The organism is Ideonella sp. (genome assembly GCF_041914305.1).
Taxonomy (GTDB): domain Bacteria; phylum Pseudomonadota; class Gammaproteobacteria; order Burkholderiales; family Burkholderiaceae_C; genus Ideonella.
On record NZ_JAYSDQ010000019.1, the window covers coordinates 113196 to 160682 of the forward strand.

At 67.2% G+C, this 47487-nt stretch carries 37 protein-coding genes; 9 read left to right on the forward strand and 28 right to left on the reverse strand.

The genetic code is table 11. The features are described from left to right. Positions 1-256: 256 nt before the first annotated feature. Positions 257-1246, forward strand: coding sequence for a hypothetical protein (locus tag ACE3SG_RS22730; protein WP_374568504.1), 990 nt, complete (start codon positions 257-259; stop codon positions 1244-1246). Between the two features lie 100 nt (positions 1247-1346). Here the strand turns inward: ACE3SG_RS22730 and ACE3SG_RS22735 are convergent, their stop codons facing one another. Continuing rightward, on the reverse strand, positions 1347-2042 hold the full coding sequence (locus ACE3SG_RS22735) for a sulfotransferase family 2 domain-containing protein (RefSeq protein WP_374568505.1): 696 nt from the start codon (positions 2040-2042) through the stop codon (positions 1347-1349). 138 nt (positions 2043-2180) lie between these two features. Here ACE3SG_RS22735 and ACE3SG_RS22740 point away from each other — a divergent pair, with 138 nt between their 5' ends. Beyond that, positions 2181-3278 carry a hypothetical protein gene (locus tag ACE3SG_RS22740; protein WP_374568506.1) on the forward strand — a complete coding sequence of 366 codons (1098 nt, stop codon included), beginning with the start codon at positions 2181-2183 and terminating at the stop codon, positions 3276-3278. 90 nt (positions 3279-3368) lie between these two features. On the opposite strand, the gene ACE3SG_RS22745 is transcribed toward ACE3SG_RS22740, so the two are convergent. Both ACE3SG_RS22745 and ACE3SG_RS22750 read right to left on the reverse strand, forming a co-directional pair. After that, positions 3369-4289 (reverse strand): sulfotransferase, encoded by a 921-nt coding sequence (locus tag ACE3SG_RS22745; RefSeq protein ID WP_374568507.1) that lies wholly within the window; start codon positions 4287-4289, stop codon positions 3369-3371. Between the two features lie 113 nt (positions 4290-4402). Then, positions 4403-5095, reverse strand: coding sequence for a sulfotransferase family 2 domain-containing protein (locus tag ACE3SG_RS22750; protein ID WP_374568508.1), 693 nt, complete (start codon positions 5093-5095; stop codon positions 4403-4405). Positions 5096-5178: 83 nt separating this feature from the next. Between ACE3SG_RS22750 and ACE3SG_RS22755 the strand changes: the two genes are divergently transcribed. Then, a complete protein-coding gene (locus ACE3SG_RS22755; protein WP_374568509.1) occupies positions 5179-5889 on the forward strand; it encodes a sulfotransferase family 2 domain-containing protein in 711 nt (236 codons plus the stop codon). 150 nt (positions 5890-6039) lie between these two features. On the opposite strand, the gene ACE3SG_RS22760 is transcribed toward ACE3SG_RS22755, so the two are convergent. The 20 genes from ACE3SG_RS22760 to ACE3SG_RS22855 form a co-directional block, all read right to left on the reverse strand. Beyond that, positions 6040-6777 carry a sulfotransferase domain-containing protein gene (locus ACE3SG_RS22760; protein ID WP_374568510.1) on the reverse strand — a complete coding sequence of 246 codons (738 nt, stop codon included), beginning with the start codon at positions 6775-6777 and terminating at the stop codon, positions 6040-6042. A 97-nt stretch (positions 6778-6874) separates the two neighbouring features. Further along, complete coding sequence (locus tag ACE3SG_RS22765) at positions 6875-7684, reverse strand: hypothetical protein (protein WP_374568511.1); 810 nt, start codon at positions 7682-7684, stop codon at positions 6875-6877. 76 nt (positions 7685-7760) lie between these two features. Continuing rightward, positions 7761-10103, reverse strand: coding sequence for a glycosyltransferase (locus tag ACE3SG_RS22770; RefSeq protein ID WP_374568512.1), 2343 nt, complete (start codon positions 10101-10103; stop codon positions 7761-7763). After that, positions 10100-10873: a hypothetical protein gene (locus ACE3SG_RS22775; RefSeq protein ID WP_374568513.1), complete on the reverse strand. Its 774-nt coding sequence runs from the start codon at positions 10871-10873 to the stop codon at positions 10100-10102. The genes ACE3SG_RS22770 and ACE3SG_RS22775 overlap by 4 nt, the downstream gene beginning before the upstream one ends. A 114-nt stretch (positions 10874-10987) precedes the next feature. Continuing rightward, positions 10988-12175, reverse strand: coding sequence for a glycosyltransferase (locus ACE3SG_RS22780; protein WP_374568514.1), 1188 nt, complete (start codon positions 12173-12175; stop codon positions 10988-10990). Continuing rightward, positions 12172-13194: a hypothetical protein gene (locus ACE3SG_RS22785; RefSeq protein ID WP_374568515.1), complete on the reverse strand. Its 1023-nt coding sequence runs from the start codon at positions 13192-13194 to the stop codon at positions 12172-12174. Before ACE3SG_RS22785 ends, ACE3SG_RS22780 begins: the two co-directional genes overlap by 4 nt. Continuing rightward, entirely contained in the window at positions 13191-14492 is a 1302-nt protein-coding gene (locus ACE3SG_RS22790) for a hypothetical protein (protein WP_374568516.1), read from the reverse strand. The genes ACE3SG_RS22785 and ACE3SG_RS22790 overlap by 4 nt, the downstream gene beginning before the upstream one ends. A gap of 24 nt (positions 14493-14516) precedes the next feature. Continuing rightward, on the reverse strand, positions 14517-15473 hold the full coding sequence (locus ACE3SG_RS22795; RefSeq protein ID WP_374568517.1) for a hypothetical protein: 957 nt from the start codon (positions 15471-15473) through the stop codon (positions 14517-14519). 80 nt (positions 15474-15553) lie between these two features. Then, the gene (locus ACE3SG_RS22800) at positions 15554-16261 is read right to left on the reverse strand and encodes a DUF6478 family protein (protein ID WP_374568518.1); all 708 of its coding nucleotides are present in this window, start codon (positions 16259-16261) and stop codon (positions 15554-15556) included. Between the two features lie 126 nt (positions 16262-16387). Continuing rightward, positions 16388-17326, reverse strand: coding sequence for a sulfotransferase (locus ACE3SG_RS22805; RefSeq protein ID WP_374568519.1), 939 nt, complete (start codon positions 17324-17326; stop codon positions 16388-16390). Between the two features lie 47 nt (positions 17327-17373). Continuing rightward, positions 17374-19056 (reverse strand): beta-1,6-N-acetylglucosaminyltransferase, encoded by a 1683-nt coding sequence (locus ACE3SG_RS22810; RefSeq protein ID WP_374568520.1) that lies wholly within the window; start codon positions 19054-19056, stop codon positions 17374-17376. 1 nt (position 19057) lies between these two features. Further along, on the reverse strand, positions 19058-19888 hold the full coding sequence (locus ACE3SG_RS22815; RefSeq protein ID WP_374568521.1) for a sulfotransferase: 831 nt from the start codon (positions 19886-19888) through the stop codon (positions 19058-19060). Positions 19889-20036: 148 nt separating this feature from the next. After that, complete coding sequence (locus ACE3SG_RS22820) at positions 20037-21677, reverse strand: sulfotransferase family 2 domain-containing protein (protein ID WP_374568522.1); 1641 nt, start codon at positions 21675-21677, stop codon at positions 20037-20039. Between the two features lie 26 nt (positions 21678-21703). Further along, positions 21704-22690: a glycosyltransferase family 2 protein gene (locus tag ACE3SG_RS22825; RefSeq protein WP_374568523.1), complete on the reverse strand. Its 987-nt coding sequence runs from the start codon at positions 22688-22690 to the stop codon at positions 21704-21706. Beyond that, positions 22681-26775 (reverse strand): glycosyltransferase family 2 protein, encoded by a 4095-nt coding sequence (locus ACE3SG_RS22830; RefSeq protein WP_374568524.1) that lies wholly within the window; start codon positions 26773-26775, stop codon positions 22681-22683. Before ACE3SG_RS22830 ends, ACE3SG_RS22825 begins: the two co-directional genes overlap by 10 nt. After that, complete coding sequence (locus tag ACE3SG_RS22835; protein WP_374568525.1) at positions 26772-29393, reverse strand: glycosyltransferase; 2622 nt, start codon at positions 29391-29393, stop codon at positions 26772-26774. The genes ACE3SG_RS22830 and ACE3SG_RS22835 overlap by 4 nt, the downstream gene beginning before the upstream one ends. 70 nt (positions 29394-29463) lie before the next feature. After that, on the reverse strand, positions 29464-31218 hold the full coding sequence (locus tag ACE3SG_RS22840) for a polysaccharide biosynthesis/export family protein (RefSeq protein ID WP_374568526.1): 1755 nt from the start codon (positions 31216-31218) through the stop codon (positions 29464-29466). A gap of 5 nt (positions 31219-31223) precedes the next feature. After that, entirely contained in the window at positions 31224-32321 is a 1098-nt protein-coding gene (locus ACE3SG_RS22845) for a capsular biosynthesis protein (RefSeq protein WP_374568527.1), read from the reverse strand. Further along, positions 32318-32992, reverse strand: coding sequence for an ABC transporter ATP-binding protein (locus ACE3SG_RS22850; protein WP_374568528.1), 675 nt, complete (start codon positions 32990-32992; stop codon positions 32318-32320). The genes ACE3SG_RS22845 and ACE3SG_RS22850 overlap by 4 nt, the downstream gene beginning before the upstream one ends. A gap of 10 nt (positions 32993-33002) precedes the next feature. Further along, positions 33003-33788: an ABC transporter permease gene (locus ACE3SG_RS22855; RefSeq protein ID WP_374568529.1), complete on the reverse strand. Its 786-nt coding sequence runs from the start codon at positions 33786-33788 to the stop codon at positions 33003-33005. Positions 33789-34062: 274 nt separating this feature from the next. Here ACE3SG_RS22855 and ACE3SG_RS22860 point away from each other — a divergent pair, with 274 nt between their 5' ends. Beyond that, positions 34063-35292, forward strand: coding sequence for a glycosyltransferase (locus ACE3SG_RS22860; RefSeq protein ID WP_374568530.1), 1230 nt, complete (start codon positions 34063-34065; stop codon positions 35290-35292). 31 nt (positions 35293-35323) lie between these two features. Beyond that, a complete protein-coding gene (locus ACE3SG_RS22865) occupies positions 35324-36319 on the forward strand; it encodes a hypothetical protein (RefSeq protein WP_374568531.1) in 996 nt (331 codons plus the stop codon). Here ACE3SG_RS22865 and ACE3SG_RS22870 read toward each other — a convergent pair whose 3' ends face one another. Then, entirely contained in the window at positions 36320-37858 is a 1539-nt protein-coding gene (locus ACE3SG_RS22870) for a YifB family Mg chelatase-like AAA ATPase (protein ID WP_374568532.1), read from the reverse strand. A gap of 284 nt (positions 37859-38142) precedes the next feature. Here ACE3SG_RS22870 and ACE3SG_RS22875 point away from each other — a divergent pair, with 284 nt between their 5' ends. The 4 genes from ACE3SG_RS22875 to gshA all read left to right on the forward strand — a co-directional run bounded on the left by ACE3SG_RS22875 (position 38143) and on the right by gshA (position 42250). Continuing rightward, positions 38143-38871 carry a TorF family putative porin gene (locus ACE3SG_RS22875; RefSeq protein ID WP_374568533.1) on the forward strand — a complete coding sequence of 243 codons (729 nt, stop codon included), beginning with the start codon at positions 38143-38145 and terminating at the stop codon, positions 38869-38871. Positions 38872-38896: 25 nt separating this feature from the next. Beyond that, positions 38897-39235, forward strand: a complete 339-nt coding sequence (locus ACE3SG_RS22880) for a P-II family nitrogen regulator (protein WP_374568534.1) — start codon at positions 38897-38899, stop codon at positions 39233-39235. 23 nt (positions 39236-39258) lie between these two features. After that, complete coding sequence (locus tag ACE3SG_RS22885; RefSeq protein WP_374568535.1) at positions 39259-40791, forward strand: ammonium transporter; 1533 nt, start codon at positions 39259-39261, stop codon at positions 40789-40791. Positions 40792-40957: 166 nt separating this feature from the next. Next, positions 40958-42250, forward strand: coding sequence for a glutamate--cysteine ligase (gshA, locus tag ACE3SG_RS22890; RefSeq protein ID WP_374568536.1), 1293 nt, complete (start codon positions 40958-40960; stop codon positions 42248-42250). A gap of 51 nt (positions 42251-42301) precedes the next feature. On the opposite strand, the gene ACE3SG_RS22895 is transcribed toward gshA, so the two are convergent. The 4 genes from ACE3SG_RS22895 to ACE3SG_RS22910 form a co-directional block, all read right to left on the reverse strand. Beyond that, on the reverse strand, positions 42302-44209 hold the full coding sequence (locus ACE3SG_RS22895) for a potassium transporter Kup (protein ID WP_374568537.1): 1908 nt from the start codon (positions 44207-44209) through the stop codon (positions 42302-42304). Positions 44210-44301: 92 nt separating this feature from the next. Beyond that, entirely contained in the window at positions 44302-44997 is a 696-nt protein-coding gene (locus ACE3SG_RS22900) for a response regulator (protein WP_374568538.1), read from the reverse strand. After that, complete coding sequence (locus tag ACE3SG_RS22905; RefSeq protein WP_374568539.1) at positions 44994-46592, reverse strand: ATP-binding protein; 1599 nt, start codon at positions 46590-46592, stop codon at positions 44994-44996. Before ACE3SG_RS22905 ends, ACE3SG_RS22900 begins: the two co-directional genes overlap by 4 nt. A 55-nt stretch (positions 46593-46647) precedes the next feature. Further along, a partial coding sequence (locus tag ACE3SG_RS22910) for a 3'-5' exonuclease (protein ID WP_374568540.1) occupies positions 46648-47487 on the reverse strand: 840 nt, incomplete at its 5' end.

The following is a 47487-nucleotide window of genomic DNA, read 5'->3' on the forward strand; positions in this document are numbered from 1 at the left end:
CAACGATAAGCAGCGCAGCGCGCGGCCATTGGGGCCGAGCGCAGGCGCTGCGATGATAGTCGAGACGTGAGAGCCGACAGGCCCTTGCCGAAGTGCGAATCAGCACACATTCGGAAGGACGAGGCATTGTTCTTGCGTAGACCCGCTGTGCTAGTATCAAAGTGCTACTTTCATGGCACTCGCGCTGTGCCGGAACCGAAGGCCGTTAGAGCTGAGGTAAGGCGCTTCCACCCCGCAACCTTACAAGCAGTGATCAATGTTTAATCTTGTGCCCGATGAGGGTTCCGACATTCCGTATTTGCCGGACAACAACGCCGAAATCACGCGCGAAGCCGCGACGACGGTCGACTTGAAGGGCGATTGGACGATCCCCGCCAAGGCCATCACCGTGATGCGCGTCAAGACGGGCAAGTTCACTGTCAATGTCTCGATCAACACGCTGCGCCCGGCGCAGAAGCTGGTGGTGACTTTCCAGGGTGCTCGCGCCGGCGGCAAGGAGACGACGAGTGCGATGCGCCCGATGTTCGCGCGCCGCAATTTCGAGGCGTTGTTCGAGGCGCCGATCCTGGCCATCAGCGATCCGATGACCGAGATCGACTGGAACTCCAACGTGCCGCGCTGCGGGTTCTACATGGGCACGCTGGAAGACGACCTGGTGCCTGAACTGAACGCACTGATCGATGTGTTCTGCGCCAAGCTGGGCGTGCCGGTCGACAACGTGATGATGTACGGCTCGTCGGCCGGCGGCACGTCGGCCATCCTGGTCGGCAGCCGCCGCACCAGCAAGACCGGCATCGTCGCCGTCTGCCCGTTCCTGCGCCCCGACAAGTACCGCGAAGGTGTGATCGCCGCGGGCATGCGGGCCATCGGCAAGACGATGGACGACTACGAAGAGATGATGCAGTCGACGCCGTGGCGCTTCAACGCGCTGACGGCGCTGAAAGACGCTCACACCAGTGGCCAGGACATCCGCCTGGTCGTCGGCCAGAACGTCAAGGACGTGACGACCATCAACCGTCACTTCCCGGGTCTGTGGCGCCGCTGGGACATCGATCCCGAAGGCGGCGTGTCGCCGGACGGCCATGTGATGACGCTGATGTACAACTCCGCCGAAGCGGGCCACGGGCCGGAGCCTGTCGAGCTGTCGATGCCGCTGTGGAAGCGCGCGGTCGAGTTCTTCGAAGCACCGATCAAGCGCACGCCGAAGAAGGCTGGCAAGAAGAAGGCCGAAGCCGACGCCGATTGAGCCGGCGAATCCACTGGCCAATGACAAGGGCGCCCACAGGGGCGCCCTTTTGCTTGGGCCTCGGCCGGGTGCGCCCCGGCCGCTGAGGTGGCGCCTGAGGTCAGCCGAACTTGTAGCCGAAGCGCTCGATGATCGGCGCGTAGACGCGGCCGACCAGCTCGCGGCTCGCATCGTCATAGAACTCGGTGTAGTGGCGCTTCTTGGCGCCTTCCTTGCGCTCGCTGGTGACGTTCTCGGCGACGATCGGGATCGGGTCGTTGACACCCAGGCGCTTGAGCACCTCGTCGAAGCCGGCCTGCAAAGCCTCGAAGCGGATCACGTAGTCCGCATGGTCGAGGTATTCCAACGGGCCCTTGATCGTGCTGCCTTTTTCCTTGTGGCGGTGCAGCTGGCCGGCGACCCACTCGGCAAACGGCTGCTCCTGGGCCGCGTCCATGCTGGCCTTGATCTTCGGGTTCTCTTGTGCCCAGCGGTACTTCTTGGGCTCGTTGATGAAGCGGCCCTTGCGCTTGAGGTAGCGGCTGACCAGCAGGTCGTAGGGGTTGCGCACGCTGGTGAACTTGAACAGCTCGTCGAGCTGTTCGCGCGTCATCAGGCCGGCGTCTTGCAGGTCCTGCCAGGTGGCGTGGTGCTTCTTGATCTGCAAGTCACCGTCGCGGCGCAGGTCCCAATCGGGCATCGCATGCCCATCGAGCGACTTCTGCAAAGTCTTCGCAATCGCCTTGCTCGCGGTCTGCGGATTGGCGAAAAAGATGTACTTGAAGCGAGACGAGTAGACAGCCACAGCAACCCCCAAGTTTCTCTGCAGTAGCAAGTCTGACGCCACGTCTGGCCCCCCTATACTTGGTCGGCCACGACGAGGGAACCAGCGCACACCATGCTTACTTCCGACAAACTTATTCTCGTTGAACTTCACAAAGCCGGCTCCTCCCGATTGAAGAAACTTCTAGGGGATATCGTGGGCGGCGAGACCAGCGGCAAGCATGCGGGTTATGCCGATGAGCTGGTGGCCACCGGCAAGCCGATCGTCGGCTATGTCTGCAACCCGCTGAACTGGTACCTGACGCAGTGGAAGCTGGGCTGCGCCGGCAAGGGCGACATCCACAAGCGCCTGACCGACCAGGACCGCTGGGACCAACTGAAGGCGCGACGCGCCAACCGCCCGCTGAAAGACAACGCGCGCCCCGGAGCGATGGAGATCCCGGAGGGCTGGAACGCCGAGTACGCCAAGGCGACCTGGTATGCCGACGCAGAGAGCCCCGACGCCTTTCGCGAGTGGCTGAAGGCGATCCTGGCCAACAAGGCAATCCGCCGCCTGGTCGATCCGGGCTATGCGGGCTCGCCGATCAACAAGCTCGCAGGGTTGATGACCTATCACCTGTTCATGAGCTTCGTGCGCGGCGGCGAGAACGTCGACAAGTCGATCGACACCCTCGAAGCGCTGGAGGCGCTGGGCGCGGCCAACGCGATCACCGCCCACTTCATCCGGGCCGAGTCGATCGGCGCCGACCTGCTGCACGTGCTGACCACGCTGGGCATCAAGCTGACCGAGGAGCAGCGCGCTGCGATCGACGCCATGAAGGACAAGGGCGCCGGCGACGTCAAGGTGGTCCAACGCTTTTACGACGTGCCCAGCCTGCGCATGGTCGCCAAGCGCGACGAACTGATCAGCAAACTGTTCGGCTACACCGCCCCGCCAACGGTGGCAGACGCCGACAGCTTCGGCCGCAAGCCGGGCAAGAACAAGGACAAGGCCGACAAACCGGCCGGTACCGAGGGCGCCAAGCTCAGCAAGGCAGAGAAAGAGCAGAAGCGCTTGGCCCGAGAGCAGCGTCAGGCGCGCAAGGCCGCCAAGGGTGCAGCAGGCGACAGCGACGAAGCTGCCGCCAAGACCAAACCCGCCCGCGCCGAGGCCAAGATGAAGCCCGCCAATGCGAAAGCGGCCAAGGCCGCGAAGACCCAGGTCGCCAAGCCACCCAAGCCGGCGAAGGCCGCCAAATCCCGGCGGGTCGACGACGAAGACGACGAATAGGTCGCCCAGCCCCGAGGGTCTTCAACGACAACGGCCGCTGACAGCGGCCGTTGTCGTTTTCTGCCGCGGCGCGCGGCCCGGCCCCTCTGGTCAGCCCAGCGCGCCCGGCCGGCTCCATTGGTCGATCCACGGCGCGCACGCCTTCTGGATCTTCTCGATCTCTTCGGCGCTCAGCACCTTGTGCGCGTCGGAGGCGCGCTTCTGGATCGCGTGCGCCTTTTCCGACTTGCCCTCGGCCTTGCTGCCGGTGGCCTCGGACGCGATCATCGTCGGCACGAAATCCATCCCGGTGAACTGGCAGATGGTCTGGATGGACTCTGTCGGCGAGTCGATCAGCCAGTCGTACGGCGCCATGAACATGTCCTTGCCATGCGCGGGCACCGCGTCGTTCACGAGCTTGGTGAAGCGCTCGAAGACACCGATCATTTCGTCGACGCCCTTGTCCAGCCAGCCGGTCTTCTCGGGCGGCTCCCCATCGGCCTTGGCCTTGGCCAAGCGCTTGCGGTACGAGGCCACCACATCGACCGGGTCGCGGCTGCAGACCAGGATCTTGGCCAGCGGAAAGATCTCGAAGATCAGTTCCAGCTTGCGCAGATGGCCCGGCGTCTTTTCCAGCGGGTGACGGCCGGGGTAGACGGTGTTGCCGGCGAAGTAGAAGAAGGCACGAATCGAATCGGCCTCGGACAGCTCGCCGAATTCTTCTTCGTACGGCTCGATCCATTCACGCAGCGCCATCAAGTTGGGCCGGCCCTTCAGGTAGGCCCGCGTCGGGAAATGGATCGGGTCGACGTAAGGCTGGCGCGGACGCAGGAAGATGAACGTTTCGCGGCAGTTGGCGATGTCGAACATCGACGGGTGCTGCGCGAACGCCACCTGCAGCATCGAGGTGCCCGAGCGGGCCAGCCCGACGATGAAGATGGGCCGGCTTTGCTCGCACCAGCGCCGCAGTTCAGCCAACTCGAACTTGGCAGTGGGCTCGGTGGTCGGCTTGCCCGACAGGCGTTGAAGCATGGTGCGCATGGCTTGGCAACCAATTGTAGAAAGTTGAAACGATGGTGCCACCCCGTGGTGGCACCATGCACGCCCTTCGAATGTGGGACCCGCGGCCGTCGCCGCCGGCCCGGTCAGGGCTTGAAGCGGGGGTAGCCGAAGGTCTCGAAGTCGTCCTGGTAGGCCTCGTACAGCGCTTGTTCGACCTCGGGCTCGTCGCGCAGCAGCTTCTGCAAGGCATCGTCGCTGGATTCGCTCTTGTTCCGCTTTGGTGCAGCCAGCGCCTGCTTGGGGCGCTCGGGCAAACCGGGGATCGCGGCCTGGATGCGCTCCAGGTCCTGGTCCAGCGACTCGAGGTGACCCACCGCGTTGACCAGCAGCTTGTTGTCCTCGTCGCACAGCCATTGCGTCTGCGACCACAGCAGGCGGTGGTACTGCTTGCGCTTGAGCTTGGGCGACAGCGCGAAGCTGCGGAAGTCGGGCATGTTCTCGATGAACTTCAGGCGGTCCATCTCCTTGTTGCCTCGCCAACGCTTCATGAAATGGAAGGTGCTTTGCGCGCGCGCATACGGGTTGCGCACGATGCCGAACGAGTAGTACGACTTCCACAGTTCGGGCCCCACGATGGCGCGGATTTCGCCTGCGGTGGCGTGCTTGGTGAGGCCGAAACGCTTCTTGAATTCGTTCTGCAGCACCTCACCCAAAACGGTGCCACCCACTTCAAGATCTCGATAGCTGCTGTACTGGCTGAAGAGCTCGGTGACCGATGTGCCCGCGGACTTGGGGACGTGAACGAAGATGAATTTGTGGGTATGGTTGACGATCACAGGTCTCGGCTCCAATGTGCAGTCGCAGATAATACCGACAGTACCGACAGCCTGGCGGCGTGAGGCGTGCGAAAGAAACATCGATGATCATTTCACTCAACAAGCGCTACGTTTTTGTTCACATTCACAAGTGCGCAGGCACCAGCATCGAAGTCGCATTGGCCAAGTCGCTGAAGCACAACGACATCGTGCTGGGATCCACCAAAAGCGGCGAGAAGTACCAGGAGTTCTTCAAGCGCTCGATCGGCCTGAACAAGCACAGCACGGCGCTTGAAGCGCGCGGGTTTCTCGGCGATACGATGTATGCGAAGTTTTTCAAATTCGCTTTCGTGCGGCATCCGATCGACCGCCTGCATTCGCTGTATTCGTATGCATTGAAGCTGGCGCACGATGCCGAATTGACCGACGACGAGCGCCGCATCTTCGATGCCAAAGGCCAGTGGCCCGACCGGCCGCCGTTTCGCTACAAGGCGGTCGCCGCCGCGCTGGAGTCGCAGTCTTTCAGCGACTTTGCGCTGCACCCCCTGACCTGGGCCGACGCCGGCGCCCAGCCGCAATGGCAAAGCGTTTGCGACGCGCAGGGCAACCTGATCGTCGACTTCGTCGGCAAGGTCGAATCGATCGAGCAAGACTTTGCACACATCTGCGAGAAGCTCGAAGTCACCGTGCCGCTCGAGGTGCGCAATTCGAGTACCGAGAAGAAGTCCGCCCTCGCGTTGTCGTCGCTGGCCTTGTCGACGGTGCAAGACCGCTTCGCACGCGACTTCCAGCTCTTCGGTTACTCGGCCGAATGAAGCGGCTGGCGCCAGCCCGGCGCCTAACGCCGATGAAACACTGACAGCGCGCGAGCCCTCGCTCGCGCTCACCCAAACGACAGCGGCCGCTTTTCAGCGGCCGCGTTGTCGAGGTCAGTGCGGGCGGCTGGCGCCACCCGGTTGCCCGGTCTACCAGTCGGCGCCGGCCTCGTAGCCCAGCCGCTGCAGCGCGTCCGGGAAACGGGCCTTGAAGGCCTCTTTCAGCTCGGGCGTGAAGACGCTGACCCATTGCCGGCCTTCGCCTGAGCGAATGTGGTCGGCCGGGTCGCTGCCCGCCGCGCCGCCAAACAGCGACAGCTCGCGCACGAACTTCAGCGCCGTTTCCAGCCGGTCACCCTCGTAGCCGAGGAATTCCATCATCGGCTTGAAGATCTTCAGGTCGCGGTCGACGATCAGTTCTTCGTAGCGCGCCTCGAAGCAGATGTCTTTCTGGGTGTAGTCCCAGGCCACCATTTCGCGAATGGTCTTGCCGCCGGCGTGGTCCATCTCGAACAGCAGCTTGTCATGGTCGCTGCCCAGCGCGCTGATGGCCTGGCGGTACGACTTGCCGCCGTATTCTTTCTTCGGGTTGTTGGCCCACTTCTCGACCGTCTTCACATGGTAGAAGCAGCCCGAGATGACGACGTCGCGCGGGTCGCGGATGACGTGTACGGCACGCACGCCACGGCCGGAAAAGCGCGCCTGCAGTGCCTTCAAGTCGACCTTGCTGTGGTCTTGCAGAAAGATGTCGGTGTTGGGCGGCAACTCGGCCTGCGCCTTGGTGTGAAGGTGCAGCTTCTCGTGGCGCTTGAGCGCACGGAAGATATTGGCCATCCAGACCGAACCGGTCTTGTGGTGGGTGCAGACAACGATCAGCGGTGGTTTCATCGGACAACAGTGGCGCGCCAGGCGCGCCGCAGGCAAAGCGGATGGAAGGGGCGGCAGCCCGGCAGGTCGTCGTCGAGACGCCGCCGGCGCCGGGCACTCAGAGCGCCGCAGACTCCAGGTCGCGGATCTCCTCGTAGTTGGTGATCACCGCCGACAGCGGCTCGTCGATCACCTTCTTCAACGCCGGCTGGCGTTCGAACTGGTTGTCGACACCCAGGAAGGCGGCCAGGCGCTCGCAAACCGCAGGCTGGAAGTCACCGGCATCGTCGAACACGCCTTCATAGTCCAGCGACAGGCGCTGGGCGTCGTCGAACGAGCTGTCGACCGTGTCGGCAGCGCGCTTGCGCTTCTTCATCGACGACAGCACCAGTGCGCGCTCCACGGCCACCGGCCGCTTCTCGGGCAGCTTGGACGAATCGTCGGCCGGCTTGTGGTAGCGGCCGGTCTGCACCGCCACGAGGTTGGACAGCACCGAATAGAAGTGCTGACGCCGCAGGTGAACCACCTTCAGCTGGCTGCGCTTGATCAGGCGCAGCATCGGCGGGTTCGTGAACGGCAGCTGCCACGCGTCGTGCACCAGGTTCAGGTGCTCGTACTTGATGTCCAGCAGCGCGATGCCGTCCTTGTCCTTGGGCACCAGCGAGGCGACATAGGACAGGAAGATCTTGTTCTGGTGCTCCGGGAACACCATGTCGGGATCGGCGGCGATCTGCTCGCGGAAATACTTGAAGAAACCTTGCGGGTTGTTCGAGTTGAAGATTTCACCGCGATCACGCACGCGCGGGTGCGAGGCCAGCATGCGGCGGAACACCGTGGTGCCGGAGCGCACGCCGCCCATGAAGAACACGATGCGGCCCAGGTCCTCTTCACGGATCACTTCATGGGCCGGACGGTCTTTTTGCTTCATGCGGGGGCGCTCCTGATGGCGACGAAAAAAAACGGGGACAACGGCCGAAACCAGCCGAACTTGAAGTTTACGCGTGCTACCAGAGCACGTTCTTTACCGAAATCGACTTCCAGATGTGGTTCCAGCCGGCATCGCTGCCGTAGCGCGCCTTTTCCTCGCGCTGCGCCTGGTCGGTCCAGCGAGCAAGATTCTGGCCCAGTGTCATCACCAGATCGGTGAGCTGCCACAGGCTGATCTGATCCGGGTTGCCGTCGCCTTGCTCGGGTTGGATCACCGGCACCTGGGCCCGGCGGAAAGTCTCGCGGAACACCTCGAACTCAGGCGCGTCGCCACTCAGGTCGAGCACCGCCAGTGGCAGCGGCCGCATCAGGCGGAACCGGGCCAACAGGGCCGCGGCCTGCAGCCGCTCGCGCGGCGACTGCGGCGCCGGCAGCGATGCTCCGGCATCCGGCTCGCCCACCACCACCCGCGCGGGCGCCCAATCGGGATGGAACTTGTCTAGCGCGTGGGCCAGCACGTCGGCCAGTTCGACCTGGTCGGCGCGCGCCAGCAGCAACACGCGCTGCGGGCCGCCTTCGTTGTTGAGCAACCAGGGCCGCCAGCGCCAGAACGGCACGGTCGTCAGCCGCGCGTGGTCGGCGGCCGGCACCGGCGCCGCCAGCGGGTGGCTGTCGATCAGCGTGGCTTCGTGGAACTGTGCGGTCAGGTGCGACATCGCGCTGCCCAGCATCGTCGGCTGGAACATGCGCACGACGTCCAGCCGCACGAACAGCGGCAAGCGCGCCGGTTGCTTGCCCAGCGTCAGCATCTCGGGGCAGACCCGCGTCACCCACAGCGTCGCACGGCCATAGGCGGCCAACACGTCCTGCAGGCCCGCCTGCACGCTCGGCAGGCCCAGCGAGCGCCCATTGGCCGGCTCGAGCCCGGGGGCAATGGCCAGCTTGCAGTGCGTCGACATGCCATGGAAGGCCTCGAACAAGGCGTTCTGGCTGGTCGGCAACGGCTGGTCGAAATACAGCACCACCTGGGCCAGGTGGCGCATCAGGTTGACGGTCTGGAAGATGTGCTCGCGGTACGGCGAATCGAGCTCGAAGAAGCTGCGGTCCACCGTCATCACGACCGTCGGGTAGTTGGTCAGCCGGCGCAGCGTGTCGTCGAAAGCGATCTTCGCCTGCGCCCGCACCAGCGCGTAGGTGCGGGTCGTCGTCTCGGTCAGCCCGGCCAGCAGCTGGCGGTCGAAGGCGATGTCGCAGCAGACCTCGGCGACCTCTTCCATCGTCTCGCACTTGTGCCACGGGTGGCGCGTCGGGATGCCTTCGAGCGCGTGCCCCATCGCCACCAGCGGCATGCCGGTGGCAAAGGCCTCGACCGCCTTGATCTTCAGGCCGGTGGAGAACGCCAGCGGCACGATCACCAGGTCGACATCGCGGTAGAACTCGTCGGTCGAATCGACCGGGCCCATCAGTTCGACGCCCGGGATGCCTTCGAGATCGGGCAGCCGGCTGCACATGGCGCCGACGAAACGGATCACCACCGGCGCTTCACGCCGCGCCAGGATCGGCAGCGCCACCTTGACGAAGGCCCGCGCGTTGTTCACGTTGATCGCGTTGCCCGAGCCGAGCATGCCGATCACCAGCCGGTTCTCGTCTTCGGGCCGGCGCACACGCGGCACGCGGTGCTCGGGCTCGATGTGCGGCATCGTGATGCACGGCGTGCTGCTGATGCTGCGGTAGAACTCGGCCTCTTCGTCCTTGATCGCCCAGACCAGCTGCGCGCGGTTCATCGCGATCGCCTCTTGGTCTTCGGTCGTGTAGAAGAACTCGGGCGCGATGCCGTTGTCGTCCAGCAGTTGCCGCCGGCCGGTGAATTTGTCGTGGGTGTCGAGGATCTTCAGCGTGTTCGCCGGCGCGTACTCGAACGCCTTGCTCATGTAGGCGTAGTTGACGATGAACGCGTCGAAGCGGTTGCGCTTGAACAGCCACTGCAGGTAGTCGCGGATCGAGTCGTCCCACCACTCGTCGATCTTGTAGTCCGCGCCCTCGGGCCGGGTGTAGGTGTGGCGAGTCGCGGGCAGCAGGTGGAAACTGTCCCACTGGTCGGCCATTTCACGCACCAGGTCGTCCGGCAGGTAGTCGAACCACCATTCCTGCGGGTAGAAGACGAAATGGATGCGTGCGCCGCGGCGCTGCAGCTCGCGGCAGACGGCGTAGATCCGCTTGCGGTTGCCCTGGTCGGTTGGCGCGGTCGGTGTGGGCGACAGCACCAGGATGTCGGCGCCCAGCAGGCTGACCTCGGGCTCGGACAGCCGGGCCATCAGCTCGGCATGCAGCGCGGCGTGCGGGTCGGCCGGCGGCAGCCCCGGCAGCCCGTTCGTCGGGCCGCCGGCCCGGGTCGACAAGGCCTCGGCGCGGCGGTTCATGGGGCGGCGCTGGCAGCACCGGCGGATGCGGCCGCTGCAGGCTTGTTGGTCTTGCTCGCCGCCGCATCGGCGGGGCCAGGCTCGACCGACTTCAGCCATTCGGCGAACTCGGCCTCGCTGATCTCGGCAACGTTCAGGCGCAGGAACGGCACGCCCAGTTGGCGCGTCGCCGTTTCGTCCTCGTTCGACGGCACCGTGCTGAGGTGCTCGGCAATGAAGGTCAGGCGCGTCACGCCGAGCGATTCACGCGGCAGCAGCACGCCTTCGAAATCGAGCACGCGGTGGCCAGGCCGCTTCAGCAGCGGCAGGTCCAGGTCGTCGCTGACGGCGCGCAGGCCCTGCGCATGTTCGGCACCCCACAGCGGCATCTGCAGCACGAAGCGCAGCGGCACCGAGCGGTCGAGGTGGAAATCGAAATGGAACGCCGCGCTGGGCCCGGTCCAGCGGAAGGGGTTGCCCACGCCGTCGCGCTCCAGGCCATAGAAGCCGCGCTCGGACGGCATCGGCATGCCGGCTTCGATGACCGCCTTGCGCCGGCCCGCGTACTGGGCGCGCGCCTGCGGCAGCAGGATGTCGCGGCCCTTCTGGACCAGCTTGATGACATCCATTTCCTGGCGCATCGCGGCCAGCTCCGCGGTCAACTCGGCCATCGCCAGCCGGCCGACGGCCAGCTCACGGGCCAGGGCGTCCAGCACGTTGTGTTCGCCCAACTCGTCGCGGATCTCGCGCGCAAGCGTTTTCAACCGGACTGCCTTGTCTTGTTCGATCATGTTTCAGGCCTGCCAACAGAAGGGGGTGTAAAACAATTTCAGGCGGCGGAATTTACCAGCCGGCAGCAGCCGAGATCCCCCCTAGGATCAACCCTGAAACATCGGGAAACCAAGTCAGACGCGTGACGCCAGCCAACGGGCGAGCCGATCGACTTGGCCATCGTATTCCGCATCGAGCGCTTGCCGGGTCGAGGCGGCCAACGAGGCCAGCTCTTCCAGCGCGGACGAGGTACCGGCGCGGCCAAAACGGTCGAACATGTAGTCGGTCAACGCCGCGTTGTCGTCGAACATCGGCATCTGCCACAAGTGGGTCAGACCCTGAGCGCCCGGCAGCGTGGTCAACACCGGCTTGCCGTAGCACAGCGGCTCGACGGTCTTGATCTTCAGGCCGGTGCCACCCACCATCGGGTTCAGCGCGATGTCGATCGCGTCGTAGAAGGTGTGCAGTTCCTGCACAAAGCCGAGCTTGATCACGCCGGTGCCTTCGCGCACGTGGCGACAGACCCCGCCCGCGACGACGATGGGGTGCGGGAACGGCACGCCCTTGGCCTGCATCTTGGACAGGAACTCGGCCATGCTGAGGATGTTCCAGTCGTTGCCGCTGCCCAGGTAACCAAAGGTCAACGGCCGGTCACCGCCGCGCGGTGTGAACGGGCGCAGGCTGGGCTCGACGTACGGCAGGTACAGGATGTTGCGGTGGCCCCGGGCGGCCAGCTCGGCCGCCTCTTCCTTCTGGATCGCCAGCGCCGCATCGGCGCGGCGCAAGGCCACGTCCTCGTCGGCGTAGGTGGTGCTGAACCACTGCGGCTTCATGCCGGCGGCGGTGTACTTGGCACGGCGCTCGCCGAACACGTCGTGGGTGTCCAGGACCTTGACGACGTCCGAGCCGAACTGCTCGAGCAGCGGCGAATACCAGACGTAGTTGACGTGAACCACGCTGTAGCCGCGCAGCCGGTGCATGTCGCGTGCGGCGGCGTCCAGGCCGCGGTCGTACCAGTCGACGATGCGGCACACATGGCCAGGCTGGATGTGCTTGGGCGCCCGGGAGCGAACCACGTTGATGCGGCCGAACTCGCCCGCCAGCGCGTGCGACAACCCAGGGTCGAACCCCTCTTCGTTGTGGTACAGCAGGTCGACTTCGAAGCCCTGCGCCTTGTACAGGCGCACCAACTGCATGATGCGGCGCGAGTTGCCCTGGTCGGCCGGCATCAACCGGTTGAAGGTGACCACCAGGCAGCGCGGCGCGGCCAGGCCGCTGGGCGCGAAGGTGGAGGGCGTGGTGGTGCTGGACAGATCCATCATGCCGTCTCGACGGTGAATTCAGCCGCGCCGATGTCGCAGAACCCATCGTTGGGCACGGCATCGCGCGGCAACGACAGGTGCAGCAACGCGTCGCGGCCCGGCGCCACCGCGGGCAGCGCCAACTTCAAGAACGCGCCGTGCTCGGTGTAGTCGATCGCCAGAGGCGACACGGACTGACCACCGAGCGCGATCTGGCAGCCGTCGATGCGGGCGCGCACGTTTCGCAACAGCAGCCGCGCCTGGCAAGGGGCGGCCCACGGCAGCAGGAGGGCGCCGAGGCCGCGGCTGTTGAACAACGCGCGGCCCTCGTGAATGATGTGGTGCGCCAGCGTCTGGCTGCCGGCGGCGACCAGCAGCACCGGGTCGATGCGCAGGCGCAGCTTCAGGTGGTCCTGGTCGAGCCGCTCGACGTGGATGTCGGCCTGGCGGGCACGCGCCAGCTGGCCGGCCAATGCCACGGCCCGCTCGGCATCATGCAGGCCGGCCTCGCCCAACGTCCCGGCCAGGCCGGCACTGGCCAGCACGCGGGCGCCGCCCGCCTCGATCGGCTGCAACGCCCCCTGGCGCACCAGCCCGTCGAACGCGCCCCAGCCACCGGCCTGCGGGGCGCCGAACAGCATCAGCGAGGCACGCGCCTGCAACGCCTTGGCGGCCAGCGCGGCCATGGCCGCGGCTGGCGCGCGCTCGGCCGGCACCGACACCAGGCACAACGACGCGCGGCGCAGCATCTGGCTGGCATCGGCCGGCTGCCGGGCAGCATCGACGCGCAGCCGCGGCGACGGTTGGCCATGCGCCACCACCACGTGATCCTGGTACAGGCACGGCGAGGTGTGGATCCAGCCGATCGGCCCTTGCGACTCGAGCAGCGGCAGCACGCGCAATGAATCGGTGAGCACGACCGGCAGGCCGTTGCCCAGCGCACCGCTGCGGGCCAGGCTGGTGGCGAACAGATCCACCCAGGCGTCAACGATCAACGCGGCCTTGCTGACGGCCGCGAAGGCGGTATCGGGCGCGTTCATCGCGGGGCCTCCCAGGCCGCGTCGAGCAGCGCGCGGATGCGCGGGTACAGCGCGCGCGGGCTCAGCGACTCGGCGCGCTGGGCTTCGACCTGGCGGCGCGCGGCACGGTCCGAGGCCTTGGGCATCGAGGCGCAGAGCTTTTCGATGCTGGCGTGCAACTGGTCGACCATGCCGGCGCCGATCGAGACGTGGTCGATCAGCGGTGACTCGAATTCGGGGTACGAGCCGATGTCGACCGTGACCACGCGGCCACCGCCCATCACCGCACGCGGCAGGATGCCGGAGGTTTCGCCGTAGGTGGGGTAACGCAGCACGAAGGACAGGTCGGCCCGGCCCAGCAGGATGTCCAGCTCGCGGGCGTCGAGGTAGCCGGTGACTTTCGGACCATCGCCATCGGGCCAGAGCTGCCGGATGCGCGCGGAAACCGCGTACTCGTCGGCCCGCTCTTCGCCGGCGAACAGCAGCTTCAGCCGCGGGTGGTCGGCGCAGGCGCGCGAGTAGGCCACCAGCACCTCGTAGAGCATCTTGTTGCCGGTGAGGAAGCCCGGCACGAGCAGCAGGATGTCGTTGGTGTCGATGCCAAAGCGTTGCAGCACCTGGTAGGCGTCCCACGCCGGCGGCGCCGGCGGCAGCACGAAGTGAGGGATGCGTGCCAGCGGGCGGCCGTTCTCGACGCCAAGCGGGATGTCGAACGCACCGCCGCGAAAGCGAGCTTCGGCGTAGTGGCTGTGCAGCATCAGGCCGCGCGCCGATTCCGCGATCCGCCGCACCATCAGGCATTCCTGGTACAGCAGGCCGGGCGTGCGGCCGAGCGAGCCGTCGCGCGCCACGAAATCGGCCGGCACGTCGTAGCCGGTGTCGCGCACCCAGTGGCTGAACATGCCGTTCGAGCGCTCCATCTGCAGCGCCACCTGGTGCATGTAGAACAGCGACACGTCATGCACCACCACCACGCCCGGGAAGCGGTGCAGGTGGTCGAGCATGTAGGCGCAATCGCCGTTGTTGCCGACGTTGTAGAGCAGCTGGGCGTCACGCTCGGGCTGACGCGACAGGAAGGCCGCCTCGTCCAGCACCTGGAACGGTGCGCCCGGGAATTGGGCCGCTGCGGCACCGCTGCGGCCGCCCTCGGCCACCAGGCAGAGGTCGAAATCGTCTGCCAGCATCGGCAGGTATTCGACAATGTAGTCGGCCAGGCCATTGCGCTGCGGCGGCAAGGGCGAAAAAACGTACAGGCGCCGGCGCCCGCCCGCCGCCATGGCGGGCGCGGGCCGGACCCCGGGGTCAGCGTAGCTCAGCACGGCGCGGCGTCTCCAGCGGCGGCGTCAAGCCTGCGCCGCATGCGGCACGATCGGCCGCACCGGGGCTGTGCCGGCACCCGGCATCGACACGGTCTGCGCGATCGGGCGCGCCAGCCATTCGCGTTCGAAGTTGGTGCGCTGCAGCGTCATCATCTCCGAGCAGATGTTGACGATCTCACTCTTGAGCAGCGCCAGGCGGGCCGGCAAGGCTTCTGGGTTCTGCGTCAGCACCAGGCGCTTCAGGAAGGCGACCTCGGCCTCCAGCGCGGCCAGCTTGCGTTCGCTCTCACCGAGCGTGGCCACGCCGATCTGGATCGGGTAGCTGCCCAGCGGCTGGTTGTCCGGCCCGACGACGCTGATCTGGTTGACACCGTTGACCAGGCGATCGACGCGCACCGGGATCGAGAAGTGATGCACGCTGCCATCGGCCGCCGACTCGTAGAACGCCAGCGGCTCAGCGCTGTGGTCGTTCAGCCGGGCCAGCAAAGCGGGCCGCTGGCTGACGCCGTGCAGGTTGACCACGCAGCCCTGCAGGGCGCCACTCGCCAGGCCGTGGAAACGCACCTGGTACAGCAGATCGACCGGTGCGCCGTCGGTCAGGCGCAGCAACTCGTGCAACCCTTGGATCGAGGTGGCCAGCACCGAGCCGCCCCGGGTGGTGCGCACTTCCAGCGCCACCATGCCGTCACCGATCTGGCCCGGCAACAGTGCGGCTTGCGGAATGCGCAGCTCGAACGCCGAATGCTCGCGCGACGGCAGATTCAGGCCGGCCAGGTCGCGCGCGAAGTCGAACACCGACAGGTTGGCCACGGCCGATGCGACACAGCGACCGTCCAGCCAGAGCTGGACCACGTCGAACGCCAGGGCGTCGTCGGCAGGGACAGAGAAACCGATGATGCGGCCATGGCCCCAGTCGATGCGGGCCTGGGCGAGCGGCACGGCGCCGATGGCGGCGGGGTCGTTGGCGTCGGAGGAAGTCATGTTGGGGCCTGCAATGAAAGGCAGCAGCCTGCACCGCGGCGGACGTCCGGCCCTGCGGGCAGGCCGTCGCCGCCGGATGGTCAGGGTGCGGTTTCGAAAACGCTGGATGTCACCGGCACGTCGTTGGCAGGGGTCACCACCAGCGCGGCCGTCAGGCGGCGGATCTCGAAGCTGCCGCGACCCACCGGGTTGAAGAACAGGTGGAAGTCGAGCGCGTTCAGCTGCGACGGGTCCAGCATGTCGACGCTCAGGCTGTCGGCAGCCAGTTGCCCAGGCTGCAATCGCAGCGGCCGCTCACTCCAGTGCTCACCGACCTTCCAGGCGCACTTGGCGTTCATGCCCGGCATCGGCGTGCCCCGCACCTCGACCGCCAACGACAGCCGCGCCGGCCCGGCCGGCATGTCCTTCAGCAACGCACGGGCGTCGATCACGAAGGACAGGAAACTGCCGTCGAAATCGGCATGGTTGACGACCAGCGCATAGCGCTCGTCGGCGCCACGCGGCTGGCTGACCTGAATGATCTGCACGAAGCCGTTGCGGTAGTCGCTGTAAACCGCAGTCTCGTTGCCCAGGCGATGGCCTGACGGCGGGTTGCTGACCGAGGCCTGGCTGCTGGGCAGGCGCAGCCAGCCCGGGGCCAGGCTACGCTCTGCGCTGCCCTCGTCGTGTCCAGCCAGCGGCGACAAGCCCACCGGCTCGCTGCCAAGCTCATGGCCGGCGACGAGCTCGCACAGATGGTCGATGGTGTCGTTCAAGCGCCCACGCAGGGCCTGAAGCTCGAGGGTCAAGCGATGCACCTGTTCATGGCGCCGCGTATCAACAGGTTGTGACATGGGAGATTCAGCTGCAAGTGTTGGGCCCGACCAGCCTCAAGGGCGTACGAGGCGGCCTCGTCGGGCATGTTAACTTGACGTTCAGACGAGTTTGGCGGCCTTGCGGGCCCCTGGAACTTTGTTTGAGATCGACTTGGCCTTGCCTTCCGCCTTGACGGAGGCGCCTTCGGCACCTTCATAGCCGTAACGGCGCCGCCCCTGGGCGCACGCGCGGCGAACCACCGCCTGCTCGGCCTCGGACAGCACGCCCTCGTCCTTGTGGTCGATCTGGCGGGTGTTCAGTTGGGCAAACCACTTGGCATCGAAGGGTTCACCGATGAAATCCAACAGCAGTTTCAGTTGCGTTTCCGGCTGGGCCACGAAGTCTTCGTAGCGCAATTCGAAGACCCTGGCTGGATACGCTCGTTTCAACCCGCTGACAATCTGGACCGCCTCATTCCAGTAGTTGCAAGCGCCGGTCAGGTTTTCCACCTTGACGATGCGACCGATCCGCAGGCTGGCCACGACATTGATCGGGTCCCGCACGATGTGGACGAATTTGGAGCGCTGCATGCTGCTGGCCGCCAGCAGCGCCCCATAGACATTCTGGGGCGTCTTGTCGAACCAGCGTTTCGCGCCGGGCTTCCTGCGTTGCAGGTACAGCGCCATATAGCGGGTGTACAACTCGGCGCGCGAGCCGCATTGACGTAGCAGTTCGGCGAATTCGGGTTCGGTGATGCCGTCGATCTCGCGGTGCTTCTTCAGCACGGCATTGTTCGACAGCGACCGCGACATCGCTTCGGTTCCGTAGGGCTCCCCCCAACGGAAGAAATGCGTCTCCTCGGGACAAGCCAGGTTCGGGTGCATGCGAAGAGCGTCACGCAGCATCGTAGTGCCCGAACGCACACAACCGAGCACGAAGAACGGCGGCGGCGCCTCCGGCGCCTCGGCCGACTCCGGTGCTGCAGCACCGGCTTTCTTGGTTGCCACAGGCGCGGCTGCAGGCTTGGCTTTGGGGGAGGGGGCGGCCGGTTTGTTCATGAGCAGAAGGCTAGATCGTCAGAGGCGCAGGCTGGGCGACAGCCACGTTATTTCCAGAACTGCCGCCAGGCAGCGCCCGTCGCGACATGGTAGGGCGCCGGGTCGAGCGAATGATAAGCGGTGCGCAGCGCCAGCAAGGTGGCGTCGCCGAGCTCTGGCCCCAGATCGCGCAATGCGACCGTTTGGCACGCTGGCGGGGACTCGACACTGGAAAGAAAGCGCTCGTCAGGCAGCTTGCCGCCGTCGCGCATGGCTTCGAGCACGGACACAATGACATCCGCGTCGCTGGCTTGGTCGAGCTCCGCCAGCATGGTCGCAGCACGCTGCTCGCGCGACAAAGGGGGGTCCATATCGATCACGGTGGCACGGCTGTCGGCGCGCACGGCGTCGCGGGCCCAACCCGGCCGGCGCAAGTCGAGCCCGAAGGCCGCCGGCTGCGTTGGGTCGACCTGGACCAGTTCGAGCAGGTATGCGGCGGGATCGTGGTCGCGGCGATAACGGTCGTGCGGCCCGAAGCCGCGATGAGCGCCGTCGCCGGCAATGCATGCAGCCCCGGGGTCGAAGGGCGCGTCGAATATCGGCAACCTGCCATCGGCCCTGGCCTGACGCAGCACAGCCTTCAACCATGCGCGTGAGCTGGCTCGCAGCACGTAGTAGCGACGCTTGCTGGTTCCCATGGGGCCACGCACCAGGTCGTTCACTGTGCCAACGTGGGCACGCAAGGACACGCCAGCGCTCACCTCTGCCAACCGTCGCGCATGGTGGGACGTGGGCGTGCCAACCCGGTCGAAATAGCTCAGGTCAGGCTCGATCTGCGCCGTCCGCGCATCGAGCGCGGCAGCCAGGGCTTGCGCTTCTGGAGCCAGCTTGCGGGCAAAGAAAAATGGTTGAGCCATCAGGTGGTCCAGGTGGCCGTTTTCGAGCACCAATGGCTGACCCCGAAGACCGAATTCGTAATACGTCAGGTTGAAGCCGGCAATGCGGCCGCGTGGACAGATTTTGGCTACCAGCGTTTGGATTGCGAACTCGTCGGGGATCCAGCTCCAGCGCAGCCAGCGCCGAATGTCCGGCCGCTGCAGCTCCGCCGCCACCGATGCTGCCGTGCCCCGCGTCAGGCAAAACCACTGTGAGCCGAAATGAACCGTGAGGCCGTCAGGCACCCGACGCCGGATGCGGAACTCTCGCTGCCGATCGGTAAGCCACTCGAACCACCGCCGATGCGTCCGATAGTTGAACGGAAAGTAATACTCGAAACGTTCGCTTTCCAATCCGTCTTGAATCCAACGCCGGTGTCTAGGGTCCTGCGCCTGGATGAACTCGACACCCGGATGCTGTCGCAGATAGGCTTGCAGGCTCGCCACCGGCCGATAAGGCACGCACGAACCACTGATCAACACCAGGTGCTCGGCGGCAAACTCCTTGTCCGAGATCGCCGCGACCATCAGTCGCCGCGTCGCCTCGACCAGCGTGTGATCACCCCACCGACACGTGATTCGGTCATCGACAAAGCGAAAGCGCCCCTCGGCCGGCAGCAGGCGCTGCAATTCGGCGTGGTGCGCGGCACTGCGCGCGCCGTCGTAGTGAACGTAGGTCGTGACGTCGGGGTGCCTGAAGAACGGCGCACTCAGACGCCTCGCCACCACGGTCGGCGATTCATGGCACAGCAGCAGCAACGCCAGACGCGGTTGCCCCCGGCGGTCAGGGTCATCCCGAGCCTCGACGTTTTGCATGTCAGAGTGTGCGCGCCAGGAAGTCTGCGCCGAACTCTGCAGCGAGGAACGCGGACTGCCTGGCCATGCGTTGTCGGACCTTGGCGATCACGCCTTCGGGCATCACGAACTTCGAAGTCTCGTGCACGCGTTCGTCATAGGCATAGCCTTGGAACGGCGAAGCGCCGATGAATTGCTCCACGCGACGCATCGTGCCCTTCGGATCAGTGCGGATGTCGCCATAGGGCAGCACGAGCAGTTGCTCGGCGCTGAAGCAGGCGCGCCACCGGGGAAGGTAGCTGGTGTAGTCACCCCGATTTTCGATGTCGGGCTCGTCCACCATCTTCAGCAACACGCTTTCCGCCGGCTGCACGCGACGCCGCTCCACGTTCATCCGCAACTGTGAAAGCGCCCGCTCCACCGGATCGCGAATGATGTAGATCACCTTCACGTGCGGGAGCATGCGGGCCACGTGCTGCACGCCCTCCATCGAGATCGTCGAATACTCGGGCGTGACATCGCCGCAGATCCGCCCTTGCGCCTCTTGCAGATCGAAGCAACGCAAATACCAAGGCTTCGTGAACAGCTTGTGCGTGGCCATGTCCGTGAGGTAGCGGACGTATTCCCAATCGATGGCGCCCGGACGATCCAGGTGCGCCTTCAAGGCACGCCGGACGCCGTACCTGATGTGGTCGGTCGTCCATTCGCGGTTGCGCTCCGTGTACAGGTGATCGAAGAAGTGCAACTCCTTGACCGGCGGCATCCACACGTTGGGATGCTTGGCCAGTTGCACGAAAAGCCAGGAGGTCCCGGCTTTCTGGGCGCCTATGCAGAGAAACGAGGGTGCCGGCATGGCCAATGACTTTCTGGATCCGAGGTTGCGCGCGAACCAGTTTCCGCGGGCGTCGCCGGTGCGCCGCCGCGGGTGCCGCTCAGGACGGGTCCGCGGCGCGCACTGTACCTTGGCGCGGGTGCCACCGCGCAGTGTCAGGACGGGGCGTTCACTCAGGCTCCCGCTGATAGCCGAGGTGGCGGAAATCGCGTTCGTAAATGCGTTCGAGCCGCTCCTGCAGTGCCGGGGTGATCACTTCGTCATAGGAGTAAGGCACCACGGCGTGTCGCCACGGCCGCCACCGTACATCTGGTATGCGCCTCACACCGGCACGGTGAAGGATCACCGCCATCTCTGCCGCAAAGGCCTCCACACGGCCCACGACATCGATCTTCAGGTGCTTGCGGTAGTGAGCGAGCATCGGGGTTTGAGGGCTCCAATGCGGGTCGCGGCGGATCTCGGTATCGCCAGCCAGATTGGCCTCGACGAAGCGAAGAAAGGCTTCGAAGTTCTCCCGTTGCAGTTCCAGCGGTGTCGGCTCGTCCACCCCGGGCAGGCGCAATCCCCAGTCGCTCTGCAGAGCGCGCCTGACCTCGGCAAAGCTGTTGCGGCCGGTCTGCGCGATCTTCTCGGTGAAGCAGGCGTATGCGCGCCGCCCGGGGTGGCGCACGAAGGTGAAGATCAGCGCGCCGCTGCGGATCTGGCGAGTGATCAGATCATGCGTTTCGTCGCGGTCCTCACGGCTGCGGCACAGACCGTCGTGCTGGTAGATGTCGCCGGGGTTCTCCGCGTAGCGCCCTCGGGCGATGTAGAGCAAGTGGTTCTGGATCGTCGTTCCGGCGCACTTCGGCAGATTCAGGTAGACGAGCGGCACCCGGTCGGCCGTCACGATGCCCATCGGCCAACGGCGGGGAGGCGGCGGCTCGGCACGACCCGCCGCTGACGAAACCTGCGGGACCAGCGCATGCCGCAAGCGCAGCGCCGCAGAGTGCTGCGGATCAATCTGCAACGCCTTCCCCAGAATGTGAAGCCGGCGCGGTTTCCAAACGCCCCGCTCTGCAAGACGGAACTGATATTCGGCCAGACGCACGCGCTCTCGCGCCATCCGCTTGAAGCCCGCCGCGTCGAGCGTACCCGCCAAGGCCTGGTCGAAGACCGAGCCCAGCAGACCCAACCGCTGCAGAGACTGGGACGTGGCATGCCCTACATAAGGCAGGCGCAGGTCCACACGGTTGTGCGGCGGCAGGCGCTGCACGTGCAGACGGTCTTTGATCTGCCAGGGGTCGAAGCACACATACACCCGCGTCGCGACGGCCGCGCCGTCGATGCCATCGACGAAATCTCCTCGCCAACGCTTGGCCCTGGCCGCGAAACGCTGGTCGAACCAAATCCGGTCGGGCGCCAGCGTCGACTGGGGGTGCATGGCCAGTACGGTGCATCCGGGCGCACAGGCGGCAAATGCCAGGGCCGCGTAGCCTCCCATCGAGGGCCCGTAGAACATGACTTGGCGGAAGCCTGCGAACCAGGCTGCAGCCTGGAGCGCGCGAAATAGTCGATGCAGTTCCGGGTCGCGATACCAATCAGAAGATTCACGCTTGACGCCGAGCACGGCATGCCCGCGTCGCCGCAAGAAGGTCTGGCCCCACACCGGCCGGTCCAGATCGGGCTCGACCTTGGTGGCGGCCGCAGGCTCAAAGGTGACCACCAGCACACCGGAATCGCCCGGGAGGTAGTCGACCTGATGCGCCTTGAAGCGAAACACGGCGTTCTCACCGCGTCGAACGAGGGCAACGAATTCTTCAACGGTCACGACACGCGAGTCCAAGAGCGCTCCGCTCAAAACCAGGCGCCGGCCTGCATGAAGCCCAGCTCCTGCAGTTGCCGCGTCCCGCCGAAGCGCACCGAGACTTCCGGGTCGAACAGCACCGGGTCACCGGCATCGAGGTAGGCCTTGTATTCGGCGCTGCCGTCGTAGTGTTCGCCGCGCTTCATTTCCTCGGCCGCTTTTTGCGTCAGCAGGTTGACGTACTTGAAGTGGAACAGCACGCCCGACACCGCCTGGCGGTTGCCGCGCACCGTGCAGTTGATCTCGCGTCGGTTGGTGTGGTGCATCGACGAAACATAGCGCAGCCCGGGCCGCCACTTGATCAGCGGCACCTTGTTCAACGCCGGCGCCTTCATCGGGTCGTCGGCAAAGAAGCGCCGCATCCGAACACCCCCCTGGACCCAGAAGCTGCCGCTGCCCTCATCCCAGCGCTGCGTGAGGTTGAAACGGTCGAAATAGGGGCAGAGCTCGAAAGGGTCGGTGTCGGCGGTGAGCTGCGTCTCACTCAGGCGACCTGCGCCATAGACATCGATCAGCGGCGCGAACAGGGCGGGCTGCTCCAGCCCGTCCATGTAACGCGTCAGGCTCTTCAACCCACGCTGCTCGCAGTAGGGAAAGAGCAGGAACTCGTCTGGATCGACGGTGATGCACCACTTGCCGACGCCGTGGCGGGCGAGCAGGTGGTTGCACCAGTCCATGCCGAAGTTCGACGCCTTGTAGCTGCCCTCGGCGCGCCAGACCGAGCAGTCGGGCTGCTCCAGCAGGTAGGCCTCGGTGTCGTCGGTGGACGCGTTGTCGACGAACAGGAAATGCGCGGCGCCCAGGTGGCGATAGTGGCCGAGAAAGCGCGTCAGACGGGGCCGCTCGTTGCGAACGCAGACCACGACGATGCACCAGGCCTTGGCGATGGCCTGCGCATCGACCCGACGCGGCTGCAGCTCGGCCCCGTGACGGCCGATGCGCCGTCGGGTGGCGAGATCGTCCAGACTCAATTCCATGGGATGTCGGCGAAAGATTGAGAGTCGGTGTAGCGGCGCGAGACGGCCGGGTCGAACATGATGCCGCGCGCCTCGGCCCACAGGGCGCGGTATTTGCGGTATTCCTCGGCATCGTTGTAGTGCTGTTTGCGTGCCACTTCTTCTTCGACCTTGAGGCGAAAGCCACGGTGGTACTTGAAGTGGGCGAAATACACCGGCGTCGGTGCCGGCTTCAGGCCGCTGGCGTAGTGCAGACCCTCTGACAGCCGCACACCTGCGTGGCATCGCATCAGCGGCAGTTTCTGCGCCGTGTAGTGATTGGGCGGCGAATCAGGCAGCAGGCGATGGCGTACGGCGCTGACACAGGTGATGCCGTTCGAATAGCTGCCCGAACCGATGCGCCAGGGCCGCACCGGCTGGGCATCGAACCACGGCGCCACGTCGAACGGTTCGCCCGCCCCAAAGTCTGCCTCGTCCAGCGTGCCCTGCGGATACATGTCGACCATCAGCGCCAGCGCGGCATCATGGCCTTGGCGATCCAGGCGGGCACACAGCCCATCCAACCCTTCTGACTCGCAGCCCGACCAGACCAGAAGCTCGTCGATGTCGGCCACGAGCGCCCAACAGCGCTGCGCATGAGCGGTGAGCATTGCAGACTGCCACGCCACACCGAAATGCGAGGCACGGTAAGGCGTGTCGACCGAGTACAGGCAGACATCCGGCTCTCCAAGCAGGTACTCGCGCGAACCGTCGGTCGACAGGTTGTCGGCAATCACGAAGCGCCGCACACCCAGTCGACGGTAGTGAGCCAGGAAGTGCGGCAGCATGACCCGCTCGTTGCGTGCAACGGCGATCACGCAGGGTGAGCCCGCGTCCGCAGGCGCGGCCGGCCCACCAAGGTGGACCAGTTGCTGCGAAGGCAAGGCACCGCCTGGCAGCCGAGGTGGCTGGTCGGGGGGCCAAATCCGGGGCGGCGATATCGGCGTGTCGTTGGCTGCCGGGTACAAGCGCGACAAGCCCTCGTCGTCGCCGACGGTGGTGAGCACCACTGCCCGGCCCGGAGCAGGCCAGCAAAGATTGTGGAACAGCGCAGGCTCCTGCCCGCCTTCCGGGGGCCGGCGCAGGTGAACCGCATGCCCTTCATCGGACGGATACAGATGCGCCAGGGCCAGCAACTGCGCCAGCCAGACCGCCTCGTCAGGGTAGGCGTGGCGCAGCCCCACCCCTCGCCGGCTCACGGCCAGGCGCAAGGCCGACGCCACGGCGGCGCGCGACAGCGTCATCCCCAGGCCCGGGTCGACGAAGCGGACGGCAGGCAGCTCACCGGGCCACAGCGACGGCTGCTCATGGATCAGCCCGTGGTAGTGCTGGCCAGAAGCGCCGCTGTCGATGGCGAAGGCCGCCACGTCCAGATGCACGTCGTCGTCGACGAAGGTGACATGGCCGAAGCGTGTGTGGCTCAACAGCCAGGCCAGCAGATCGAACAAGTGGGCCTGCCTCGCGACCGGTATGCCGTCCGGCACTTGCACTGCTGCGGTGTCAGCTGACCACAGGCACCACGAGGCACCTTGTACCTGGAGCTCACGGCCCCAGGTGTTGGCGATGCGCGCGGCCCTGGCGGGCGCCGAGGCGGCGCCGGATTGGCGTACGACGACCAACGCGCTGATCCCGGGCACGGCTGCCCGCCAACCCTCCAGCTCGGTTGGCGGCAGCGGCGCCGCGGCCAGTTCCGCCCATCCCTGCCAAATGGCGGCCAACTCGGCCTGCAAGGGCTGCGCTTTCGCCGAGCCGGCGGCTCCCAACCAATCCAGCATGGCACACACAGCTGCGGGGGGGGCCTTGAATTCGTGGCGGCGCCGCTGCAACACGCCCAGTGCCATCGCCACTCCATCCTCGATGGTCCGCATCAACTCGGCCGCCAGGGCGAACAAGCCCCCCGGGCCGGGGGCAGCCGACGGCAACGCTTGCCAGGCACGCGCCAGCAGCGGCAAGCCGACGAAGCCCGCATCCGCACGGGCCAGGGCGAAGGCATCAGGCCGCAAGCGTGCCCAAGCCGCCTTGATTGCCGGCTCATCCTGCGCACTGACCGCATCCTGCCAGGCTTGCTCAGACGCGTGCACGCGCAGGCAGGCCTCGCGCATTGGGCGACGACCCATCGGCAGCAGGTCACGCCACAGCGCCATCGCCGAATCAGAATCCATCAACCCGCAGCGCAAGCGTTCGGGGCTGTCGGCCCCAGCCAGTTCGTCGAGCGCCCATTCTGGGGGCTGCAGTGCAAGCAGATGCCGGCGCACCAGATCCGCATCGACCGCGCCCCATGCGCTGAAGTGCTGCAAAGCCTGCAGGGCCGCGCTCCAGGCCCGGTGTGCTTCACCGCCCTGGTCGGTGGCGGGTGGCAGCGCAATTCGGCCCAGGTCGGGTGGCGCCAATGTGCCGATCGCGAGCTCTGCCTGAGGATGCTGTGCCACGCGCTGCCAGAAAAGGGGCACCATTCCGTACAGGCTGAGGGCAGCCTGCCGCACGGCGCGCACCGACGAATCATCGAGCTGGCGGCTGAGCGCGAGCAACTCGACCATCGCGTCGATCAGGTGACGGTCATGCAGGCGCGACCACCGATCGGGTCCGACACGGGTATACAGCGTCAGCAAAGCTGCAACGAACCGGCGCAGATCGGCATCGTCCAGCGCCTGGATTTGTGCAGCGCGTTGCACGCGCCGCACACCGTCCTCGATCGACGCGGTGTTCAGCCAGCCCTGCGGCAAGGCAGCGCCAATGCGCTCCAGCAGCATCGCACTGCGGTCAAGACGCCCGGCGACCAACTCATCCAGCAGCGCTACGGGCCAGAGCAGCGACAGCTCCCAGGCTCCGTCTGAGTGAGCCAACGTGGCCAGCTCGGACTCGTCCAGATCCGGTCGCAGGGTATCGAGCAAGCCAGCGGCACAGAACGTGGGCACCAGCGAGACCGCGAATCGCCGCCAGACCGATGGGGCCACCTGCGCACACCACTGATCTCTCGCGACATGCCAAGCTGGCAACAGGCCAAGGTCCAGCGCCTCATTGAAACGGCGCTGCAGGACCCACAACGCCCGCTGGTCGTCCGGCACTCCCGCAGCGCTGTCCGCAAGCTGGGATTTCGATCCCACCTCGTTGCCGAGCATCACCGCAGTGCGCTGGCGCCACAGCAGCACCCGCTCCGCTGCCTCAAGCCGTTCAGGCGCCGGTACTTCGGCCAGCTTTGCCTGCGCCGCCTCAGCCTCAGTCAGCCATTGCACGCGTGTCGCCCGCCAGGCCGGCCAGAGCAAGGGCCTGCCGTTGACGCACAGTTGCAGCGTGGCTTCGTCCCGCTCACGCAGCAGCGCCCAAAGCGCTTCGGGCCACAGCAAGACAAAACCGGACAGCGCGCTCGCACCCGGCAAGCCGGCGGCCACATCCAACCGCTCATGGCGCGCCGCGGTCACCGGCCAGACATGCTCATCAGCCCTCACCTCGAAATGTTCGCCGCGCCCGGAGGGATCGCTGACCCAGCCGGCGACCATCAGCGCATCCATGTGCTCGATGCCGCCGCGCACGCGCTGCCCGGGTCGGCCGCCCAACCGCGCCCAAGCTTCATCGACCCAGGCCCAACGCGGCTCAAGGCGGCCCTGCGCGTCGGTCAGGAACCCGCTGAGGTGAGGCCAGTCGCGCTCTTGCGTGGCCGGGTCGGCATCGAGCACGGTTTGGGCCCAATGCGACAGCACGGCATCGTCAAGGCGCCAGTGCAGCGTAGCGAACGCCCGGCCGTCCAGGCGCAGCTCGACGGGAACGTCTGCGTCGCCGACGTTCAGCGCTCGCCACGCGCTTGCCTCGACCTCGAGGGTGAATCCCGGCTGAAGTGGTGGTTCGCCTGCCTCCAAGCCAAGATGGGCCAACACATCGGGCCGCACACATCGGCGCACCGTCGCCGCCACCTGTTGGCCGCATGCCCACAGTTCGAGGCGACCCTCGCTGCCGTCTGCACCGAGCGCCCAGCCGCTGACGGACAGCAGGCCATTCGAATCGACATGCGCCCGCACCAACGCGGGCGCAGCGCCCGCGGCAGCCGCGGGCCGGCGTCGGAAGAAGCTCACGCCGCCACCCGCAGGGCTTGTGGCGGCTGGGTGGCGGCCAACAAGCGGTCGGCCAGCGCATCGGGCTGATCGGCCAGCGCCAGCGGCAGCAGCAGGTGCTGCGGGTCGTTCAGGCGCGTGCGTTCGGCCTGCGCGCCCAAGTCGAACACTGCAATGCGTCGGCCGCTGCGCAGCGCGCCCGATAGCACGTAGCAGTACGTCTCGGGCCAGATCGACGGGATCAGCACGACGTGCGGGTCCGCGGCGCTGATCTTTTCCAGCAGTTCATTGTCGAAATAGCGCCCCAACAGCGCGACGCCCTGGTCGGCCAGGCGAGGGTCGTCCATCGAATAGCCCAGCAGCGACACCTTCAACGGCAACGCACGGTTGCGCACCGATTGCGCCAACCCCAGCACGACGTCGTAGCCCTTGATGCGGCTGATCGCACCGATCACCAGCACGCGCAGCGCCTCGCCGGGCGCCAGGCGCAGGGGCGGCGACTCGCGCGGCGGCGGGTCGTCTTCGTGGGGCTCGACGCTGACGCGCAGTTGCGGCGCCATCTGCGCCAGGCGGCGCGCCACGTCGGCCGAGGGCACGATGACCTGCTGGGCGGCCGCCAGCAGTTGCAGCGATTGCGCACGCCAGGTTTCGATCGAGCCGGTCTGCTCGATCAACTTGTCCTGTGCCAGGCAGCGGTTGCAGTCGTCGGTACTGGGTTCACCGCAGTAGCGCCCCTCCGCGGTGACCAGGTTGACCCGCGGGCAGACGGCGTAGTAGTCGTGAACCGCCAACCGAATCACCAGGCCCAGCCGCTGCGCCGCGCCCATCAGGTGCTGCGCCGTAGCGGCCGGAAAGTCGATCAGGTGGTGCAGATGGATCTCGCTGATCGACAACTCGCGCAGCGCCTCTTCGAGCATGCCGTCGACATTCAAAGGCAGCGCCGCCAGGTTCTGCAGGCCATACAAGCCGGGGTGCAGCAGTGCGACGCAACCGGCTTCATGCGATGGGCGCAGCTCGAAGGCTGCGGCGCCTTGGGCCAACAACTGCTGCGATTGCTCGAGCAGGTGTCGCTCGGTGCCCCCGCCCCGGTTGTGGCAGACCAGCAGCACGTTGCGGTCGGCTTTCAGTCGCTTCAGCCGGCCGAGGTCCATCCGTGCCCGGTAGACCCAGGCGGGGTCTTCGGCGATGTGCCGCGCCACGTCGGTTTCATAGTGCGGGTGCAGCCTGGCCAGCGTCCTGATGGCCTTGGCGGTGCGTTCGGCGGCTTCGCCCTTGAAGCTGACCGAACCGACATGGCGCACGAAGATGTCGCACGCCAACGCATTGCTCCAGCCGCGCCGGATGGCGCGCTGGCAGAAGTCGTTCTCTTCGCCGTAGCCGCGGCCGAAGTGGCGCTCGTCGAGCAGGCCGATGTCGCGGATCGCCTCGCGGCGCATGTACATGCAAAAGCCGACGCCGGTCGGCGTGGTGACGTGCTTGCCCGGGTTCACCTCCGCCGCCAGGCGGTCGACCTCGGCCGGCGTGATCTCCAACCCCAGTCGGTTATCGCTCAGGGTTTCGGGGTAGCTGCAGATCGTCGCGTTGTTCGACAGCGGCGTCACGGTCGCCAGGCGTGGGTGCTCAGCCGCGTGGCGCATCAGGCGGTCCAGCCAGTCGTTGTAGACCTCGGTGTCGCTGTTGAGGATGACGACGTCGCGGTCACGGTGCAGCCGCAGGCCGCGGTTGACCGTCTTGACGAAACCCTGGTTCAGGCGATGCTGCTCGAGCGTGAACAGGTCCCGTCCGGCCAAGCTGCGCAACATCGCGTTCAGCTCCGGCACCGGGCCGGCGTCGTTGATGACGATCACTTCGTGCGGGGTGCTGACCGGTGCACTCAGCACCGTCCACAGGCAGCGCAGCGTTTCCTGGGCACCGCCATAAACCGGGATGATCACGTCAACCACCGGCTCGGCCGTGCGCGGCCGCGGCACCAAGCTGGCCCAGCGCGCCGGATCGAGCATGTCGGCCTCGGCGGCATCGACGGCGGCCACCGGCATCACACGCGACATGGCCTGCTTGTCGTTCAGGTGGTGCGCAACATGACCGGTGGCGAACAGGGACAGCGGGTTGCCCTTGGACACGCGCAGACCTGGCTGCGAGCCGAGCAGGCGCCGCATGTCCACCCCCGGCAACGGGCTGCGCCCTTCGCGCCAGCCCCAGCGCTGGAAGTGCTCCAGTGCGTCGAGCCCGGACTGGGCCACGTCGGGGTTGCTCTGCAGGTAGTACTCGGCGTCGAACCACGGTGTCGGCGACAAGCCCTGGAAACGCGAGACCAGGCCATAGTGCAGCAGCCGATTGATGCCGTGGCGCGGCCCGCAATGCGCGTCATAGTGGCGCAGATCGAACAGCGGCGTCGGCGACAGGTTTGCCGAATCGCCCACCAGCACGTAGTGGCGCAGCGGCGACATGCCGCGCAGTTCACTGGGCTCGATCTGGGCCAGGTAGTGCTCGCGGTCAAACAAGCCCAGGTGCCGCGTCAGTTCGATCTCGAACGACAGCAGCGCTTGCCGATTGCCCCACAAACGGCCGACAGCCCGCACCAGGCGGATGCTTTGCAGCATCACCTGGGCGTCGAAGGCACGCTTGGGTACCGCAATCACAAAGCCGCCTCCATTGCCGCCCGTTCCAGACTCGGCCCGCTCCGTGTCGAGCCGAGCCGGGCGCTTACCGTCAGAAGGTGGTCAGCACCTTGGCCGAAATGGCCAGTTGGTAAAGGATAGACGTGATGCCACGCGCCACTTCCACCCACTTCGTCTCGACCTTCGGGAACACGATGATTTCGTCGCCCGGGCCCGGCTTGGTGCCGCTGGGCGCAATGCTGCCGTCGGGACGCATCAGCAAGGTCTTGTTGCGGTCCGACCGCTGGGTGTAGCCACCCACCAGGTCGACATAGTCGTCGACACCATAGTTCGGCGTGTAGACGAGCGTGTTGGCAAAGGTAACCTCGCCGCTGACCGAAACCAGGTTGCTGCGCTCGGGCAGGCGGACGACGTCGCCGTCTTCCATCACTGTTTCAGGCGCCTGCTCTTTGCTGGCCAGCACGACCTGGCCCTTGGGCACGATGGTGCGGGCACGCTCGACGAACTGCAGGATCAGGTCTGCTTCGGTCTTGCGTAGGTTGGCTTCTTCCATCGTCGACGAACGACCGGTCAGCGCCGTCACTTCCAGGCCGCGCAGCGTCTGGTCGAGGCTTTCCTTCTGCTTGGCGGCCACCGAACGGCGATACAGCTGCAGCGCGTCCATGTTGGCCTGCGGTGCCGGCTTCAGCCGGGCGATCACGTCCTTCAGGCGGGCGCCGTACGGCATCACGAACGATCGCTCGCCCAGGTGCGCACCATCGATGCGGACCAGGATGGTCGCGGGGTACTTGTCGGCGGTGATACCCACTTCGTCACCGGCCTGGATGATGACCTCGGCTGCCTTCTCGATCGGGTGGTACTCGCTGCGGCGCTCGGCACCGATCGAGCGCACGATGCTGATGTGGGTCGCGTTCGGGTTCGGTTGCGCCAACGCCATCAGCTCGGTGCCGGTGATCTGCGGCTTGTTCAGTTCGAACTGGTACGGGTTCAGCACCTCACCGGTCACGACGACCGCGTGACGACGCGGCGGGACGACGATGGTATCGCCGTCCTGCAGCTGCAGCGCCTCGATCTCGCCCTTCAGCAGGAATTTGTACAGGTCGATGCGCGCGCGCAGCTTGCCGTTGCGCATCACGTCCACCGCCAGGTAGCTGCCACGGTCAGGGTCGATGCCCGCGGCGCGGTCGATGTAGTACAGCACCGAGTCGGACGACAACCCACCGTACAGGCCCGGGGCGCGCACGAAGCCTGTCACGTAGACCTTCACCGGCTGCGCCGCTTCCAGCGTCGCATAGACGCCCACGTTGGCGCGGAACACCTTCTTCACCGCGTTGTCGACCAGCTGGTTCAGGTCGCCGTTGCGCACGCCGACCACCTTCACCGGGCCGACGTTGGGAATGAAGATGTTGCCTTGGGCATCGACCGGTTGCACCGCCTCGTAGCCGGTGGCGCCCCACAGGCGGACCAGCACCCGGTCGCCGATGGCCAGTTGGTAGTCAGGGTTGAAGCCGCTGAAGGTCACGGCGCCGAAACGGCCGCTGAACATCTGGGAGCCGAAGACGATCGGCTTGGCGCCCACGGTGGAGCTGGGGGTCGGTGGCAGTGGCGCCACCGGGGACGGCGGCGCCACGACAGGAGCACCGACCGGAACCGGCGCCTGGGGCTGTGCCGACGTGCCGGCAGTCGGAACGCCGGTGTTGGGCGTCGGCGCGGTCGCCGTGGTGCCGGTGGTGGGCGGCACGCCGCCGGGCGTCGTTGTCGGCGGCGTCGTCTGCGCCAGCGCCAGGTTGGCCAGCGCACTCAGCGTCAAGGCCGCGATCAGGGCTCGTGGTGTGATGCGGTTCATGGCGTTCAGTCCTGATGTTCCTGGATGGTGGCGACGATCAGCCGGACCACCGAATAGAAGATGGCACACAGCGCGAGCAAGGTGAGCAGGTTGTAGATGCGGCGAGGGTACTCTGCCGACTGGGCCTTGATCGGCGCCTCAACGATGACCAGGCTCTTGAGCTTGCGTGCCGCTTCGAGCCGTGCCGCTTCCAACGCGACGTTGGCGGCCTTGTACTGGTCTTCGGCAATCGCCGCATTCAGCAACAGCGCTTGATACTGGGTGTTCAGCGTGCCCAGATGGTCACCGCCCTGACCATTGGTCGTCCGGGCTTTTTCCGCGTCGAGCTGCGCCCGGTTGGCGGCCACCTGATTCTTCAGCGTCACGATCTGCGGCGCGTCGGGCTGCATGAAGGCCAGCTTGCTCTTGAGGTCGGCCTCCAGTCTCGCCACGGTGGCCTGCAATTCCGCCGTCAACGCCGAGGCGGCGTTCGATTGCGCAATCGGATCCAGAATCTTGTTTTCGGTCTGGAATTCGACCAGCTTGGCCTTCGCCGCTTGCCACTTGACAGCGGCCGCGTCGAATTCGCCCTTCGAAAACAGCATCTGCTCGGACGCGATGCGGTGCGAGAACTCGTTGACGAAGCGCTCGGCCGAATCCAGGATCGCCCGGTTCAGTTTTTCGGCCGTCTCTGGGTCGAAGCCCTGGGTGCGGATCGTCAGCAGGCCATTCACATCGCTGAATTCGAGCTCGACGCGAGAGCGGTAGTACTTGAAGAACCATTCGGCGCTGGTGCCGGGCCACAGACGGTAGAAGATGTCGGCGCGCGGCTGTTCGTAGTGCTCGCGCAATTTCAGCCGCTTGTCCAGCTCTTGTGCCAGCGTCACCGAATGCACGTAGTCCATCACGTACAGGGTGTCCTGCCAGCCCATCAGCCCAGCGCCGGTGCCCAGCGAGAAGGAGCCTCCGCCCGATGAGCTGACCAGCGCCGATTGCACCGCGATCATCGATTCGCTGGTGTAGCGGTCCGAGGCGATCACCGTGTAGTAGATCAACCCCAGCGCCATCGGCAGGGCAATCAAGGCCAGCTTGAGCCGGCGGGGCGTGAATGCAGATGCCTTCATGGTTGCGTTGCCTTGAGTAATTCCTGGAAGGCCGCCAGGCCCTCGTCGACATCGTCGTACACCGTCGCATGGCCGTTGTGGATGAACACGACGGTGCTGCACAGGTCCTTGATGTCCTTGTGATTGTGCGAAACCAGAATCACGCCGGCCCCGGCCAGCTTCTCCCGGAAGACCTGCGCCGCCTTCTTGCGGAAGATCGGGTCGCCCACCGCCATGACCTCGTCGATCAGGTAGTAGTCGAAATCGAAGGCCATGCTCATGCCGAAGGCCACGCGTGACCTCATGCCAGGCGAATAGGTGCGCATCGGCAAATCGAAATAGTTGCCGATCTCGGCAAATCTTTCGACGTATTCGATCTTCTCGCGCTTCTCGGCGCCCGTGGCGCCGAACACCCGGCAAACGAAGCGCACGTTGTCGCGCGCGCTGAGAGAGCCCTGGAAACCGCTGCCCAGGCCGACCGGCCACGAAATGCGCTCGTCGGTGATGACCTCGCCGCGGTCGGGCGCATCGAGCCCGGCCAGCAGGTTCAGCAGCGTCGACTTGCCGGCGCCGTTGCGACCGATCAGACCGACCCCCGACCCGCTCGGCAGCGTGAAGTTGAGGTCCTTGAACACGTACTTCCGGCCGTGCGGCGTCGGGTACGACTTGGTGAGGTTGTGCAGTTCGATCATCGCGGCACGCTCACGACCGCAGCAGCACGCGCTGCCGGTTGACGAAGAACATCGACACACCGAGGAACAGCAATGCCAGGCCCACCGCCAGGGGGTACTCGAGATTGACGCCCATCAGCGGGTGATACGTGGGAAAGAAGGCCCAGCGCGAAAGCTCGACCAGATGGAGCAAGGGGTTCCACAGCAGGATCTGGATCACCAGCGGCGGAAAGGTCGTGATCGGGATCAGCACGCCCGAGGTGATGTACAGCGGAAACGAGGTCAATTGCAGGAAGGTGTTGATCGCCGGGAACTTCTTCACGGCGACGGCCGACATCAACCCGGCCCCGATGCCCCAGATGATGAAGACCGAGACGACACCCAGGTACTCCAGCGGCTTGTCCGGCGCCCAGCGGTAATCCATCCAGGCAAAGATCAGCTGGAAGGCGACGAAGATCATCGTGTACATCACGACTTCCATGATCACCCGGGCGGCCATCGCATCGGCCGGCTTGACCTGCCGGTAGCCGAACAGCCCTGCATTGGCATCGACCGCGCTCATCATTCGAAACCAGATGTTGCGAAAGATAAAGAACGGGATCGCTGCGACCACTAGGTAGACCGCCGTGTCGATCATCACGCCGGCGGTGCGCTGCCGGACGACGACGCGCAGGATCAGCATCGTCGCGATGTTGGCCATCGGCTCGAACAGGACCCAAAACAGGCCGACCAGGCGATTGCCAAAGCGCGTCTTCAACTCGCGCAAGATGAGCGCGAAGACGACGGCCTTCTCGATCTGCCAGGAACTGCGTTTCATGGTCGGGGTTGGGCGTTGCCGGTCGGGCGCGCCGGCAAAGCGGGAACTCTATCCGACGCGGCAGGGGGGGGTCCCGGCAGTCTGTCAGCAAGTATCAGCACAAATCCCTCCGCGGCCGGCCCCAGGCCAAGACCGGGTGCCTTGTCGTTCGCGCCGCCATTGTGCCCCGTGCCGCGCGCCATGCCCTCCACGAATTGGGGGGCAGGCCGCATCGGCGCGGCAGCCGCGCCACAACCCGCCGGCGGCCCGACGACAATGTGCGCCTCGCGCGATCATGAACATTCTCTTCATCCACCAGAACTTCCCCGGTCAGTTTCGCCACCTCGCCCCTGCCCTGGCAGCGGCAGGCCACCGGGTCGATGCGCTGGCGATGCACCACCGCCCACCACCGCGCGGCGTCACCCAGCACGTCTACGGCGTGCAGCGGCGGCCCGGCAAGGACGTGCATCCGCTGCTGCGCGAAGCCGAGGCCAAGGTGCTGCGCGCCGAAGCCTGTGCGGCGGCGATGCTGCACCTGGCCAAAGATGGCTACCGGCCGGACCTGGTGATCACCAACCCCGGCTGGGGCGAGGCGCTGTTCGTCAAGGACGTCTTCCCTGGCGCCAAGCTCGTCAGCCTGCTCGAATTCTTCCACGGCACGCCGGACGGCGACTTCGGTTTCGACCCGGAGTTCGGCGCCCCGTCGATCGAAGCGCGCATGAAGCACCGGTTGAAGAACCTGGCGCTGATCGAGTCGCTGCTGGCGATGGACCATGGCGTTGCGCCGACCACCTGGCAGGCGTCGCGGCTGCCAGCCGAGTACCGCGCGCGGGTCGACGTGATCTTCGACGGCATCGACACCGACCACGTGCGGCCCGACCCGGCCGCACGCTTCACGCATGCCCAGGTGCCCGTCGAGCTGGCCGCCGGTGACCCGGTGGTGACCTTCGTGAACCGCAACCTGGAGCCCTACCGTGGCTACCATGTGTTCATGCGCGCCCTGCCCGAGATCCAGCGCCGCCTGCCCGACGCCCGGGTGCTGCTGGTCGGTGCAGATGGGGTCAGCTACGGCGCAGCCGCCCCCGCCGGCACGACCTGGAAGCAGCGCTTTCTCGACGAGGTCGCCGCCGACCTGGACCTGAGCCGCGTCCACTTCCTCGGCCAACTGCCCTATGCCGCCTACCTGCGGCTGCTGCAGGTGTCTGCCGCGCATGTCTACCTGACCTACCCGTTCGTGCTGTCGTGGAGCTGCCTCGAGGCGATGAGCGCCGGCTGCCATGTGATCGGCAGCCGCACGGCACCGGTGCAGGACTACATCGACGACGGCGTCAACGGCAGCCTGTTCGATTTCTTCGACCACCGCACGCTGGCCGCGCTGGTCGAAGACGCGGTGCGCAACCGCCCCGTCCACGCCGGTCTGCGCGAGGCCGCCCGCCGGACCGTGGTCGAGCGCTGCGATCTGCAGCGGATCTGCCTGCCGCAATGGCGCACGATGCTGTCGACGTTGATGGAGCAACCGGTATGAGCCGCCGCGCCGGCCGCCGAGAGGCCGCCTGATGTGGCGCCGCCTGCTCGGCAGCCGGGCCCGCGTGGCGCCACCGGCCGGCACCCCGGCCGATGCCGCTGCCGCCCGCCGGCTGCTGGTGCTGGAAGAAGGCGCCACACCCAGCGGCGACTACATCCTGGCGCCCTGGCTGGCCACGCTGGGCCCGCCCATCGCCCGGCTCGATGCCCGCCAGGCGCCGCACACCGGCCAGATCGAGCCGGGCGACTTCGTGGTCGTGCAGCGCTACCTGCACGCCCCGTGGCGGCAGGCAATCGAGCGCCAGCGGCATGAGCTGGCCGGGCTCGCCTGGTTCCTCGACGACGACCTGCTCGACCCGGCGGCACTGGCCGAGCTGGCCGGCCCCTACGCCCGCAAGATCCGGCAGCTGGCGTTGTCGCAGCGCCCCTGGTTCGAGCAGATGGGCAGCCAGTGGTGGGTCGCGACCGAGGCGCTCGCCCGCAAGTACGGCGACGCCCGCCCGACGGTGCTGCCGTTGGCGCCACCGCGCCGCCTGGTCGAGCCCGAGCCGGCCGTGCGCATCGTCTACCACGGCACCGCCTCGCACCAGCGCGAGATCGAGTGGCTGCACGACGTGATGGCCGAGGTGCAGCGGCGCTGCAGCCAGACCCGCTTCGAGCTGTTCGGCGAGCTGCCGGTGAACCGGCGCTTTCGCGACCTGCCGCGGGTGGCGGTGCTGCACCCGATGCGTTGGGAAAACTACCTCGCCTACACCGCGGGCCAGCCGGCCGACATCGGCCTGGCGCCGCTGCTGCCCGGCGTCTTCAATGCCGCACGCGGGCCGGTCAAATTCATCGACTACACCCGCCAGGGCGCGCTGGGCCTGTACAGCCGCGTGCCGCCCTATGACGGCTTCGTGCGCGATGGCGTCGACGGGGTGCTGCTGCCCAACGAGCCCGCCGCCTGGGTCGAGGCCATCGTGCACTGGGCCGGCCATGGCGCGGGCCGTGCCGAGCGCGTCGCCGCGGCGCGCGCCCGCTTCGGCTGATCAGCTCTCCGGCAGCGCGCGGCGGTACTGCACCGCCTCGGCAACGGCAGCAACGTTGACCTCGTCGGCGCCGGCCAGGTCGGCGATCGTGCGGCTGAGCTTCATCACCCGGTGCAGGCTGCGGCCGGACCACCCGAGCCGGCCGGCCACGGCCTGCATGAACTGCGCCGCGGCCGGCTCCAGCCGGCACACCGCGTCCAGCTCACCGACGGCCACCTCGCTGTTCGGCGCCGCCTGCCGCTGCAGTTGCCGCTGTCGGGCCAGCGCCACCCGCTCGGCCACCTCGGCGCTCGGCTCGCCGTCGGCGGCGCCCATCAACGCCGCCGGCGTGATGGCCGGCACCTCGACCTGCATGTCGATGCGGTCCAGCAGCGGACCCGACAGCTTGCCCTGGTAGCGCGCCACCGCCTCGGGTGAGCAGCGGCAGTTCTTGCCGGTCGCCGCAAAAGCGCCCAGCCAGCCGCAAGGGCACGGGTTCATCGCCGCCACCAGCTGGAAACGCGCCGGGTACTGCGCCTGCCGGGCCGCACGCGAGATCGTGATCTGGCCGGTCTCCAACGGCTCACGCAGCGCTTCGAGGGCGGCGCGTGGAAATTCGGGCAGTTCGTCGAGGAACAGGACGCCGCCATGGGCAAGCGAGATCTCGCCTGGCCGCGGCGGCGAACCGCCGCCCACCAGCGCCACCGCGCTGGCGCTGTGGTGAGGGTGGCGCACCGGCCGCACGCGCCACTGCGCCGGCTCGAAGCCGCGCACCGAGATGCTGTGCAGCGCCGCGGTCGACAAGGCCTCGTCGTCGCTCATCGGCGGCAGCAGGCCGGCCAGCCGCTGCGCCAGCATCGACTTGCCGGTGCCCGGCGGGCCGACCAGCAACACGCTGTGGCCGCCGGCCGCGGCAATCTCCAACGCGCGCTTGGCGGCCGCCTGGCCTTTGACGTCGCGCAGATCGATCGATGCCGGCACGCGAACGTCGGCCTCGGCTTCGGCGCGCGGCAGGTCCCAACGGGGGCCCTCGCCCTCGCCCGCCGGCTGCAGCGCCTGCACCACGTCCGACAGGTGCCGTGCCGCGCGGATGTCCAGCCCCTCGACGCGCGCGGCCTCGGCCGCGCTGGCCACCGGCAGCACCAGGGTCGGGCGCGGCGTCGCCTCGCGCGCGGCCAGCGCCAAGGCCAGCGCGCCGCGCACCGGCCGCAACTCACCCGCGAGCGACAACTCGCCGGCGAACTCGACGCCCTTCAGCCGTTGCAGGTCGAGCAGCCCCTGCGCGGCCAGGATGCCCAGCGCGATCGGCAGATCGAAACGGCCCGATTCCTTGGGCAAGTCGGCCGGCGCCAGGTTGACCGTGATGCGCTTGTTGTGGGGGAAGGCGAAGCCACTCTCGGCCAACGCGGCGCGCACGCGTTCGCGGGCCTCTTTGACCTCGGTGTCGGCCAGGCCGACCAGCGTGAAGCTGGGCAGGCCGTTGGCCAGATGGACCTCGACCCGGACCTCGGGCGCCGCGAGCCCGTCCAGGGCGCGGCTGGCGACTACAGCCAACGACATGCGAAACAACCTCCCTCGGCAAGGGCGCCGGTGCATCGCCGGTCGGCCCCAATGTCCCCGGGATTGTGCGCAGCTGCGCCGGAAATGCCCTTCCCCCGCTTGGGGGAGCCCGGCGCGCCCCGCCTTGGTGCCCATTTGATCGAATGATCGTTCTTGGTGCACCTCAACCAGCGGCCTGCGCACCGCCATGCGTCGTTTCCGCTTGTGACCGTGCCATCGGCCGGCCATGGCACGGAAGCTGCAAACAACCCGGCGGGAGTCCATTTGCATTGAGGAGTGCGCGAATGACGAGAAACACGAGCCTGGGCCTGCTGGCCACCATGCTGGCGGCCACGCTGCTGGCGCCCGCCGCGGCGCAGGCGGCCGACACGTCGCTGGCCTTCAACATCGGCGCGGTCAGCGACTACCGTTACCGGGGCATCTCGCAAACCCGGCTGCAGCCGGCGCTGCAAGGCGGCGTCGACCTCGGCTTGCCCCAAGGCCTGTACCTTGGCGCCTGGGCCTCGACGATCAAGTGGATCGACGATGCCGGCGGCAACGCCAACGTCGAGATCGATGTCTACGGCGGCTGGAAGGGCGAGCTGGCCAAGGGCTTCACGCTCGACGTCGGCGCGCTGACCTACCAGTACCCGAGCAACGACCTGAACCCGAGCGCCAACACCACCGAGCTCTACGCCGCGCTGAGCTATGCGATGTTCACGCTGAAGTACTCGCACAGCCTGACCAACCTGTTCGGCTTTGCCGACAGCAAGGGCAGCGGCTACCTCGACCTGTCGGCCTCGTTCGATGTCTACGACGGCTGGACGCTGGCGCCGCACGTGGGCCACCAGCGCATCATCAACAACGGCTTCTACGCCTACAACGACTACGCGCTGACCCTGAGCAAAGATTTCTCGGGCCTGGTGCCGAGCCTGGCCGTCGTCGGGACCGACACCGACGACTACCTGTCGCCGAAGAACGGCAAAGACCTTGGCAAGTCCGGCGTGGTGCTGGGCGTCAAGTACAACTTCTGAAGCCCCAACCTAGGAGCAAACAACCATGAAAATGGTGACCGCCATCGTCAAGCCGTTCAAGCTGGACGAAGTGCGTGAGGCCCTGAGCGCCATCGGCGTTCAAGGCATCACGGTGACCGAAGTCAAGGGCTTCGGCCGTCAAAAGGGCCACACCGAGCTGTACCGCGGCGCGGAGTACGTGGTCGACTTCCTGCCCAAGGTGAAGATCGAGGCCGCGATCGACGACACGCTCGTCGATCGCGTGATCGAGGCCATCGAGGCCTCGGCCCGCACCGGCAAGATCGGTGACGGCAAGATCTTCGTGTCGGCCTTGGAGCAGGTCGTGCGCATCCGGACCGGCGAGACCGGCAAGGACGCCCTCTAACACCATCCGAGACAAACCGCACCATGAGAAAACTTCTTGCCTCCCTCGCCCTGGGCCTGGCCGCCCTGGGCTTCGCCGGGGTCTCGCTGGCGCAGGACGGCGCCGCCTCAGCGCCGGCGGCCACGGCCACGGCCCCTGCGGCAGACGTTGCCGCCTCGGCCGCTGCGGCGGCCCCCGCGCCGGCCGAAGCCGCGCCGGCCGCTGCCGCCCCGGCCCCGGTGCCGAACAAGGGCGACACCGCCTGGATGATGGTCTCGACGCTGCTGGTCATCATGATGACCGTGCCCGGCCTGGCGCTGTTCTACGGCGGCCTGGTGCGCAGCAAGAACATGCTGTCGGTGCTGATGCAGGTGATGGTCACCTTCTCGATGATCGTCGTGCTGTGGGTCATCTACGGCTACAGCCTGGCGTTCACCGAGGGCAACGCCTTCATCGGAGGCTTCGACCGGCTGTTCATGAAGGGCATCTGGGACAACGTCGCCGGCACCTTCGCCAACGGCGCCACCTTCAGCAAGGGCGTCGTCATCCCCGAGATCGTGTTCGCCGCGTTCCAGGCCACCTTCGCCGGCATCACCTGCGCGCTGATCGTCGGCTCGTTCGCCGAGCGCATCAAGTTCTCGGCCGTGCTGCTGTTCATGGCGCTGTGGTTCACCTTCAGCTATGCGCCGATCGCCCACATGGTCTGGTTCTGGATGGGCCCCGATGCCTACACCGGCGCTGCCGGCGTGGCCGACCAGATGAACGCCAAGGCCGGCTACATCTGGCAGATGGGTGCGCTGGACTTTGCCGGCGGCACGGTGGTGCACATCAACGCCGCGGTCGCGGGCCTGGTCGGCGCCTTCATGGTCGGCAAGCGCATCGGCTACGGCAAGGAGTCGATGGCACCGCACAGCCTGACGCTGACGATGGTCGGCTCGGCCCTGCTGTGGGTGGGCTGGTTCGGCTTCAACGCCGGCTCGGCGCTCGAAGCCAACGGCTTTGCCGCCCTGGCCTTCATGAACACCTTCGTCGCCACCGCCGCCGCGGTGCTGGCCTGGTCGATCGGTGAAGCGCTGCACAAGGGCAAGGCCTCGATGCTGGGCGCAGCGTCGGGCGCGGTGGCCGGCCTGGTCGCCATCACCCCGGCGGCCGGCAACGTCGGCGTCGGTGGTGCGCTGATCATCGGTCTCGTCGCCGGCTTCGCCTGCCTGTGGGGCGTGACTGGGCTGAAGAAGCTGCTGGGGGCCGACGACACGCTCGACGTGTTCGGCGTGCACGGCGTCGGCGGCATCCTGGGTGCGCTGCTGACCGGTGTGTTCAATTCGCCGAACCTGGGCGGCCCGAGCGCCGTGGCCGACTGGACGACCGTCGCGATGGTCGCGCCGGACGCCTACTCGATCGCGGCCCAGGTCTGGGTCCAGCTGAAGGCGGTGCTGATCACCGTCGTCTGGTCGGCCCTGGTCTCGGTGGTGGCCTACAAGGTCGTCGACCTGGTCATCGGCCTGCGCGTGCCGGAAGACGAAGAGCGCGAGGGCCTGGACATCACCTCGCACGGCGAGACGGCCTACAACAAGTAATCCGGCTCTCCCCACCAAAGGGCTGCCAGCGGGCAGCCCTTTTTCTTTGCGACGCCGCCATCGGGCGACCCACGGGCCGCGCTCGGGCGGCTTGTCGATGGCGATTGCAATTCAACCCGGCAACCCCATCTGCCAAAATCGACTTTCCACCTGCACTGCCGCCGCCATGGTCCCGCACCTCGTCACCGCGCTCACCGGCCCCATCAACGAGCTGGAGCAGCGCATCCTGGAGTCGATGCCGGCGATCGAGCGCTGGTTCCGGCTCGAATGGATGGAGCACACGCCGCCGTTCTACAGCTCGGTGGACATCCGCAATGCCGGCTTCAAGCTGGCGCCGGTCGACACCGACCTGTTCCCCGGCGGCTTCAACAACCTGACGCCCGACATGCTGCCGCTGGCGGTGCAGGCGGCGATGGCGGCGATCGAAAAGATCTGCCCCGAAGCGAAGAACCTGCTGCTGGTGCCCGACAAGCAGCTCAGCCGCAACAAGTTCTACCTGATGAACCTGCAGCGGCTGATGCAGATCTTCTCGCTCGCCGGGCTCAACGTGCGCCTGGGCACGCTGGACGAAACCATCGGCGAGCCGACCTCGCTCGACCTGCCCGACGGCAGCCACCTGCAGCTGGAGCCGCTGCTGCGCAGCAAGCGCCGCCTCGGGCTGAAGAATTTCGACCCCTGCACCATCTTGCTCAACACCGACCTGTCGGCCGGCGTGCCAAAGGTGCTGGACAACCTGCACGAGCAGTACCTGCTGCCGCCGCTGCATGCGGGCTGGGGCACAAGGCGCAAGAGCCGGCACTTCCAGGCCTACGAAGAGGTGGCCAAGAAGTTCGCCAAGCTGCTGGGCATGGACCCGTGGCTGATCAACCCGATGCACACCCAGTGCGGCCAAGTCGACTGGCAGCAGCCGCAAGGGCTGGACTGCGTGCAGACCAACGTCGATGCATTGCTGACCAAGATCCGCCGCAAGCACAAGGAATACGGCATCAACGAGAAGCCGTTCGTCGTCGTCAAGGCCGACAACGGCCCCAGCGGCCTCGGGCTGATGACGGTGCGCGACGCGAAGGAGCTGGACGACGTCAACCACCGCGCCCGCCACGTGATGACGGCCAACGGCCAGCCGGCGGGCGAGGTCATCATCCAGGAAGGCGTGCCGACCTACGAGCGCGTCAACGACGCGGTGGCCGAGCCGGTGGTCTACATGATCGACCGCTACGTCGTCGGCGGCTTCTACCGCATCCACGCCGACCGCGGCATCGACCAGAACCTCAACGCCCCCGGCTCCAGCTTCGTGCCGCTGGCCTTCGCCGAAAGCCACCACCTGCCCAAGCCGGGCGAGAAGCCCGGCGCCAGCGCGCCCAACCGGTTCTACATGTACGGCGTGATCGGCCGCCTGGCGATGCTGGCCGCGGCCTACGAGCTGGAAGCGACCGACCCGAACGCCGAAACCTACGACTGACGGCCGGCGCGTGCGGCACCCGGCCCGCGCTGGGTGCCGCACGCGGTCCGTTCAGATCTGCACCCGCGTGCCCAGCTCGACCACCGTGTTGTCGGGCAGCCTGAAGTACTCGGCCGCACTGCGCGCGTTGCGCGTCATCGCCGCGAACACGCGCTCACGCCAGCTGGCCATGCCGATGCCGGGCGTGGGCACCACCGTCTCGCGGCTGAGGAAGAAGCTGGTTTCGAAGGCCGACACCGGCAGGCCCTGCTTCTCGGCCAGCGCCAGCGCCTGCGGCACATCGGGCGTGTCCATGAAGCCGAAATGCAGGCCCACGCGCCAGAAGGCATTGCCCAGGTCCTGCACCGAGACCCGTTCTTCAGCCGGCACCCAGGGCACCTCTTCGTAGTGCACGGTCAGGATCAGGTTGCGCTCGTGCAGCACTTGGTAGTGCTTCAGGTTGTGCAGCAAGGCCTGCGGCACCATCTCGGGGTTGGCCACCGGGTAGACGGCCGTGCGGCTGCTGCGCTGCAGGTCCGACGGGTCCAGGCTGGCGATGAACGGCGCCAGTGCCAGGCCGTCGCTCTCGATGCTGTCCATCACCAGCGCACGGCCGCGGGCCCAGGTGCTCATCAGGCCGAAGATCAGCAGCCCGAGCGCCAGCGGGAACCAGCCACCGTCGAACAGTTTGACCGCGCAGCTGGCCACCAGCAGCAGGTCGAGCGTGAGGAACAGCGCCGTCGCCCCCCAAGCCAGCGGCGCCGGCAAACGCCAGCCTTCGCGCACGACGAAGAAGGTCAGCACGGTCGTGATCAGCATCGTCAGCGTCACCGCCATGCCATAGGCGCCGCCCAGGGCGGTGGCGCTGCCGAAACCCAGCACCGCGCCGATCACGCCGGCCAGCAGCACCCAGTTGACGGCCGGCATGTAGATCTGGCCCATCTCGCGGGCCGAGGTGAAGCGGATCGTCATGCGCGGCAGGAACCCGAGCTGGATCGCCTGGCGGGTCATCGAGTACGCGCCGGAGATCACCGCTTGCGAGGCGATGATCGCGGCCAGCGTGGCCAGCCCCACCGCAGGCAACACCCAGGCCGACGGGAACAGGCGGAAGAAGGGGTTCTCCAACGCCGTCGGGTCACCCATCAGCAGCGCGCCCTGGCCCAGGTAGTTCAGCGCCAGCGACGGCAGCACCAGCGCGCCCCAGGCCAGCTGGATCGGCACCCGCCCGAAGTGGCCCATGTCGGCATACAGCGCCTCGGCGCCGGTCAGCGCCAGCACCACCGCGCCGACCAGCGCGAAGACCTGCCAGCCGCTGTGGCGCAGAAAGGCCAGGCCACGCAGCGGGTTCAGCGCCGCCAGGATGGCCGGCTGTTCGAGGATCTGCATGACGCCCGTGACCGCCAGCACGACGAACCACAACACGATGACCGGCCCGAACAGGCGGCCGACCGCCGCCGTGCCGAAACGCTGCACGACGAACAGCCCCACCAGCACGGCAATCGACAACGGCAGAACCCAGCTCTTCAGATCGTCAGAGACGATCTCCAGCCCTTCCATGGCGCCCAGCACCGAGATCGCCGGCGTGATCACGCTGTCGCCGTAGAACAGCGTCGCGCCGAAGACGCCCAGCGTCAGCAGCACCAGCCGCAAGCGCGGCTTGTGGGCCACCGCATGCGTGGCCAGCGCGGTCAGGGCCAGCGCCCCACCTTCGCCGCGGTTGTCGGCGCGCAGGATCAGCACCACGTACTTCAGCGTGACGACCAGCATCAGGGCCCAGAAGATCAGCGACACCGCGCCGATCAGGTTGTCGGGGTTCAGCGCGATGCCAGTGGCCGGTGAGAAGATCTCCTTGACCGTGTACAGCGGGCTGGTGCCGATGTCGCCATAGACGACGCCGATCGCGCCCAGCGTCAAGGCGCCGAGCGTCGAGCGTTGCAGGCCATGGCTGGCCGCGGGCGCCAAGGCGGTGGTGGTGCTCATGTGCATTCCCAGGTTGAACTGGCCGCGATGGTCGCGAGCCGGGCGTCAGGAACGCATAAAGATTTGTAAAGCGGGCGCCGGCCAGGGCCCGCTCAGGCCACCGGGTCTGCCAGGCGGTAGCCCACGCCGGGCTCGGTCAGCAGCCGCTGCGGGTCGGCCGGATCGGCTTCGAGCTTGGCGCGCAGCTGGCCCATGTAAAGCCGCAGGTAGTGGGTGTGCTCGGTGAACTCTTCGCCCCACACGTCGGCCAGCAACTGGCGGTGCGTGACCACCTGGCCGGCGCTGCGCACCAGCCGCGCCAGCAGCTTGAACTCGGTCGGCGTCAGGTGCACCGCCTCGTCGCCCAGGCTGACACGGTGCGCCGCCAGATCGACCACCAGCCCATCGGCTTCGTAGCGGGTCAGCGCCGGCTTCAGCGCGGTGCCGCGGTGGCGCAAGGCCACCCGCAGCCGCGCCAGCAGCTCGCCGATGCTGAAGGGCTTGACCAGGTAGTCGTCGGCGCCCGCGTCGAGCAGGCGGATCTTCTGCCCATCGGCCTGGCGCGCCGAGATCACCAGCACCGGCACCGCGTCGCGCTTGCGCAGTGTCGCGAGCAAGGTCTCGCCGTCGCCGTCGGGCAGGCCCAGGTCGAGCAGCACCAGGTCCGGCGCCGGGCGGGCGTGGGTCCACAGCGCCAGGCCCTCGCTCAGGCTGGCCGCCGTGCTGACCTCGTAACCTTCGAGCGCCAGCGCGTCGCGCAGCGTCGTGCGCAGGTCGCGGTCGTCTTCGACCAGCAGCACCCGGATCATGCGTTCTCCTGCTGTGGCACCGGCAGCACCGGCAACCACAGCTCGAAGCTGCTGCCGCCGTGGGCCCGGGCACGAAGTTTGAGCTCACCTCCATGGGCGCGGGCGATCGCACGGCAGACCGCCAGGCCAACGCCGACCCCGCGCGCCGCATTGGCCCCGTCGCCGCGCTGAAAGACCTCGAAGACCTTGTGGCGCTCGGCCGGTGCGACGCCGGCGCCCCGGTCGCGCACCGCCAGCACGATCTGCGGGTCGCCGGTCTCGCCCGGCAGGCGGTTCTGCAGGCGCACCACCAGCTCGACCGGCCCGCTGCTGTACTTGAACGCGTTGTCGATCAGGTTGTCCAGCAGCTGCGACAACAGCAGCGCGTCGCAGCGCAACAGCGGCAGGCCCGGCTCAAGCCGCGCGTGCACGCGCCGCTCGCCGCCGTGCCGCCGGGCGTGGGCCAGCGCGGTGCCGACGATCTCTTCGGCCGACTCCCAATCGAGCCGCAGCGTGACGCCGGGCGCATCGAGCCTCGCCAGCTGCAGCGTGTTGTCGGTCATGCGGCTGAGCTGCTCGACCTCGTCGACGATCTGGCGGGCCAGCCGCTCGCGCTGGGCCGGCGACAAGCGCTCGCCCTGCGATTGCAGCGACGACGCGGCGCCCAGGATCACCGCCAGCGGCGTGCGGTAGTCGTGCGAGATCGAAGCCAGCATCGCGTTGCGCACACCCTGCGTCTGTGCCAGCGCGTGGGCCGACTCGGTCTGGCGCGCCAGCACCGCGCGCTGCAGCGCCACGCCGAGCAGGTCACACAAGGCCTGGGCCCGCGCGCGCAGGCTGTCGGTGGCCCGCTCGGGCTCGAGCAGGCGCACCAGCGCGGCCCCGTAGCTGGCACCGCGCGAGCGCAGCGGCAGATACCAGGCCGGCTGTTCGCCATGGCGGCCGGTGCCCGGCCCAAAGGCCTGGGACTGGCGCAGGCACAGCCACAGGCCGGCGCGCTCGTCGGCATCCAGCTCGCCATGCAGCCACACGGCGTCGGGCTGGTCGGCCTGCGGCATCTCGTCGCGCAGCAGCATCAGCGCGGCCGGCGCGCGGCCCAGCTCGGACAGCGCCTGCGCCACCGGCTCGGCCTGCTGCAGCGGGTCGGCGCTGTCGCGCAGCGCCTCGCCCACCGCCTGCAGCCGCGCGGCCCAGCGCGCGGCGTCACGCGCGGCGGCGGCCTGGGCCCGCAGGCGCGCCACCAGCCCCGCGATCAACCAGCTGACGACCAGCATCGCCGTCAGCAGCACCGCGTGTCGCTCCAGGTCGACCGCCAGGCTGCCACGCGGCGGCACGAAACCCCAGTTGAAGCTCAGCGTGCAGGCCAGCGCAAACGCAAAGGCCGCCGGCGCCGAGAGCCAGATGCTGGCCATCACCGAAGCGATGACGAACAGCATCGCCTGGTTGGCCAGGTCGACATGGTGGTCGAGCAGGGTTGCGCCGGCCCAGGCGGCCAGCCACAGCGCGGCCGCGGCGGCCGCCCCCAGCAGGCGCCGCCGCAGGCCGGCCCGCGGCGGCGCCTGCACGGTCTGCAGGCCGCGCGGCCAGCCGGGCCGGTCCGACGTCAAGGCGTTCATGCCCGCGAGGCTACCCGTTGTCGCGTCAGGATGACATCAGGGCCCGGCCCGGCGCTCAATCGGCGGCCGGTGCAGCCGCGGCGCTCTTGGCGGCCAGCTCGGCGCGGATGCGTTTGAGCCGCTCTTTCGGGTCTTCGCCGCTGCCGGCCTGGTTCAGCTTCATCTCGGCGATGAAACGGCTCGGGATGCCGGCGATCGTGTCGCGGCCCTTCTTGCGCCGGCGCAGCGTGCTGACGACCAGCGTCTTCTGCGCCCGCGTGATGCCCACGTACATCAGCCGCCGCTCTTCCTGCAGCCGCTCCAGCGTCATCTCCTCGTCGTCGGCCTTGAACGGCAGCAGCCCTTCGTTGACCCCGGCCAGGATCACGTGCGGCCACTCCAGCCCCTTGCTCGCGTGCAGCGTCGACAGCACCACCTGGTCCTGCTCGTCGCCGCGCTCGGCCAGGCTGAGGATCACGCTGATCGTCTGTGCCACGTCGAGCACGCTCTTGCGCTCGCTCTCGAAGGTGCCCCCCTCCTGCGTGATCTCGCCGCCGCAGCGCTTGGCCACCCAGTCGACGAAATCGAGCACGTTGGCCCAGCGCGAGGCCGCGAGCTTCTCGCTGTCTTCGCTGTCGTACAGGTGCTTCTCGTAGTCGATGTCCTTCAGCCAGCCCAGCAACAGTGCCTTCGCGTCTTCCGAGCCCGTCGTCGTGCGGGCCCGGTGCTCGAGGTCGTTCACATAACGGCCAAATTCGTGCAGCGAGCCGATCGCCTTGGCCGGCAGGGCGGCGGGCAAGCTCTCGGCGAACAGCGCCTCGAACAGGCTGGTCTTCCACTTGGCCGAGAACTCGCCGAGCTTGCCGATCGTGGTGTGGCCGATGCCGCGCTTGGGCGTGGTCACCGCGCGCAGGAA

Coding starts and splice junctions, on each gene's coding strand:
- ACE3SG_RS22730 (WP_374568504.1), top strand. CDS start 257: ATGTTTAATCTTGTGCCCGATGAGGGTTCCGACATTCCGTATTTGCCG.
- ACE3SG_RS22745 (WP_374568507.1), bottom strand. CDS start 4,289: ATGCTTCAACGCCTGTCGGGCAAGCCGACCACCGAGCCCACTGCCAAG.
- ACE3SG_RS22755 (WP_374568509.1), top strand. CDS start 5,179: ATGATCATTTCACTCAACAAGCGCTACGTTTTTGTTCACATTCACAAG.
- ACE3SG_RS22760 (WP_374568510.1), bottom strand. CDS start 6,777: ATGAAACCACCGCTGATCGTTGTCTGCACCCACCACAAGACCGGTTCG.
- ACE3SG_RS22765 (WP_374568511.1), bottom strand. CDS start 7,684: ATGAAGCAAAAAGACCGTCCGGCCCATGAAGTGATCCGTGAAGAGGAC.
- ACE3SG_RS22770 (WP_374568512.1), bottom strand. CDS start 10,103: ATGAACCGCCGCGCCGAGGCCTTGTCGACCCGGGCCGGCGGCCCGACG.
- ACE3SG_RS22775 (WP_374568513.1), bottom strand. CDS start 10,873: ATGATCGAACAAGACAAGGCAGTCCGGTTGAAAACGCTTGCGCGCGAG.
- ACE3SG_RS22780 (WP_374568514.1), bottom strand. CDS start 12,175: ATGATGGATCTGTCCAGCACCACCACGCCCTCCACCTTCGCGCCCAGC.
- ACE3SG_RS22785 (WP_374568515.1), bottom strand. CDS start 13,194: ATGAACGCGCCCGATACCGCCTTCGCGGCCGTCAGCAAGGCCGCGTTG.
- ACE3SG_RS22795 (WP_374568517.1), bottom strand. CDS start 15,473: ATGACTTCCTCCGACGCCAACGACCCCGCCGCCATCGGCGCCGTGCCG.
- ACE3SG_RS22805 (WP_374568519.1), bottom strand. CDS start 17,326: ATGAACAAACCGGCCGCCCCCTCCCCCAAAGCCAAGCCTGCAGCCGCG.
- ACE3SG_RS22810 (WP_374568520.1), bottom strand. CDS start 19,056: ATGCAAAACGTCGAGGCTCGGGATGACCCTGACCGCCGGGGGCAACCG.
- ACE3SG_RS22815 (WP_374568521.1), bottom strand. CDS start 19,888: ATGCCGGCACCCTCGTTTCTCTGCATAGGCGCCCAGAAAGCCGGGACC.
- ACE3SG_RS22825 (WP_374568523.1), bottom strand. CDS start 22,690: ATGGAATTGAGTCTGGACGATCTCGCCACCCGACGGCGCATCGGCCGT.
- ACE3SG_RS22840 (WP_374568526.1), bottom strand. CDS start 31,218: ATGAACCGCATCACACCACGAGCCCTGATCGCGGCCTTGACGCTGAGT.
- ACE3SG_RS22845 (WP_374568527.1), bottom strand. CDS start 32,321: ATGAAGGCATCTGCATTCACGCCCCGCCGGCTCAAGCTGGCCTTGATT.
- ACE3SG_RS22850 (WP_374568528.1), bottom strand. CDS start 32,992: ATGATCGAACTGCACAACCTCACCAAGTCGTACCCGACGCCGCACGGC.
- ACE3SG_RS22855 (WP_374568529.1), bottom strand. CDS start 33,788: ATGAAACGCAGTTCCTGGCAGATCGAGAAGGCCGTCGTCTTCGCGCTC.
- ACE3SG_RS22860 (WP_374568530.1), top strand. CDS start 34,063: ATGAACATTCTCTTCATCCACCAGAACTTCCCCGGTCAGTTTCGCCAC.
- ACE3SG_RS22865 (WP_374568531.1), top strand. CDS start 35,324: ATGTGGCGCCGCCTGCTCGGCAGCCGGGCCCGCGTGGCGCCACCGGCC.
- ACE3SG_RS22870 (WP_374568532.1), bottom strand. CDS start 37,858: ATGTCGTTGGCTGTAGTCGCCAGCCGCGCCCTGGACGGGCTCGCGGCG.
- ACE3SG_RS22875 (WP_374568533.1), top strand. CDS start 38,143: ATGACGAGAAACACGAGCCTGGGCCTGCTGGCCACCATGCTGGCGGCC.
- ACE3SG_RS22880 (WP_374568534.1), top strand. CDS start 38,897: ATGAAAATGGTGACCGCCATCGTCAAGCCGTTCAAGCTGGACGAAGTG.
- ACE3SG_RS22885 (WP_374568535.1), top strand. CDS start 39,259: ATGAGAAAACTTCTTGCCTCCCTCGCCCTGGGCCTGGCCGCCCTGGGC.
- gshA (WP_374568536.1), top strand. CDS start 40,958: ATGGTCCCGCACCTCGTCACCGCGCTCACCGGCCCCATCAACGAGCTG.
- ACE3SG_RS22895 (WP_374568537.1), bottom strand. CDS start 44,209: ATGAGCACCACCACCGCCTTGGCGCCCGCGGCCAGCCATGGCCTGCAA.
- ACE3SG_RS22900 (WP_374568538.1), bottom strand. CDS start 44,997: ATGATCCGGGTGCTGCTGGTCGAAGACGACCGCGACCTGCGCACGACG.
- ACE3SG_RS22905 (WP_374568539.1), bottom strand. CDS start 46,592: ATGAACGCCTTGACGTCGGACCGGCCCGGCTGGCCGCGCGGCCTGCAG.